Source organism: Methylobacterium marchantiae (genome assembly GCF_042679825.1).
Classification (GTDB): Bacteria; Pseudomonadota; Alphaproteobacteria; order Rhizobiales; family Beijerinckiaceae; genus Methylobacterium; species Methylobacterium marchantiae.
In genome coordinates this window covers 1-56993 of the sequence record NZ_JBHTND010000026.1, presented here as the reverse complement: position 1 = coordinate 56993, position 56993 = coordinate 1, and the positions used below count along the sequence as shown (strand labels likewise).

Below are 56993 nucleotides of genomic sequence, written 5' to 3'. Positions count from 1 at the left end.
GGTGGCGACCGAGAAGGCTGGCATCTTCAAGCGTGGCTGCCCGGCGATCATCGCGGCCCAGGATTACAAGGAGGCGGATGCTGTGCTGTGCCGTCTCGCCGAGGAGGTCGGGGCCGAACCGATCCGCGTCGGCAACCAGGATTTCTCGGTCCATGCAGAGCGTGGGCGCATCGTCTACCAGGACGAGCTCGACCTGTTCGACCTGCCGCAGCCCCGGCTCAACGGGCGTCATCAATTCACCAATGCCGCCACCGCGATCGCGGCCCTGCGCGCGGCCGGCTTCGGCGATATCGGAGTAGGGGCGATCGAGGCCGGCCTCAACAAGGTCGAATGGCCGGGGCGCCTGCAGCGGCTCAACCGCGGACGCCTCGCCGAGATGATTCCCGCCGGCGCCGAGCTATGGCTCGATGGCGGCCACAACATCGACGGCGGTCGCATCCTGGCGACCGCGATGGCCGATCTCGTCGAGCGGAGCGATGTGCCCCTCGTCCTGGTGGTCGGACTGCTCGGCACGAAGGATGCTGAGGGCTTCCTGCGCAATTTCGTCGGGCTCGCCCGCGGCCTCATCGCGGTTCCGATCTCCGGCCAGATGGCGGCCCGTCCCGCCGAGGAAGTCGCCCAGATCGCGGCCGACGTCGGATTGACGGCCTATGTCGCGTCGAGCGTTGAGGCGGCCTTGGAGAGCCTCGCGGATTTTGCCTTCGAGCACCCCCCGCGCATCCTGGTCTGCGGCTCGCTCTACCTCGCGGGCAACGTCCTCACCGCAAACGGTACGCCGCCGACTTGATCCCCTCTCGCCGGCGAGAGGAGTTGGTTCGACCGCAACGATTCGTCCGATCCAGACGATTCGTGAGAGGATGCGATGAATGCGGCGTCGGCATTGGAAAACTTCGTAAACAACAGGCTAAGACATCGGCCCGACAGGACGAAGATCTTATCTTTTGGTATCGTTTCCGACACAACCGCCTCGGCAATCCTCTATTTCCACCGAAGCGGCCACGGCTGATGCGTCTGAGATAGGGTGTGGCCCTCGCGCTACATCTCGGCTGTGGAAAATCGACTAGTTTCATCGTCGATCGGGCACTTCGCTGGGGATCAATGATGAAAAAGCTTCTTACCTCGTTCGCGGCCTTCACGGCCCTCACGGCGGCGGCTACCGCCGCCGACCTTCCGCGTCGCGCTGCGCCGCCGGTCTTCGTGCCGGTGCCGGTGTTCACCTGGACCGGCTTCTACTTCGGTATCAACGCCGGCTACGGCTTCGACGCCGGCAGCGACAGCAACCGTTACAACCTCCCGGCCCTCTCTGTGCTGAACTCGGGCGGCACCGATGGCGTGCTTTCCGTTCCGGGCGGCAACAGCAATGAAGGCTTCGTCGGCGGTGGTCAGGTCGGCTACAACTACCAGTTCACGCCGGGTTCGGGCCTCGTCGTCGGCATCGAAGCTGACGCCCAGTACACCGACTTCAGCAACCGTTCGCGTCTCTTCAACGCCTCGGCTATCAGCTTCACCGGCACCCCCGGTCTCGCTGGCCTCAATAACGCGTCCGTCCGGACCCCCGGTACCGAGATGAACTTCTTCGGCACGGTCCGCGGCCGCGTCGGTTACGCCTTCGACCGCGTCCTGTTCTACGGCACCGGCGGCTTTGCCTACGGCGACGGTGGTTCGGGCCGTGACGATTTCCGCACCGGCTACGCTGCCGGCGGCGGCATCGAGTACGCTCTTCCGGTCGATTCGTTCCTGAACTTCTTCCGCTCTTCGGCCGTGACGATGAAGGTCGAAGGTCTGTACGTGAACCTCGAGCAGGATGGCCGTGGCAACCGCTCCGTCTATACCCTGCCGCCGGTCAACGTTGTCTCGCTCAGCCCCTCGGCTCGCGAGACCGAGTTCGCCGTTGTGCGCGCCGGCCTGAACTACAAGTTCGGCTCGTACTAGGCCGTTACGTCGCAACGTCGACAAGGGTCTCGAAACGGAGAAACCCGGCCTTACGGTCGGGTTTTTTCGTGTTTGTGTAGATCCTGACTAGGATCAAGCTCTGCAAATCGGCGAGCATCGACACAAAAAAGAAGCCCGGCCTTCCGGCCGGGCTTCGTGACGTCAGACGATGATGCGGGATCAGGCGCTGGCCTGAATCCAGCGGGACAGGTCGCCCTTGGGCGCGGCGCCGACCTTCTGGCTGGCGAGTTGCCCGTCCTTGAAGATCAGGAGAGTCGGGATCGAGCGGATACCGTACTGCGCGGCGATGCCCGGGTTCTCGTCCACATTGACCTTGGCGATCTTCACGCGGCCCTGCATGTCCGCCGAAATCTCTTCGAGCGCGGGACCGATCTGGCGGCAGGGGCCGCACCATTCCGCCCAGAAATCCACGACCACGGGCTCGGCGGACTTGAGAACGTCCTGCTCGAAGCTCGCGTCGGTCACTTTTACCGTCGCCATCACGATCCCTTTCCCATTGCACGGTCGGCGAGACCTAGTCCGCGCCGGCTTGAAGCGAGAGTTGGCGACGCAGGCCGGGACGGTCAAGGCATAAGGTGCCGGGGACGGGGCAGGCTCTCGTTTCTCACATGCGTCATCCACCGGTGTTCCGTCGCCGCGGTCGCGCCGGTTTCCCGACCCGAGCGCTCGACCGTCCCGGTACCGTATCCAGACGCGATGTCTCGATGTGATGCACGTCGCCCCTCGTCAAAGCCCTCCTGTCGCCCCATGTCCATCCAGGCTATCGGAAGGCGGTGAGCGGGCGCCGGAGCGGGCGCGACCGTGCATTTTCGTTTCAGGGCGGACTCGGCCGCCATCCGGTGACGTGAACCCGTAACGGGCTGAGAGTCGGTCAGTCGAAGGCCGGCCATGGAGGACATCACCACGTGACGCGCATCTCTCCGACATTGCTTGCCTCCCTCACCGCTCTGGGCCTCGGCACCTCGGCCCTCGCACAGGACGGCAATACCGGGACGCCCCAGCCGCGGATCGGAGGCGATTCCTTCGCGGCGCCACAGCACGAGGCGGCGGGCGGAGAGCCTGCCGAAACGGCAGCGCCGAACACCGCCTACAAGCCTCTTCTTCCCAATCAGACGCGTGCACCGAAGCCGGTCGAGGCGACCAAGGTCCAGGTTGCCGTCGTCGCCAAGGGCCTCGACAGCCCATGGGCCATGGAATTCCTGCCGGACGGGCGGATGCTCGTCACGGAAAGGACCGGCAAGATGCGCATCATCACCAAGGATGGCACGGTCGGCCAGCCGATCAGCGGCGTGCCGAAGGTGGATGCTCGCGGCCAGGGTGGCCTCCTCGATGTGGCGCTGAGCCCGAGCTTCGTCGCCGACCGCCTGATCTATTTCAGCTATTCCGAGCCGCGCGAGAAGGGTAACGGCACGACGGTGGCTCGCGCCAAGCTCATCGAGGAAAAGGGTGGTGGCCGCCTCGACGAGATGAAGGTCATCTTCCGCCAGACGCCCACCTACGACGGCGACAAGCATTTCGGCTCGCGCCTCGTCTTTGCACCGGATGGCAAGCTGTTCGTCACCGTCGGCGAGCGCTCGGACAAGGGACCGCGTGTCCAGGCCCAGGATCTCACGAGCGGGCTCGGCAAGGTCTTCCGGATCGACACCGACGGTAATGCCCCGAAGGACAACCCGTTCACCGGCGGCGAGAAGGCGAAGCCCGAGATCTGGTCCTACGGCCATCGCAACATTCAGTCGGCGGCCCTCGACGGCCAGGGACGACTCTGGACCGTCGAGCACGGGCCTCGCGGCGGCGACGAATTGAACCGTCCTCGGCCGGGATTGAATTACGGCTGGCCGGAAGTGACCTACGGCATCGAGTATAGCGGCGAGAAGATCGGCGAGGGCAAGACCCAGGCGGGCGGCACGGTCCAGCCTGTCTATTACTGGGACCCGGTGATCGGTCCGTCCGGCATGGCTCTCTACACGGGCACATTGTTCCCGGCCTGGAAGGACGCGTTCCTCGTTGGCGGCCTCGTGAGCGGCGGCATCGTCGCGCTGAAGCTCGACGGCGACAAGGTTGTCACCGAGGAGCGCATTCCCCTCGATCATCGCATCCGTGACGTCAGGGTCGGCAGCGACGGAGCCGTCTACGCGGTGACGGATGGGCCGGACGGGGAAATCCTCAAGCTGACACCGTAATGCCGGTGCCGGACGGGCGCGGACCGAGCGAAGCGAGTGCCGACGCGATGTCGGCCTCGGCCATGCGGCGTATGACCGGCCCGGAGGTCCAGACCAGCATCGCCTCGACCTCACGGCCAGGATAGATGTCCCGCAGAAGCGCTACGTAGAGCGAGAGCTGCGCGGCATCGCCTTCGGGAATGAGAGTATGCTCCGCGGGCGGGCGGCTCGTCTTGAAGTCGGCGACGACGATTCTGTCGGGACGGATGCTCAGCCGATCGACGCGCCCAAAGACGGGTCGCAGACGCCCTGCCACGTCGACGCGGCCCGACAAGGTGACCTCGGCTCTCGCATCTCCGTCGAATAGCGCGGCGAGAGCCGGATCGTCGATCAGTCTCAGGACATCCGCCACCAATCGGTCCTGCTCGGGGACAGGCATCGATGGCGCGCGTGCCCTGATAAACGAAGCTGCCGCATTCGGCCTTTGGTTCCCGTCGAGGCGCGGCAGGTGCTCGATGAGCGAATGAAACAGGATGCCGCGGCGTCGTGCCTGCGGATTGGCCTGCCGGCGCGGGATCTCGCGCTGGCCGTCCGCGGCGCCGAGAGCACCGGATGGGGTGACAGGCGGCGCCACATCGACCTCGTTCCCTACCGGCCGCCTCAACCAAGAGGGGGCCGGCACCTCGCTCGGCTCGCCTCCCCCGGAGGTGATGTCGGAAGTTTGCGTGGCCCCATACCGCCACAAGAGCGTCGGGCCATAGGTCGTCTCGACGGATTCTCCCGAGCCGAAGGCTTGTTCCAACCCCTTGCGGACCATCTCGCACCAGGCGGTGTCGCCCTGTTCCTCATGGCCGCGATAGGGCGCGACGACGAGGCGGTCGGCGGCACGGGTCAGGGCGACGTAGAGCAGACGGTTGTGCTCCTCGCGGGCGCGGGCCTGATGCGCCTCTCGGGCAGCCGCCACGGCTTCCGTATCCTGCGTCTTCGACCCGGCCCAGACCGGCGGCAACGCGCCGTCCCGACTACCCGGCATGACGAGAAGTTGCGGATCGTTTCGCCCGAGCGGTTCGCAGCCGTCGATCATCACGACGAGAGGAGCCTCCAGACCCTTGGCGCCGTGGATCGTCATCACCCGGACCTCATCGCGGCCGGATTCGAGGTCGCGCTTGACGGTGAGGCCGTTGGCGCCTCGCCCCGGGGTGATGTCGTAGCGTGTCAGGAAACCATCGAGAGAGGGAGCCTCCGCCGCCTGCTCGGCCTCCGCCGCTTTCATCAGGAACACGCCGATGGCGTCTCCCGCCTCGCCGCCAAGGCGCGAGACCAGCCTCATCCGGCCCTCATGCGGCCCCAGCAGGCTCGCGTAGAAGCCGAACGGACCGTGCCGGGCGGCGAGATCGATCCATAGGGTGAGGGCGGCATGCCCCCGGATCGCAGCTGGATCGCCCGCGGCTGCGTGCCGGGCGAGGGCATCCTCCAGCGTCTCGGAGTCTTCGCGGCGGGCGGCGATGCGGACGAGATCGTCGTCGTCGAGCCCTACCAGCGGCGTCTTCAAGGCTCCGGCGAGGGTGAGATCGTCGGCCGGCAGCAGCCCTGCCCGCCCGACGGAGACGAGGTCGTTCACCGCGATATGGGCCGTGATGTCGAGACGGTCCTGGCCCGCCACGGGCACGCCGCACACTTTCAGGGCGCGGATCACTTCCTCGAATGCGGCGGAGCGCTTGCGCACGAGGATGAGCACATCGCCTGCACGCCAGACGCGGCCGCCCTCGTCGCCGACGGTGGTCCACGCCTTGACCGCCCGCGCCACACGCCGCGCCGTGACGATGGACGGCGCATTGGCCTCTGGTGCGTCCACGGGCGCCGCCCAGGCATCGGGCTCCTCCTCGGCGGCGGGAACCTCCACGGGCCAGATCTCGACGACGCCGGGCGCATCCCGGCGCGCCGTCTCGTGCGTGGTGCCGATGGCGGCATCGTCGAAGGACAGGCCCTGAAAATGCTCGGGCGCGGCGAAGGTGGCGTCCACCGCGCGCAGGATGCCCTTGGTGGAGCGGAAAGACAGGTTCAGCGTCACGTCCTCGAACGGCATCCCGGCCTGTTCGGACGCCGTCCGCCATTCGCGGTGCACGGTGGCGAATTCTCGCGGCTCAGCGCCCTGGAAACTGTAGATCGACTGTTTCGGATCGCCCACCGCAAAGCGCGTGCGCAGGATGTCGCGAGCGCCCTCGCCGCTGGCGAAATCGGCGGTGATGCGGCGCAGGATGTCCCATTGGCGCGGGTTGGTGTCCTGCGCCTCGTCCACGAGGACATGATCGATGCCGCGGTCGAGCTTGTACAGGACCCAGGCCGCATCTACCCGCGAGAGCAGTTCGAGAGCCTTGTGGATCAGATCGTCGAAATCGAGGGCGCCGAGCCGCGTCTTCTGGCGCTCCACCCGGCGGTGGATATCGGCTGCGATGACGAACAGGGCCTGCGTCCGCTCCAGCGCCCGCGCGGCACGGAGGGTATCGAAGAGCGGGTCGAGTCTGTCGCGTTCGGCAAGAAGCGCCTCCTTCACCTCGGAGGGGACATCCTTGGTGCCGAGGCTGCGATCGGCCTTCGGCGTCCCCTTCTCGGTGAAGAAGACCGAACGGTAGAGATCGAGCTTGTCGGAAGGGTCGGTCGCGGCTTCGGCGGCGGCAAGCCTGTCGGCGAGAGCCTCATCCGTGGATTTTCCCGTGCGCAGGCGCTGCGCAAGCTCGCTCCAACCATGAAGGCCGCCTGTGAGGAGGCGTTCCACGATCGCGCCTGCCGTATCGGCGGAGCGAAGACCGAGGGCTTCGGACAAAGCGGCGATGGGTGCGGCGAGGCCTTCGGAATCATCGAACAGGGAACGAGACCGCATCGCCGCGCGCAGAACCGATCGAAGGGTGTCGCCGGTGGCCTCAGGACCGACACGGTCCCAGGCTGCCCTGAGTTCCGGATTTCTCCCCATCATCGCCTGTGCGAGGACTCGGTCGGTCTCGGCCGCGAACATGTCGGAGGCCTGGTTCTCGTCGAGCACCTGAAAGCGGGCGGGCACATTGGCCTCGAACGGGAACATATGCAGCAGCCGCTCGCACAGGGCGTGCAGGGTCTCGATCTTGAGGCCGCCCGGCGTCTCGACGGCGCGGGCGAACAGGCGCCGCGCTACCTTCAGCATGCGGCGCGCGGGCGCTTCGCCAGTCAACTCGGTGAGTTCCGCGGTCAGCGCGGCATCGTCGAGGGTGACCCAGCGACCGAGGGTGCGGAACACCCGGATCGACATGTTGGCCGCCGCCGCCTTCGTGAAGGTGAGGCACAGGATGCGCGCCGGCGGCGCGCCGTTGAGGAGGAGGCGCACCACCCGGTCGGTCAGGACCTTGGTCTTTCCCGCCCCCGCATTGGCGGAGACCCAGGCCGAGGCCAGGGGATCGGCGGCGCGGCGCTGGCTCGCCTTGGTGAGATCGTCGACGACGAAGGGCAACCTGTCGGTCTCCGGTCTTGGCAACTCGTTCTCCATAGCCGGGCTCGGTCGCCTTTCTCCATAGACATGGATGATCCGGGTGCAGAAGCCCCCTATGTTCCGGCCGACCATTCAGCCGAAAGAGCCTCTCCATGCACAGTCACAGCGTCGAGACCTGGCAGCACCGCCACGATTTCCTCGGGCGCTCGCATGAGCGCAACGAGCGCCGGACCGTCCTCGTCGTCGGCCTCACCCTCGCGATGATGGTGGCGGAGATCGTCGGCGGGACGGTCTTCGGCTCGATGGCCCTCACCGCCGATGGCTGGCACATGTCGACCCATGCGGCGGCCCTCGGCATCGCGGCCCTGGCCTATCGATTCGCCCGCCTCCATGCCGATGATCCGCGTTTCGCCTTCGGTACCGCCAAGCTCGGCGATCTTGCCGCCTTCGCCAGCGCCATCATCCTCGCCATGATCGCCCTCGCCATCGGCTACGAGAGCATCGTGCGCCTCTCGAGCCCGCAGGCCATCGCCTATAGCGAAGCCTTGCCCATCGCCGTGCTGGGCCTCTTCGTGAATCTCGCCAGCGCTTGGCTGCTGCATGGCGACGGACACGACCACGAGCATGGTCACGACCACCATCACCATGAGCACCACAGTCACGACGGGCATGGGCATTCCGATGACGGCGACACCAACCTGCGCGCTGCCTATGTCCATGTACTGGCCGATGCGCTGACCTCGGTGCTGGCCATCGTTGCCCTGCTGGCGGGCCGCTATCTCGGCATCGCCTGGCTCGATCCGGTCATGGGGCTGGTAGGTACGGCGGTGATCGTCGCCTGGTCATGGACCCTGATCCGCTCCGCCGGTGCGACGCTCCTCGACGCAGTGCCCGACCGGGGCCTCGCGCAATCCGTGCGGAAACGCCTGGAGGCGAACGGAGACAGGATCACCGATCTCCATCTCTGGCGCCTCGGCCCCGGCCATACCGGCCTGATCGTCTCGCTGGTGTCGGATGAGCCTCGCGAGCCGGCATCCTATAAGGCCAAGCTCGCCGGCCTCGAAGGGCTCTCCCACATCACGGTGGAGGCCAATCCCTGTCCCGGCCATGGGCGTGAGCGGATTGTAGTCTGATCACCCCTCCCCCTCTCCCGCCAGCGACCATTCGAGCACGCGGGCGAGGTGGTCGTAATCGCCGTACGACTTGGCGTATTTCGGGTAGGGGCGCGAAACGTAGGCCGCCTCCCCTGCCATGAAGCGGGCGACGAGACCGCGGAAGCGCCGCTCGTGTTCCTCGACGATGGCGTCCAAGGTACGCGGGTCGCCGCGTGGCGGCTTGACCGCGAGCGGCTCGAACGGTTTCCGGCCGCCGGTGGCATGGACGTAGAGCAGGTCCGGCGTCTCCTGCATCCGCGCTACCCCCTCGAAGGCGCCGGCCTTCAGCATCGCCGCTTCCAGGGTGAGTTGGGGCGAGAAGCCGGCGAAGACCTCCTTGTTGCTGGGTGGCTGGCCGGTCTTGTAATCGACGATGCAGGCGGTCCCGTCGCGGCGCTGCTCGATGCGGTCGGCGCGCCCGCGCAGGGTGAAGGTCTCCTTGCCCATGGGCAGCACCCAGCGTCCGGACATCTCGGCACGCACTCGAGCGAGCGCGGGACGGCGCTCGGCCTCCCAGTCGAGGAACTCGGCGGCGAGGCGCTCGTAGCGCGGCCACCATTCGGCATAGAGTTCAGGGAAATCCCGCGCGATCTCAGCGAATTCGTCCTCCGCCAGCGCGCGCAAGCGCTCCGCTGCGTCGTCGGGCAGGATGTCGGGATAGGTTTGCGCGAAATCGCCGAGCACCGCGTGGATCAGCGTCCCGCGCTCGCTGGCGCCGGGGCGGCCGGCCACGGGCTCCAGCGGATCGAGCCCGAGAACGTGGCGGGCGAAGATGATGTAGGGGTCACGCACGAGGGTCTCGACCTCGGTGACGCTCAAGATCCGCGGGAACAGGGCTGGATCGGGCTTCGGCTTCGGCTGAGTCAGGCGCGGTGGCGCGGGCTCCGTCCCGCGGTCCAGGGCGGCTGCGTAATGCAGGAATCGCCGGCCGTTCTCGCGGGCACGGTCCCAGCAGGCCTCGCCGGCAAAGGCTTGCAATCGTTGGAGGAAGCGCGACGGCACCGTCGGCGCCCCCTCGCGCTTGGCCGAGCGTGTAATGACGGCGTCGTGGCACCCGAGTGCCTGGACGAAATCATGCGCGGTCTGGCCGATTCGCCGCTCCGGCGGATTGAGGCCGATCCGCTCGCGCATGGGCCGATTGAGAAAGGCGTCGGTGACCGTCTTCATCGGCCAGACACCCTCGTCGAGACCGCCGAGCACGATACGGTCGGCAGCGAGCAGACGGGCTTCGAGGAGGCCCAGGATCCGCAAGCGTGGATGGGGCCGGTCGCCGCCGCAGGCCACGATCCGCTCCCGGGCGAGCGCCGTGAAGAAGGCCGGGTAGTCGAGGGGCATTCCGGGCAACAGGCCCGGCTCCGAAGTCGCGAGATCGTCGAACAAGGTGTCGAGGACGCAGAGTGAATTGTCCTCCACCGGTTCGTCGCCCTCGGCCGGCGCGATCAGTCGTTCGAAGACCGCGGCATGGCTGCGCCCCAGGGCCACGAGGCAACCCCTGCCCTCCGGGTCGGCGCGAAGGAAGCCGTCGAAGGCCTGTTCCAGATTGTCGACGACCCGAGCCGCGAGATCCCAATCCACGTCGGTGAGACGCCTCTGCGCGCGAGGAATTCGCCCTTTCGCGACCCGCCGGTCGGCAAGAACCCGGCGCAGCCCCTCGAAGCCGGGAGCGGGCGCGGGCCCGCGCAGGGCTCCGATTTCGAGAGCCGTCGCACCGCGACGAACCTCGTCACGCCTCATGGACAGGCGGACCAGCGGATGAGCGAGAAGAGAGATCACCCGATGCGGCTGCAGGTCCGCCGCCATCTCCGCCGCCATTCGCGCCAAGCGCCCCGCCGGACTGACGGAAAGCGCCTCACCGGCGGAATCCTCCGCGACGATGCCCCAGCGCGCGAGTTCGGCCGCCACCCGTATGGCGAGGTTGCGGTCGGGCGTGACGAGGGCGGCCGTCGCGCCGGGCACCTCCAGCGTCTCGCGCAGGGCGATGGCGGCAGCCAGAGCTTCCTCGCGCTCGTCGCCGGCCTCGACCACGGCGATCCCCGCCATCCCCGCCTCTGCCATGTCGCGGCGCGAGTCGGACGTCAGTTCGGACCAGGCGTCGGTCGTCTCGGCCGGGCGCAGGGCTTGCGAAAGAAGCGCGGCCCGCGCCCGGCCCTGATCCGCCGGCTGGCCCAGGGTCGTGATCGCAGCGCGCTTGAGATCGAGGCAGCCGGGGCCGAGAAGTCGGTGCAGGATGGCCTGCGGATGGCCGTGAGCGACCTCTCGCGCGTTCCCCTCCCCCGTCTCGATGGCGTCCCAGCCAGCCTCGTCGAGGTCGAGATCGAGGCCGGGCAGCACCACCGCTCCCCTCGGCAGGCTCGCGATGGCGGCGATCAGCTTGGCGGTCGCCGGGACCGATCCGGTCGACCCGGCGATGATGAACGGATCTACCGGCTTGTCGCGCCGCAGCCGCGTCGCCTCGGCCAGGATCAGGGTGCGCGAGCGCGCCACCGGATCGCTCAGACCGCGATCGTGCAGGATCTTCGGCCAGTTCTCGGCGGCGATGCGCACGAAATCGAGGGTCAGGCCGAAGTAGCGGGAATACTCCGCCTCCACCGCCCCGGCGATCTCGGTCCAGGCCACGCCCTCCACCGTGAGGGAATCCATCAGCTTCTCGAGATCGGCGGCGAGATAGACCGCATCCGCCGGCGAGGAGGGCACGACGAAGGGGACGTCGTCGCCCATGGGGAGGAGCTTGCGGTCGACCGTCTCGGCCCAGGCCTGCACGAGGCGGGCGAAGATCAGCCTGCGTTCCAGGGGCGGCATCGCCGGCGCGAGCAGGTCGGGACCGTTCTCGATCAAGGGGTTGGCGGCGACGTCGAGCTCTGCCTCGTCGGCCTCGCCCAGCGGGATCAGCCGCGGCAGGAGCGCGCTGCCGATCCGTTCGGCCAGGATCGCGGACAAGGCCCGCGCCGCGCGCCGTGTCGGTAGGTAGAGGGTGACGGAGGCCAGCGCGAAGGGATCGCTGGCGACATCCCCCACCAGCCGGCCCGAGATCAGCGCGTCGGCCAGCGTCGGCAGGAACGACGCGGCCGGAGGAATGGTGAAGACGTGGGATGCGGTCATGCCGTCATGTCGATCTTCGCGTGTCACTGCACCTGTGCGCTGGCCTTCACCCGCGCCTCGGCCGCCTCGATCGCTTCCGGCGTACCGACATGGAGCCATTGCCCGTCGAGGCGCAGGCCGAACAGGCGCTCACGCTCAATGGCGCGGTCGAACAGCAGGTTCAGCGAGAACGAACCGTCCGGCGTGTCGGCGAAGAGTTCCGGCTTGAGGATGGCGACGCCGGCATAGATGAACGGCGCGACCTCGCGCTCGCCCCGTCTCTGGAGGGCGCCCCCGGCATTCATGACGAAATCGCCCTTGCCTTCGTAGCCGAGGCTCGTGGCGGCAGGAGCGACGAGAAGCAGGATGTCCATCCGCTCGGGCTCCCAGGTCTCGATCAGACGACCGAGATTGGGCCGCGGTCCTTCGAGCCAGAACGAATCCGAGTTGAGCACGACGAACGGGTCCGGACCGAGGAGCGGCAGGGCCTTCTTCACGCCACCACCGGTCTCGAGGAGGGCGTCGCGCTCGTCCGAGATGCGGATCGTGGGTGCGGTCCTGCGGCGGCCGAGATGGCCTTCGAGCAGGTCGGCGAGGTAGTGGACGTTGACGACCGCCCGCGCGATGCCGGCCTCCGCCGCCCTGTCGAGGGCATGGTCGAGAAGGGCGCGGCCGGCCACCTCTACCAGCGGCTTTGGCACGGTCGCCGTGATCGGCCGCATGCGTTTGCCGAGGCCCGCGGCGAGGACGAAGGCCTGGTCGATGGCGGGTACGGGGGTGTCGGACATTCCGTCGGCGTCTCGGGCACGAGGGCTGGAGCATCGGGTGCGGCGGCATCGTGGGGAACTCGCCCCTCGGGTCAAGCCCGAAAGCACGTCCGTTCCATCCCAACCCTGGGATGATCCGTCACCGGCGGCGCCTACGCCTCGGTTTCGTCCGAGGCCGCCTTGGTCACGAGATGCGGAAGATGCTCCTCGTGCCATAGCCGGATTCGGGTGAGCGCCGGATGGGCGAGGTTGCGCGCGAGGTAGCCTTCGATCCGCGGGAGATGCGCCAGATAGGCCGGCTTGCCGTCCCGCTTGTCGAGGCGGGCGAAGATGCCGAGGATCTTGGTGGCGCGCTGCGCCGCCATCACCGCATAGGCCCGCGCGAAGCCCTGCATGTCGAAATCAGGCTCTCGATTCCGGCGCTCGCGCACGTAGAGGCCGAGAAGCCGCAATTCGAAATCGGCCGTGGCATCCACGCGCGCGTCCTGCAGGAGCGACGCGACGTCGTAGGCGGGATGGCCGAGCACCGCATCCTGGAAATCGATGACGCCGATGCGCTCCAGCCCCTCGCGATCGGGCAACCAGATCAGGTTCGGCGAGTGATAATCGCGAAGGGTCCAGGTCGGGCGTTCCGGTTCGACGCCGCGCAGAACGTCGGCCCAGAGCGCCACGAATTCGGCGCGGGCAGGCGCCGGAAGCGAGGTGCCGCGTACCGAGGGACAGTACCAGTCCGGCAGCAATTCGGTCTCGAACAGCTGGGCTTCGAGGTCGTAGGGCGGCAGGACGTGGTCGATCCCGTCGGCCACCGGGAGCACGCCGGGGAGTTCGGTGGCGTGGAGCCTGGCGAGGAGCCGAACGGCTTCGGCATAGCGCTCGGGCCGTGGGCCGTTCGCGTCGACTACCGGCTCCGAGCCGAGGTCCTCGATGATGAGCAGCCCCTCATCGAGGTCCTCGCCATAGATGCGGGGTGCAGAGAAGCCGAGGGCGCGAAGGCCGCGATCGACGCCGACGAAGGCGTGGACGCTCTCGGCCAGCTTGACGATGGCAGAGTAGGGCTTGCCGTTGCGCACCGGCGGCCCGTCGGCCCGGGCAGGCGAGATCATCAGCACCGCTCTGGTTCCGTCCGGCTTCACCAGGCGCTCGTAGGCCCGCGAGGACGCGTCTCCCTGCATGAGGATGCGCGTCGCCTCGTCCCAACCGCTGCGATCGAGCAGGGCCCGCAGCGCGCGGGCCCGCTGCATGCGAGCCCGCATGTCGCCCTGGCCGTCGATCCGCGCGAAACGGGAGCCCTCGCCGAATTCCGGCTTGAGCGACAGGTCGACGGACAGGATCGGTCCGTCGCGCGGCCCGAGGCGTTCGGGCCATTCCACCAGGGTGATCGCGGTCTCGGTCATCTCGTCGAAACCGAGCTCCACCAGTTCGTCCGCGCTGCGCAGGCGGTAGAGATCGGCATGGACGATCTGCCGCCCGTTCTTCGCTTCGTAGGGCTGGATCAGGGTGAAGGTCGGGCTCGGGACTTCGAGGTCCGGCTCGCCCGTGAGTTCGCGGATCAATGCGCGGGCGAGGGTCGTCTTCCCGCCGCCGAGGCCGCCGGACAGGGCGACGATGTCGCCCGGCAGCAGGAACTCGGCGAGAAAACGTCCGAGATCCTCGGTGGCACTCTCGTCGGGAAGGACGAAGGCCCAGGCGGGTCTGCTCTCGCGCTGGGTTTCGCCCGCACCGTCCTCACTCACCGCCACACCCTCCGTCCGAAAAGACCGCCATGCCCGCACGAAGTCGGGCCATGCGCTGGCCGAGCCCGTGAGGGCTCACTCATCTAATGCCGTCATCCTTAACCGAAATGGCCATTCCACCTAAGCGATGCCGAGTTTCTCGGCCAACGACGCGATCTTACCGGGACAGATCCCGTAAGAATCCGGATCTTCGGAGAGTCGGCGAGAGGCCATCGAACGGCCTTCGGCGTCGGAAGGTCGCCCCCGTCGCTCCCGCGCCCCATGCCGGAGGTCGCGGGCCGCCTTATTCCGCGGCCGCGCGCTTCGGCTCCGGGTTGTTCGCTGGAAAGGTGCAAGTGACGCAGGTGCCGCCGCCGGGCTTCGACACGAGTTCGACCCGGCCACCATGGAGTTCGACGAAGGAGCGCACGATCGAGAGGCCGAGGCCGACGCCGCGGTGACGGGTGCCGAGCGTGTGGCTCTCGAACCGGTCGAAGACGCGCGCAGCGACGTCCTCCGGCATCCCGCGTCCCTCGTCGCGCACGGTGAGGGTGAGTTCCGCATCCGTGCGCCGGGCCGTGACGCGAACCGTCTGGCCGGGGGAGGAGAAGCCGACGGCGTTCGAAAGCAGGTTGAACAGGATCTGGCGCACCCGCTTTCCGTCGGCGACGACGCTGCCGATATCGGCGGGCATGTCGAGGTCGAGCCCGATGGCGGATTCCGCCAGTCGATCCTCCAGGCCGCGGGCGGCCGCCTCCACCGTGGCCCGCACGTCGATGACCTCGCGGGCGAGTTCGAGAGAGCCGGCATCGATCGAGGCGAGATCGAGAATGTCGTTGATCATCACCAGCAGCGCCCCCGAGGACCGCATGATGTGATCGGAATACTCGCGCTGGCGCTCGTTGAGCGCTCCCACAGTCTCGTCGCCGAGGAGCTGGGTGAAGCCGATGATGTTGGTGAGCGGCGAGCGCAGCTCGTAGGAGACGTGGTGGACGAAGGTGTCGCGGAGCTGCGAGGCGCGCTCCAGGGCGTCGTTCTTGTCGGTCAGCGCCCGCTCTACGTTCACGCTGGCGGTGACGTCGATGAGAGTGAGCAGCGTCGCCCCCTCGGGCAGCGGCTGGGCCGCGCAATCCAGCACGGTCCCGTCGACGACCTCCAGGCGGCAGGTGAGGCCGGCGCGGCTTTCCAGGCCGGTGATGGCGCCGCGAATATCGAGCCAGGGCTCCTCGTCGGGTGACAGCCTGCGGCAGGCCTCGATCACCGTGTCGACGCGGGGGCGCTCGCTGAGGGTCGCGTCCTCGAGCCGCCAGAGGGTCGCGAAGGCGCGGTTGGCGAAGGTCAGGCGGCCGTCGGCGCCGAACACCGCCACCGGCTCCTTCAACGTGTCGAGGGTTTCGGCCTGAACCCGCATCAGCGCGTTGTAGCGTGACTCGAGCTTCACGTTCTCGGAGACGTCGTCGAACAGATAGGTCAGCCCGCCCTGCGGGTTGGGGTCGGCGACGACGCGCAGCGAGCGTCCGTCCGGCGGATGCCACCAGGTCTCGCTGGCTTCGACGGCCCGGTAGGCAGCGAGCACGTCGGCCTTCCAGGCCTTGAAGTCGGCCTGTTCGGGAAGTTTCCGGGCGGCGCGCAGATGGTCGAGTATCTCGCCGTCCAGGGGGCCGGAATCGAGGAAGGCCTGATCGAGGCTCCACAATTGGCGGTAGGCGGCGTTGTGGAAGATCAGCCGCTGGCGCGCGTCGAACATCGCGACTGCGGTAGGAAGCTGGTCGAGGGTGCGGACATTGGCGTCCATCTGGCGCTGCAGGTCGGCGCGGACGCTCTCCAGTTCGGAGACGTCCACGGCGATGCCGACGCGGCCGGAATCGATCGCGGTCTCGGTGACGTCGAGAATGCGCCGGCCGCCGGCCACCACTGCCGAAAGGCGCTTCGCCGCCCGACCGCCGGACGCGGTCCGATCGCCGTCACCGCGGGCGATGAGATCGCGTGCCTGACGATCGAGGAGCTCGATCCCGTCGGCGACGGCGGTCTCCCGGCTGCCGGCTTCGACGGCGGCGACGTAGGCGGTGTTGACCCAGGCGAGGCTGCCGTCGCGGTTACGCCGCCAGACCGGCTGAGGAATGGCGTCGAGGAGGCTCGACAGGGCCGACAGCCCGCGCTTTGCGTCGTCGAGGGTCAGGCGCAGTTCGGCGAGTTCGCGATGTTCCTCGGTGGTTTCGCGCAGGCGAAGAAGGGCTCGGCCGGCCAGTGCCTGGCCATGGGCATCGACGATCCGTCCGGATTGCGCCCGCACCGTCATGCGAAATCCGGCGCCGCGGTCACGCAGGGCGTCCAAAGCCGCTTCGATGGCGCCCGCATCCGCCGGCAACAGCCAGGTACCGAAAGCGAGAATGAGACCGGCCGAGCCGGGCTTCGTGCGGTTGGCGTCGAAGGCGAGGGCCAGGTCGCCCTCGATCACCGGCTCGCCGCGCCCCGGCCAGGTGACGATGACCTGCCGCTCGGAATTGAGCAGCATCTCGGCCCGGTCCTCGGAACCGCGCAGGGTCTGAAGGTCCGCGATGAGATCGCGCTCGCGGCGCGTCCACCGCCCGCGCTCGCGCAGATGCAGCAGCGACAGGATGGTGGCGAAGACCGTGAGGCCGATGAGGATCGCGAGGCCGGTGGCGTTGTGCATGTGCGGTGGCAGGCCGATCGCCCATGAAGACTGGTCTCCGGCATAGCCGGAGCCGAGCGTCACGGCGGTCGGGAGAAGCGCGTTCGCCCCTTCCGCGGGAGCCGCCATGACATCGCCCGCCATCGTCAGGCTTGCCGCGAGACCGACCGCGACAGAAACGACGGGAACGCCGACACGCCTGCCGAGGCGTGCCGTTTCATCGACCCTCATGACCCGTACCGCCCCCACGAATCGTCGCTGAGGCGCAACTGCGCCCATCCCGCGCTCTACCTCCAGGGGCAGATGCGGGGTTACCTCCACATGAGGAATCAGCCCACACTAGCGCGAGCCGGAATCCTGCCGGAAGAGGGTTAAGCTTAACTTCACCTTCCCGACGATCGGTTGCCCGGGCATCGGCGCAGAAAAGACACACTTGCGCCACCGGCCCGCAGCGCCGCGCTTCCGGAGAGTTCCAGCCGGAAAGCTTCGTCGGAACGAAGAAAGCCCGGCGCGGAGCCGGGCTTTCTGATCACGTGCATGGGCCGGGAGAGGTGGCGACCGCCCGGCTTCGGCTCTCAGTAGCGATAGTGATCGGGCTTGAAGGGACCGTTCTCGGAGACGCCGATATAGGCAGCCTGATCGGGACGGAGCTTCGAGAGCTTCACGCCGATCTTCTCGAGGTGGAGCATGGCGACCTTCTCGTCGAGGGCCTTGGGCAGGGTGTAGACTTGGCGTTCGTACTTGCCCGGGTTGGTCCAGAGCTCGATCTGGGCCAGCGTCTGGTTGGTGAACGAGGCCGACATCACGAAAGACGGGTGGCCGGTGGCGTTGCCGAGGTTCACCAGGCGCCCCTCCGACAGGAGGATGATGCGGTGGCCGTCGGGGAAGGTGATCTCGTCCACCTGCGGCTTGATGTTAGACCACTGCATGTTCTTCAGGCCGGCGACCTGGATCTCGTTGTCGAAGTGGCCGATGTTGCACACGATGGCGCGGTCCTTCATGGCCCGCATGTGATCCAGGGTGATGATGTCCTTGTTGCCCGTCGCAGTGACGAAGATGTCGGCGCGCGGCGCAGCATCTTCCATCGTCACGACCTCGTAACCCTCCATGGCGGCCTGCAGGGCGCAGATCGGATCGACCTCGGAGACGAGCACGCGGCAGCCGGCATGGCGCAGCGACGAGGCCGAGCCCTTGCCGACGTCGCCGAAGCCCGCGACCATGGCGACCTTGCCGGCCATCATCACGTCGGTTCCGCGACGGATGCCGTCAACGAGCGACTCGCGGCAGCCGTAGAGGTTGTCGAACTTCGACTTGGTGACGGCGTCGTTCACGTTGATCGCCGGGAAGAGCAGCTTGCCCTCCTTGGCGAGGTTGTAGAGGCGGTGAACACCGGTGGTGGTCTCTTCCGAGACGCCCTTGATCGAGTCGGCGAGACCCGCGAACCAGCCCTTCGGCTTCTCGGCAAGCTTCTTCTTCAGGAGCGCGAAGAAGATCTCCTCCTCCTCCGACTCCGGCTTGTCGAGGAAGGCGGTGTCGCCGTTCTCGGCGCGCAGGCCCAGGTGCACGAACATGGTGGCGTCGCCGCCATCGTCGAGGATCATGTTCGGCATGCCACCGTCATGCCAGTCGAACAGCTTCGAGGTGTAATCCCAGTACTCCTCCAGGGTCTCGCCCTTGATGGCGAAGACGGGAATGCCGGCGGCGGCGATGGCGGCGGCGGCATGGTCCTGGGTCGAGTAGATGTTGCAGGAGACCCAGCGGATATCGGCGCCGAGCGCCTTCAGGGTCTCGATCAGCACGGCGGTCTGGATCGTCATGTGCAGCGAGCCGGCGATCTTCGCATCCTTCAGGGGCTGCGACGGACCGTACTCTTCGCGCGTGGCCATCAGGCCCGGCATCTCGGTCTCGGCGATGGAGATCTCCTTGCGGCCGTACTCGGCCAGGCCGATGTCCTTGACGATGTAATCCTGCGCCGTTGAATTCTGGGCCATGGTGATGCTGCTCCGTGTCTCGCTTCGTTATGGCGCAGGGCTATAGCAGGCGACGGAAGCCGAAGCAATCAAGACATAAAGATGTCTTTATACGTGTTCCAGACACGGCTTGGTCGGCGCCCGCCGGATCGTAAGACGGAAGGGAAGGAACGATGGGACAGTTCGCCGAGGAGATGCGCGCGCGCTTGCCACAGGAGTTCGTGCTGCCGCCGGAGATCGCGGCCCTGTTCGACTGGGTTGAAGATCGCGGGCTGCTGCATGAGAGCCGACGCGTGCCGGGCGACCGGTTCGGAACGCTCCAGCCCCTGGAGCCACCCTATCGCGGAGCGGTCGTCCTGTTCCGTATCGAGACCGAAGAGGAGGCCCGGTCCTTCGCGGAGGGCTGGTTCGGAACTCCCGACCATGCCGCTCGCCTCGTTCCCTTCGCCAGAACGGGGGCGGACGGCTCCTATGCCGCCTTCTGGCTCGACAACGAGGGCGAACAGCACATCGTCCATCTCGGCTCCGAGGGCGACGGCCTTTGCGTGTTGGGCGAGACGCCGCTCGATTTCCTGCGGCTTCTCGGCATCGGCCACAACGAGCTCGGCACCGGCCTTGCTCAACCCGATGAGGAGCCGGCGGACGAGCCGGACTACGACATGGAAGTCGACAATCCGCCGTTCCGCGAGTGGCTGACGACGACCTACGGTGTGACGATCCCTGCAAAGGTCTCGCAGATCGTCCCGGCTCCGCCGGATAGTTTCGCCGCGCAGAGCGACGATCCGTTCTGGCGATGGGTGCGCCGGTGTCAGGAAGAAAGAGACCGGATCACTTCGTCTCGTCCCTGAGCTCGCGCCGGATGATCTTGCCCGTGGTCGTCATCGGCAGGCTCTCGCGAAACGCGATCTCGCGGGGATATTCATGGGCCGAAAGCCGGGTCCGCACGAAAGCCTGAATTTCCGCCGCCAGTGCATCGCTCGGCATGAAGCCCTCCCGCAGCACCAGGAAGGCCTTCACGATCTCGGTCCTCAGCGGATCGGGCTTGCCCACCGCCGCCGCCAAGGCCACCGCCGGATGGCGCAGGAGACAATCCTCGATCTCGACCGGGCCGATCCGATAGGCGGAGGAGGTGATGAGATCGTCCTCGCGGCCGACGAAATGGACGTAGCCCTCGGCGTCGCGCCTGGCGGTGTCCCCGGTGAGCATCCAGTCGCCGTCGAACTTCGCCTCCGTCGCTTCGGGCTGGTTCCAGTAGCGCAGGAACATCACGGGGTCCGGCCGCGCGACGCAGATCTCGCCGGGCTCGTCCACCGCCGTTTCGCCGCCATCGGGTCGCCGGATCATCACCCGATGGCCGGGCACCGGTCGCCCGGTGGAGCCGGCGCGGGCGATACCCGCAGCCTTGCAGGCGGCGAGAACGAGGTTGCATTCGGTCTGGCCATACGCCTCACCGATGGTGAGACCGAGGGTCCGCTGCGCCCACTCGAAGGTCTCGGGGCCGAGGGCCTCACCGGCGGAGGCGATGTTGCGCAGCCGCGAGAGGTCGAAGCGCCCGCGCGGGTCGGGCACGCCGCGCAGCATCCTGAGGGCGGTGGGCGGCAGGAACGTCGTCGTGATGCCGAGATCGGCGATGAGCGTTAGAGCCGCCTCCGGCTCGAACCGAGCGACGGCCCGCGCCACCACGGGCACGCCGTGGTGAAGGCTCGGCAGCACCGCGTTGAGGAGCCCCCCGGCCCAGGCCCAGTCGGACGGCGTCCACATCCGGTCGCCGGATTTCGGGGGAAAGTCATGCATCATGGCAAAGCCCGGCAGGTGGCCGAGGAGCACGCGATGGGCGTGGAGAGCACCCTTGGCGAGGCCGGTCGTGCCGGAGGTATAGATCATCAAGGCCGGGTCATCGGCCCGGCTGTCGATCGCCCTGAACCCCGGCGAGGCCGATGCGACGAGATCGGCATAGGCGAGCGCCCCGCCGATGGCCCCGTCGAGGCAGATCACGTGGGCCAAAGCCGGCAGGGCGTCGCGCAGGCCCTCGACCTTCGCCAGTCCGGCTGCATCGGTGACGAGGGCACAGGCCGCAGAATCCGACAGGCGGTATTCCAGGGCTTCCGGCCCGAACAGTCCGGCCAGCGGCAGGGCGATGGCGCCGAGCTTGTAGGCGGCGGAATGGGCGATCACGACCGCCGCCGATTGCGGCAGCAGCACGCCGACGCGGTCGCCCGGCTCGATGCCGAGCGAGGCGAAGGCCGTGGCGAGGCGGTCGGATGCGTCCTTCAAATCCCCGAACGTGGTGGTCGTCACCACGCCCGAGGACGAGACCTCGTGGATCGCCGTGCGATCCGGCTCGATCCCCGCCCAGCGGTCGCACACATCGACGCCGATATTGAAGCGATCGGGGATGTCCCAGGTGAACCCCGAGACGAGGGCGTCGTAATCGGAAGCCGGATTCAGCACGGCGAGGACCTCACGCCTCGCGGGGCTTGAAGCCGCCGGCGAACACGAAATCCGTGATCGGACGGCGCCCGGTCGGGCTCTCCTTCGCCTTCTGCTCTTCCGAGAGTTCGGCCGTGTCGATCATGCGGCCGACGCCATAGGCGGCCTCGACCCGATAGGTGTCCGGCACGTTGAGCGCGGTGATCGTACGCTCCCTGTCGAAGCCGGTCATCCCATGGGCGTGCCAGCCCTGGCGAATCGCTTGGAGCTGAAAGTTGGCCGAGGCCGCGCCGGCATCGAGGGAATGGCTCCAGGACGGCTTCAGTTCATCGCCCGCCTTCATCTGTGTGTTGGAGATCAGGATGACGATGGCGCCGGTATCCTTCACCCATTTCTGGTTGCCGGGCACGATGAGGTCGAAGAATGTCTGCCAGTCGGGCGTATCGCGCAGGGCGTAGAGGAAGCGCCAGGGCTGCGAATTGTAGGCCGACGGCGCCCAGCGGGCCGCCTCGAACATCCGCAGCAATTCGGCCTCCGGCACCGCTTCTCCGGTGAAGGCGCGCGGCGAGCGACGCTCGAGGAAGAGCGGGTCGATGTCGTGGTCGGGCTGGCGAGGCGGCAAGGCAATCTCCGAAGCATGACGAACCTGCGCGACGCGAGACGAGCCGCAGGGCACCGAAAGGGAGATGCACGAGGTTGGCCACAAAGCGCAAATGCGTCTTGCGCGACCGAATTCATCGGGCCGCCGCTCTCACGAGAGGACGACGAGAAAGATCGATAAAATTTTACCGGTCGTCTTCAAGGTACCGAAGCATTGATCGATGTCATAATGCAATTGCGCACTTTTCTCAAAGCAACGACGCGACTGAACGACGTTTCCAAGGTTGGTAGCGACGTTGTTGAGAGTTGGTGCGAAGATGAGCTCGGCGCGGATGACGCTGGCCGACGGGCGGATCGAGTGACGGAAAGATCACCATATCGACTGAGAGCGGCCATGCCTCTGGTGCCCGAGTTTTCGGACGCCGGGAGAGACATGCGCATGCTCGGGGTCATCGATCGCCAGCTGCGTTCGAGGAGTTACAAGCTCGCTTTCGAAGCGGAACTCGAGGATCGGTTCGAGGCCGATACGCGCGTCAAGCGCATTCGCGACATCCGCCGCACGATCATCCTCGGCATGGTGGTCTTCCATATCTACAATCTGACGGGCTTCGTCACGACGCCGGATCTGGCATTGCTCAACGTCGGACTGCGCATCTTCGGGATGACCCCGATTGCCCTGCTCATCATCTGGGCGGTGGGGCGTGTCGGCGGACCGGTCCGCGAGGCGATCGGTGGGATCGGCATGCTCGCCGCCACCGGCATCCCCATCCTGATCTTCTGGCTGGGATCGGGCCCGCTCATCTCCCTGACCACGGCGACGATCTGGCTCAGTGTGCTCTTCGCCAACATCACGCTGCCGCTTCGGTTCTTCTGGGCCTGCCTGGTGTCGGGCATCACGGCCGTGGCGGTCATGGCGGGGCTCTACGTCAAGCCCGAGATCGCGGCCTCGGTGGGCGGCGTCCTCGGCCTCGACATGGTGACGGGCATTCTCTTCAGCCTCGTCGCCACTTACAGGATCGAATCGGCCAACCGTCGGGACTACCTCGTCAACCTGCGTGAGACCCTGCGCGCCCAGCGGCTGGCGGCGGACAACACCACCCTGGCCCACCTTTCCACCACCGATCCGCTCACCGGCATCGCCAATCGGCGGGCCTTCTCGCGCGAACTCGAGGAGTTCTGGGAGGCCGGCCTGTCCGGCCGGCATTTCGCCGTGATGCTGATCGACGTCGATCACTTCAAACCGTTCAACGATCATTACGGCCACGGGGCGGGAGACACCTGTCTGCGCGAGGTGTCCGGCATCCTGGCGAAGACGGGCGCGGGGTCTGGTGCGTTCGTGTGCCGTTACGGCGGCGAGGAATTCGCTGTCCTCACCCATGCGAGGGATCCCGACGAGGCCTACGCGATGGCGGAGCGGTTTCGCCGCAGCGTCATGGAAAGAGGTCTGTTCCATGGAAACCGGGGTGACGGCATCGACTTCGTCAGCGTCAGCATCGGCGTGGCGACGAGCTTCAGCACGGCGACCACGGCGGCGGGCCTGGTCGAGGCAGCCGACATGGCGCTCTACGAGGCGAAAGGCGACGGTCGAAATCGAACCTGTCGCAGCGACAGGATCGGCAGCGGTGAGTCGGGCTTCCTCGACCGGGCGACGATCACCCATTGGAGCGTCGCCGAAAAGCGGCCGATAGCGCGGGCGAGTTGACCGAGCCGCTTACGGCCGAAGCTCGAGGCTATACGGCGATGAAGGCGTAGCCGTCCCCACGCCGCTCGATCCTGCCGCGACCGAAGAGGTGCATTCCGGCGACGACGAGTCCTTCGACGACCGCTCTGTCGAGCAAGAGCCGACGCGTCGCCTCCGCCTGGGCCCTGTCGAGGTCCCAGATCACACCCCAATCCGGATGCGGCATCTGCAGGATGCGGGAATGGATGACGTCGCCCCAGATCAGCAGGCGTTCGCCACCATCTTCGAAGAGCAGACCGGCATGGCCCGGCGTATGGCCGGGCAAGGGGACAGAGGTGACACCCGGCATCAAGGGCGCATCGCTAGCGATGCGCCGCACACGGCCGGCATAGGCGGCGAGGACCGCCAGGGCGGTCTGGAAGAACACGCCCATATCCGCCGGCGCCCGAGCGAGCGAGGCCGGATCGCTCCAATACGCGGCCTCGGCTTCCTGAACCACGATCTCGGCATTGGGAAATCGGGCAGTGCCGTCCGGCAGGAGCAGCCCACCGGCATGATCGGCGTGGAGATGAGTGAGCCAGACGGTATCAATGCGGGATGGATCGATGCCGCGCGCGGCGAGAGAAGCGGGCATCCTCCCGAGATCGGGCCCGAACACGGTACCGCATCCGGCATCCACCAAGCATAGCCGCGTTCCGCGACGGATCAGGAACGCGTTGACCGGCTCCGAGGAAGGGCCGTCAGGCGGCAATCCGGCGGCGATCAGCAAGTCTCGCCCAGCCTCGCTGGCAGCAGCCGGGATCATGCTCGGCTGGAGCGGAAAAAGACCATCGCCGAGAGGGTCGATCTCGAACGTCCCCACTCGATAGACCGTCGTGGATGAGTTCGCCGCAGCGGTTCCCCGCCAGACCAGTGGCAACAGCGCCGCAGCGCCGAGGAGCGTGCGCCGATCGAGGGAGGGCAGCGGAATCGAGGAAAGCATGAGGATGGATCCTGCGATCGGTGCCGTGACCGATCCTGACTGCAGCATCGTGCCGATCCGCGCCCATCGCGAGGGAAGCCGTCCCGATGGAGGACGGGAATTCTTCCCGATCGGCTCCGTCACGGCTTGCCCCGACACCCGCTCTCGATGCCAGATGCTGCGAGGCGCCGCGACGCCCGTTCTCGCGGTCGGGATGTGCCGGGTCATGAGGTCCACGCCATGAGCCTGCTGTCCCGTCTCCTTCTGCGGTTCCTGATGGTGTCGGCCCTCTGTCTCACCGCGTCGGCGGTCCTGATCGTTCGCGAGACTCAGAGCGGCCTGAGCGAAGAGGCAGCGACCTCAGCCACGCGGGTCGCGGCGCAGTTGGCCCGTCAGCCGGGACTGGGGAGCGCGGATGGGGGGCAGAGACTACCCGCTCCGGACTGGCAGGCGGTGCCGACGGTCCTGACCATCGTGTCGGGCATCTGCGTCGAGATCACGATCCAGGCCGAAGCGCCTCAGCGCCTGTGCAACGGCTGGGATGGCGTTGGCGATCCGGCCCCGGCCTGGTTCCAGGCTCTGTCCGACCTGACCTTCGACCCGTCGGCGCCGACCCTGCGCAGCATCGATTATCGCGGGCGCGCTATCGGGACCGTCGGCGCGTTCGCCGAGCGTGTCGCCGCCTCGACCCGAGCCTGGCGGCAGGTGCGGCTCACCCTCGGGATAGCGACAGTCATGGCGCTGGCGATGGCGCTCCTCACGGCGCTGGCGGCGCGCCCCCTCCTCCTGCCGGTCGGCGCCATCGTCGCCGCTCTCCAAGGGCTCGAACGGGGAGACGAGGTGGGCAGATTGGCGCGGTTCGGCATTCGCGAGTTCGACAGGATCGCCAGCGCCTTCGATGCCATGACCATCCGGCTGCGGGAAAGCCGGAACGAGGCCGCCACCCTGACCCTCAGGCTGTTCCAGGCTCAGGAGGACGAGCGACGGAACCTCGCGCGGGACCTGCACGACGAGTTCGGGCAATGCCTGACCGCTGCGGCATCGCTGGCGGAGGCGATCGAGATGGGGGCCGGCGAGGACCGTCCGGACCTCGCCGGGGATGCGCGGGCAATCGGCAGGATCACCGACAGGATGATGGCGACGTTGAAGATCGCGCTCGCACGTCTGCAGCCGCCCGACCTCGACGAGGCCGGTTTCGAAGGCAGCCTGCGGAGCCTGGTGGCGGACTGGAACCTGCATCGCCGACATGCGGCTCGGTTCCGCATCGACGTGGCAGGAGACTTTGCGGGAATGCCCGCACACGCCGCCCTCGGGCTCTACCGCGTCGCCCAGGAATTGCTCACCAATGCCGTCCGGCACGGCCGACCGAGCCGCGTCGTCCTGCGGGTCTCACGGGAGGAAACCCGGCATCGTCCGGTGACCCTCATCGTGGACGACGATGGCGGCGGAGATCCTTCCACCATCGATACCCGGACGGGGCGCGGCCTCCTGTTCATCCGCGAGCGTATCGCGGCGCTGGGAGGGACCCTGTCGATCGGCCCTTCGATCGGCGGAATCCGCGCCTGCGCCGTCGTTCCCACGGGAGCCTGAGCAGAATGGCGGGATCATCGATCGGAGCCGAGGTGACGATCCTGCTGGTGGACGATCACCCGGTGGTGCGGGAAGGCTATGGCCGCCTGCTCGAGCGCAAGGCCGGTTACAGGGTGGTCGCCGAAGCTGGCGATGCCGACGAAGCCTACCGGCTCTATCAGCGGCATGCTCCGACCCTCGCGATCATTGATCTCGCCTTGCCCGGCGCCAGCGGGATCGCTGCCGCGCGCCATATCCGCCAATGGGATCGCCATGCCCGTATCCTCATCGTGACCATGCGTCAGGGTACGGTCATGGCGGTCAAGGCCTTCGAGGCCGGGGTCGCCGGATACGTCTCGAAGAGCGCTCCGCCGCGGGAATTCCTGGCTGCGGTGGAGACCGTGCTGCGCGGCGGGCGGGCGATGAGCGAGGATATCCGTGCCGGCCTCGCGGAAGAGCGACTGCAGAATGCATCGCCCCTCGACGAACTCGGTCCGCGCGAGACGGAAATCCTGCGGATGATGGCGCTCGGTGCATCGGCCGCATCCATCGCGGACAGCCTGTGCCTGAGCCGCAAGACGATCCAGAACAACCTCTCGCTGATCAAGGCGAAGCTCGGCGCGGAGACGGACGCGCACATGGTCTGGATCGCCGCACGCACCGGCCTCGTCCAGCGGGAGGACGCGGCCGGCGCGGGGTGGGATTGAGCTACTCGACGACCTTTGCGGTGGGACGATCGTCGCCGCGGGAGGTCTCGTCGTGCCAAGCGCCCTTGCCGTCCTGGTAGCGGATGCCCTCGGTCGAGCCCGGCACCTGCTGCTCGGCGGCTGCGGCCTGGGCGGCCTCCAGGGCCTCGTCGTGGCTGGGGAAGGTCTCTGAGAAGACGTCGCCGACTTTGTAGGCGAAGCCGCCATCGTGTTCGACGATGCGATAGGTGATCTCGGACATGGTGGTTCCTCCTCGTAACGCCGGCTTCGGGGCGCCAGGGTCGTTGGCAAGGCGAACGGAGCGGGCACGCCCGAGGTTCCGTCGCATTCCTAGTGGCGAGTGGGAGGAGCCTGTTCCATCGCGGCCACGGCGGCCTCGCAGCCGGCGATCAACGATCCGCGGATATCGGTAGGGTCGTAGCCCGCGCCATCGGGGAAGGCCATGATCCGGGCGGTCTCGTCGCCCTCCCGCCGGATGTGGCTGATCCAGCCTTCGGCCACACGTTCGAAGCGAACCTCGAAGCGCACGCCGCCATGCTCGAATTCGTGAGGCTCCATCTGTCTCTTCCCTGCAGCGCATCGGATACCGGCCCATCGTTCAGGCCTCGCCGGATGTGGGAAGCCGCGCTATGGCGTCAACGACCAATGGGAACATGGACAATCCGGCGATGCGCCTTCTTTCAGCCGCCTGCTTCTGCGCGATTCTCGGCTGCTCGCCGGCCTGGGCTCAGTCGGGCGGAAGCTTGTTCGGGAGCGCGGAGCACGTCCCGGCCAATCCCTTCGCCTCGAATTATCCATCGGCGCCTCCGCCACGCATCGGTCCCGGCTACGAGCGTGTCCCGCATGGGAAGGCCCGGCGCCGCACAATGCCCTCGCGACAGGTCGAAGGACTTCGCCCACCGCGCGACATCCCGCAGTGATCGTCGATGGAGACCGGGTTTCTCGGCTGGATCACCGCAGGCGGCGGCGTCCATCTCATCCTGCTGGCGGCCAGCCTCGTGATCGGCCTGATCGCGGTGACGCGCCCCTGACGGCTCAGCTCTGGCTCAACTCGCCCGCGATGGCGGTGACGATGCGCGGATCGTTGGGTTCCACGGAAGAGGGATAGGCGCCGACGAGCCCCCCATCGCGGCCGATGAGATATTTATGGAAGTTCCAGTTCGGGGTCGAACCGGGCTTCTCGGCAGCGGCCCAGCGATAGAACGGATGCGCCTGCGGCCCGCGGACGTGTGTCTTCGCCGTCACCGGGAAGGTGACGCCGTGGTTCTTCCGGGCCGCCTCGGCGATGGCGACACCGTCGAGCGGCTCCTGGTTGCCGAAATCCGGCGACGGCACGGCGATCACCGTCAGGCCGCGCCCACCGAAGCGGGTCCACAAACCCTGAAGTCCGACGAACTGCCCGGCATAACCACAGGCCGTGGCGGTATTGACGACGAGGATCGGCTTGTCCGCGTAATCCTTGAGGGCGATCAGTCCCCCTTCCGGCTTCTCGAAGGTGAAGGTCCCCGCCCCTCCGTCGGACGTCGCGGCGCGTGCGCCTCCCGCGATGACGGAGCCGAGGAGGATCAGGGCTTGGCGGCGGAGTAGGGTCATCGGCGGTCTCTCCCTTGCGCAGCGAAGACGGGGATCGGCCCACCCTCGGCATCACCGAAACTAGTCCGACGAACAGTCCTGTCCACCATGGGCCGATGCGGCAGTGGAACCTTTCGCAAGGGCTCAGCTTGAGCGAGGACCGAGTTCGGCCATCGAACCCAGAGCGGAAAGACACGTCTCCATGCGCACCCTGTTGCTTGCAGCGACCTTTGCAACGCCTCTCCTCCTGGCGGGAGCGACGATCGCCAGCGCTCAGACGGCCGATCCGCAGAATGCCGGCACCGCGCCGGTGCAGTCGGCCCCCGCTACGCTCAACAATGATCTGCGTCCCACCTTCGTCGCCCAGGCCCCCACGGATCGCGTCACCTCCAAGCTGATCGGACTGACGATCCAGAACGGCGCCAACGAGACCATCGGCGAGATCGGTGACATCGTCCTCGACGAGAGCAGCACCATCAAGGCCTGGGTGGTCGGTGTCGGCGGCTTCCTCGGCATCGGCACGAAATACGTGGCGATCGATCCCAGCGCCCTGAAGCTCACCCGCGTCGACGACAAGACGCTGAAGGCGACGATCGACACCAACAAGGACCAACTTCGCGCCGCGCCGGAATACGTCTATCTCGGCCAGGCCAAGCCGAATTCCGGGGATGCAAAATCGGCCGAACCCAAGGCGGTCGATACCAAACCTGCAGAGACGAAGACGGCTCCCTGACGCTCAGCGAAGCGACCGGATATCGTTCGCTTCGCCGTTTCGAAACGGAATAGGGCGGTCGGGGCATTGATGCCCCGACCGCCCTATTCCGCTCATACGAAGAACGAACGACGCTCTCAGTCAGTCACGCGTGGACAAAGCCTCTCGCACGGTGCTGGCGACCGAGTCGTTCCTGACGTCGTTCGTGACGAAGATGTCACCTTCGCCATCCTCGATCAGCTCCGGCAGAGGATCACGCGGTGCCTCATTGGCGAAGACGATCCGAAGGTCGGGCCGTAGCGCGCGTGCCTCGAGAACAAGCTTGGTGGAACACAACTCTCCCTTGAGACTGATATCCGTCACAAGGACGTCGACCGGCAGGCCGAGTGCCAGAACCGTCATCGCATCGACACCGCAATCGACTGTGGTCGCCGCGTAGCCGGCACGCCTGATCTGCGAGGCGACTTCGTCGCGCCAATGCTTCTGTCGGCCAGCGATCAGAACCTGAACGCCGTAGGCTCCACCTGTGGAAGCCGTCGGTTCCATGGTCGAAACTCCCCGTTTCTGCCTGGGCACGCCTGGATCGGCTCGGGCCAGCTCCAGCACGTTCATTCTGTGCGATGCAGCATCGTATGACACGATGGCGCCGCAGGACAAGCGAAGCCGGATATTTGAAGAGGAAATTCCCGGACGGCTTGACTGTTCCCTCGAAGGGGCAAGCCGGAGTTGACGCGGCGGGGGCGGGCGAGGCAACACCGCCCCCGCCGCGTATAGAATCGCCAGCGGCGGATAGCCGGAGCCAGACCGACTGATGTCATCCGCCAAGACTCCTCCCGTCTCGCCGCTCGCGCCGAAATCCGTGCCCGAACTGCCGCCCATCGGCGGCGTCGGCATCGCCACGGCGCAGGCTGGCATCCGCTATTCCGGGCGCACCGACGTGCTCTACCTGGCGCTGCAACCGGGAACGCAGGCGGCGGGAGTGTTCACCCGCTCGAAATGCCCGTCCGCGCCGGTGGATTGGTGCCGCGAGGCCCTGGCGAGTGAAGGCGCCAGGGCGCTGATCGTCAATTCCGGCAATGCCAACGCCTTTACCGGCGCCCGCGGCCGGGACGCCGTCGCGCTCACCGCGAAGATCGGCGCCGAGGCGGCGGGATGCCGGCCCGACGAAATCTTCATCGCCTCCACCGGCGTCATCGGCGAACCCCTCGATGCGACGAAGTTCGAGGGTGTGCTGACGGATTGCGCCGCACGGACCGAGACCGGCCCCGAGGCCTGGGCGGCGGCGGCGCAGGCGATCATGACCACCGATACCTTCCCCAAGCTCGCCACCCGCAAGGCGACGATCGACGGGACAGAGGTGACGATCAACGGCATCGCCAAGGGGGCGGGCATGATCGCCCCCGACATGGCGACGATGCTGAGCTTCGTCTTCACCGACGCGGCCCTGCCGCAGGTCGTGCTCCAGACGCTCCTGAGCGTCGGCACGCGGACGAGCTTCAATTGCGTGACGGTCGATGGGGACACCTCCACCTCCGACACGCTGATGCTGTTCGCCACCGGAGCCGCCGGCAACGCACCCGTGACCGATGCGGGAGACGAGCGTCTGTCGGGCTTTCGCGCGGCGCTCGACGATCTGCTGATCGAGCTGGCGCAGCTCGTCGCCAAGGATGGCGAGGGCGCGCGCAAGTTCGTCACCGTCAACGTGAAGGGCGCGACGGGCGATGCCTCCGCCCATCGCATCGCCATGTCGATCGCCAATTCGCCCCTGGTGAAGACGGCGATCGCCGGCGAGGACGCCAATTGGGGCCGCGTCGTGATGGCGGTTGGCAAGGCCGGCGAGCCCGCCGACCGGGATCGCCTCGCGATCTGGTTCGGCGACGTTCGCGTCGCTCGCGAGGGCGCCCGCGACCCGGATTACAGCGAAGAGGCGGCGAGCGCCGTGATGCGCGAATCCGATGTCTCGGTGACCGTCGATCTCGGTCTCGGTGACGGCAGCGCGCGGGTCTGGACCTGCGACCTGACCAAGGGCTACATCGAGATCAACGGGGATTACCGCTCATGAGGCGCCTAATTGAAGGCGCGAGACGCGGGTTCAGAACCGCCGCGGCCTCCGCCCTGCTCGTTTGCCTCGCGTTGCCCGCCCTGGCGGATGACGACCGCAAGCAGGAGAACCGCATCGTCGTCACCGGCCGCGCCCGCGCCGAGACACCGCCGGATTTCGCCTCGGTGGAGATCGGGATCGAAGCCAAGGGAGCGACGCCCGCCGCCGCCCTCGACGGATCGAGCAATGTCGCCCGCGCGCTCATCGCCTTGTCCGCCGGGTTCGGCGTCGGCGAGGCCGATATCGGCACCACGGCCGTCACCCTGACCCAGGCCATGCGCGAGGTACGCCAGCCCGACGGGAGCGTCACCGAGACGCCGGACGGCTACCGTGCCGCCAACAGCGTACGCGTGCGCCTCTCCGACATGGGCAAGCTCGGCGAGCTGATGCGCAAGGCCCTCGATGCGGGCGCCAACCGGATCGAGGGCGTGGTGTTCGGCCTGAAGGATCCGAATGCAGCGGAAGCCACGGTGCAGGTCGCAGCCATGAAGGATGCGATGGCCCAGGCCGGGCGCCTCGCCGAGGCGGCGGGGGTAAAGCTGGGGCGGCCGCTGCTGATCCAGACGGCGCCACAAGGAGCCGGGATGCCGATGGCGATGGCCGCGGCGCCGATGCGGAACAAGCGCTCCGGCTCGCCGGTACCACTCGCAGCGGGCACGATCGAGACGAGCGCCGAAGTCTCCGCCACCTTCGCGATCCAGCCGTGACGGCGCCTCCGTTCCGTATCCTCCTCGTCGTGGCGGTCGCCCTGGTGGATACGGATGGCCGCATCCTCCTGGCCCAGCGCCCGGAGGGCAAGCAGCTGGCCGGCCTGTGGGAATTCCCCGGCGGCAAGGTCGAGCCGGGCGAACGGCCGGAAGAGACCCTGATCCGCGAGCTCCGCGAGGAGATCGGGATCGAGGTGAAGGAGGCTTGCCTCGCGCCGCTCACCTTCGCGAGCCACGCCTATCCCGACTTTCACCTGCTGATGCCGCTCTATGTTTGCCGACGCTGGGAGGGCATGGCCCGTTCCATGGAGGGGCAGGCGCTGAAATGGGTGCGCCCGCGCGATCTCAAGGACCAGCCGATGCCGCCGGCCGATGCGCCACTGATCCCATTCCTGGTCGATCTGCTCGGGCCTTGATGGCGAAGCCCGGCCGCCACAGGTTGGCTGGCGAGCCGGGAGACGGAAAGCATGGCGCGAAAGGCAACGAAGGCAATCACCAAGTCCGAGACAGTGGCGCCGGAGAAGCCAAGGCGCGCATCTCGGAAGACCACGCCCTCGCCCGAGACTCTCGCCCCCCTGGGCCTCGACCGACTGGTCGGGCTCGTGCTCGACGAGACGGCACGCAATCCCGCCTTCAAGAAACTCGTCACCGCTGCGATCGCCGGGCTTCAGGGTCCCGATGCCGTGGCCGCTCTCGTCGACAGGCGCCTGACCGCATTGGAGCGGGCGCATGGCTATATCGACTGGCAGAAGCGGCGCAGCTTCGCCGCAGATCTCGATGCCACGGTCTCGACCATCGTCTCGGAACTGGCTTCCCTCGACGTCGGGGCCGCCCTCGACCGATTGATCCGTTTCATCGGTGGGGCGCAGGGCGTGCTGGAACGCGTCGACGATTCGAGCGGGCAGGTGGTGGGAATCTACGAGCGCGCGACGCATGCCGCCGCGGACCTGGCGCTCCGGCTCCCCCCGGCCGAAGCTGCCGGGCTGGCCATAAAGCTGGTGCCGCTCCTCGACGCGGACGGGTTCGGCATCCTCGATGCGCTGCTGCTCACGGTGGTGGAGGGTCTGCCGGAGACGGCGTTGGAGCCGATCGATGCCGCCCTCGCATCGGCGACTCCCGACGAACTTCCCGCATCCGGCAAGGCGGCGGCGAAGTCGGCAGTTCTGAACACGAAGGCCTGGGACCGGAAGATGCAGCGCATGCGCCTGCTGCGGATGCGCCAGGCTCTCGCCGACCGACGCGGCGACGTCGCGGCCTTCATATCCCTGGAACAGGCGATCTCTCCCGACCATCCGGACGTCGTCGCCGTGGCCGAGCGCCTGCTCTCGGCGAACCGTGCCGCCGAGGCACTCGACTGGATCGGACGGCCGCAGAAACGCGGAATCGTCGTGGTGACCCGCGAACAGATGCTGACAGGTAGCTTCGATCCGGAGGCGCCCCGGCGCGAGCGCGACGGCCTCGAGATCCGCATCCTCGACGCGCTCGGCCGTAAGGACGAGGCACAGGGGAAGCGCTTGGCACGGTTCGAGACGTCCCTCGACCGCGAGATGCTGCGCGACTACGTCGCGAAACTTCCCGATTTCGAGGACGAAGAGGCGCTGGAGCGCGCCTTCGACCATGCGGCGGCTCATGCGGATGCCTACCGTGCCCTACATTTCCTGGTTCATTGGCCGAAGCTCGACCGTGCCGCACGCCTCGTCCTCGACAGGTCCGACGCCTGGGACGGCAATCGCTACGAGATCCTCGCTCCAGCGGCGGAGGCCCTGGAGGAAGCTCATCCGGTGGCAGCGAGCCTGCTCTACCGGCGCATGATCGACGACATGCTGAGCAAAGGCCGCTCCAGCGCCTATGGCTACGGCGCCCGCCACCTCGTGGCTCTCGATGCACTGGCCCGGCGGCTCGAACCCGGCGACCTGACGCCGGACCACACCGCCTATCGCGAAGCCCTGCGCAAGACGCACGGGCGGAAATCCGCCTTCTGGGAGAAGGTGAAGGGCTGAAGTGCGGTGAAGAGATTCATCCCACCTCGATCGCATCGACCTTATTGGGATAGAAAGCGAGGTGATCCTTGATCGCGGCCACGGCCGCGAAGGGAGTCTCGTAACTCCAGACCGAATCGGGACGCGAAACGTCACCGACCGTGACGGTGTAGTAGCTGGCATCCCCCTTGTGCGGACAATGGCTGGAGCGGGTGGTCTTGGTGAAATGCTCCCAGCGTGCATCGGCGCGGGGAATGTAGAGGACGGGACCCGAAGCGCCTTCCTTCAGGCTCAGCGCATCGTCCGACTCGGCGATCGTGACCCCGGCGAGAACGACCCGCACATGACGTCCGGTCTTCTCGATGGTGATGTACTGGCTCATGGGTCGCTCCTATCGGGCGTGATCTCGGGAACGCCCAAGGCGTCGGCGAGACGCGTCTTCGCGCTTCCGGGTTTCAACGGCTTCTGCTGGCTCTCGTGCGGCGCCCATCCGGAGAGCCATAGAACCTCGAAGGTCGCCCGCATGCGGCCGTCGGGATCCGAGAATCGCTCGGCGTAGATTGCCGCCATGCGCATCAGGGTGTCGCGGCGCAGGAGCGTGCGACGCCGCTCGGTCAGCACGTTGGTGAGGCCCATGGCACGCAGGTCGCGCATCAGGGCGAAGGGATCGGCGTAACGCACGGTGATCGTATCGACATCGGTCACCGGCAGGGCGAAGCCGGCGCGCTGGAGCAGGCTTCCCATCTCCCGCACTTCGGCGAAGGGGGCGACGCGGGGGGAGATTCCGCCCTCGATCTCGACCTCGGCCTGGCCGAAGGCCTGACGCAGCTCGGTGAGGGTGCGGCCTCCCAGAAGACAGCCGACGAACAGCCCGTCGGGCCTAAGGACCCGGCGCAGCTGCGCCAGGGCTCCTGGCAGATCGTTGACGTGCTGCAAGGCCAGCAGCGACACGGCGAGGTCGAAGCGGGAGGCGGCCAGCGGCAACGCCTCCGGATCGCCGACGGCGAGGGAGAGGCCATCGTCTCTCTCCGCCAGCGGGGCGAGGCGGGTGACGGCGCCGACGCGGCCGGAATGCAGGAGATGGCGGACGGGAGCGGCGCTCGGCGTCCCGAGGTCGAGGGTCTCCGGGAAGGACCGCAGGACAGCGGCGAGACGGTCGTCGAGGTCGTCGGCGAGGCGCGAGAGCAGGAAGTCCGCATAGCCCGACCGGGTGGCGCGCGCGAGGCGCCGGCGGGAAAGGGCCGTATCGAAGAGGGGCAGTGGGATCGTCATCTCGATCCTATAGCTGGCGCGAAAACGTGATCCTGCCAGCGGGGAACGGGCGAGAGCGGCGGAATGTTGGCCGATCATACGGAAACCGGAGACCGACACCCATGATTCGAGTTCTGACGGGAATCGCCTTGTCCACCCTCGCGGTGTTGTCCCTGAACGGTACCGCCGAAGCAAAGGGGTGCATCAAGGGCGCCCTGGTGGGCGGCGTCGCCGGCCACATGGCGGGCCATGGCGTGATGGGGGCGGCCGCCGGCTGCGCCATCGGCCGCCATAGGGCCAACAAGAAGGATAAGGAGCAGCAGAGCCAGGGACAGCAGCCTGTTGCGCAATGACATCGGACCTCGTCGATCCGACGTGTGGTGGGGATCGACAAGGCTGGCTCATCGGGCCATCGATTCTCGAGCCTCTCCCGCGAAAGATCATCGCGGAGAGGCGGACGACGCTTTAAGCAAATTGGCATGGTGTCCACCGCCCATCTGCTTCGGCGGGGTGTCCGCTCGATCGCGGCGGGTGCTCTCGGCCTGATCTATCCGCCGACCTGCGCCGGTTGCGGCGCCGCCACCGCCGATCCGCACGCCCTGTGCCCTCGCTGCTGGTCGAGCCTGCGCCTCATCGAACAACCCTATTGCCAGCGCCTCGGCACACCCTTTGCCGTCGATCTCGGCCTCGGCCCCCTCCTCTCCCCGCGCGCGATCGTCGATCCACCCGTCTTCGAACGGGCACGAGCCGTCGCCCTCTACGACGACGTGGCGCGCGATCTCGTCCACCGCCTGAAATACGAGGACCGGCTCGACCTCGCAGCCCCCATGGCGCGGATGATGGCAGCGGCCGGCGCCGAGTTGTTGCGGGAGGCCGATTGCCTGGTGCCGGTGCCGCTGCACTGGACGCGATTGTGGCGGCGCCGCTTCAACCAGGCCGCCCTCCTCGGCCGAGGGATAGGCCGGATCGCAGGCCTACCCTGCGAGACCGCGACTCTCGCCCGAGTGAAGGCGACGCGCTCGCAGGTAGGCCTCAGCCGCGCCGCCCGCGCCACCAACCTCCAGGGCGCGTTCAAAGTGCCCGCCGCCGCGAAGGCACGGCTCCAGGGCCGCAGGATCCTGCTCATCGACGACGTCACTACCACGGGCTCCACCGCCAATGCCGCGTCACGGGCCCTGCTGCGCGGGGGCGCGGCATCTGTGGACGTGCTCACCTTCGCACTGGTCGCCGCCGAGGCGGGATGAAGGGGAAGACCGGCGACCGCCCTTGACAGTCGGGCACGGCCACGGCCTCCCAGCGCTCATGAGTTTCCAGATACCTATGACAGGAACGATGTCACGTGACGTTGCGGTGATCGGCGGCGGCCCGGCCGGGCTGGCCGGCGCGGAGATTCTGGCCGAGGCCGGCCACCGCGTCACGATCTACGAGCGCATGCCCTCGGTGGGGCGCAAGTTCCTCATCGCCGGGCGCGGCGGCCTCAACCTCACCCATAGCGAGCCGCTGGCCTCGTTTCATCGCCGCTACCACCCGGCCCGGCCGTCCCTTACGGACGCGATCGATGCCTTCCCCCCGCAAGCCCTGCGGGACTGGTGCGAAGGCCTCGGCCAGCCGACCTTCGTCGGATCGAGCGGCCGGGTGTTTCCGAACAGCTTCAAGGCCTCGCCGCTCCTGCGGGCCTGGCTGGGGCGGCTCGACGCTTTGGGCGTCCGCATCCTGATCCGGCATCGCTTCCTCGGCTGGGAGACGGATGGGAGCCTGGCTTTCGAGACGCCGGAAGGGCGCGTCGTGGCGGGGGGCCGGCCGACGCTGATGGCTCTCGGCGGCGCGAGCTGGCCCCGGCTCGGCTCGGATGGGGCCTGGGTTCCGCTCTTCACCGGGTTGGGAATCGCCGTCTCCCCGCTCAGGCCCGCCAATGTCGGCTTCACCGTGCCGTGGTCGGACCTGTTCCGGGAGCGCTTCGCCGGCACGCCCGTGAAGCGTGTCGCCCTCCGTCTCGGCGACGAGACCGTTCGCGGCGAGGCCATGATCACCGCTGACGGGATCGAGGGCGGAGCGGTCTATGCTCTGTCGCGTCTCATCCGCGAGGCGATCGAGGCCCGTGGGGAAGCCCGTCTCGTCGTCGATCTGCGGCCGGACCTGACCGAGGCCACGCTGACGCGACGCTTGGAGACCCATAAGCAGGGGGCCTCCCTCGCCACGCGCCTGCGCAAGGATGCGGGACTCGACCCCGTGGCGGCGGGTCTGCTGCGCGAGGCCGCCGGCCTGACGCTCCCCTCCTCGGCGGCCGGCCTCGCCGCCTTGATCAAGGCGGCCCCCTTGCGCCTCCTTGCCCCCCGCCCGATCGAGCGGGCGATCTCCACGGCCGGCGGCGTCGCCTTCGAGGAGATCGACCGGCGCTTCATGCTGAAAGCACGGCCGGGGGTGTTCGTCGCCGGCGAGATGCTGGATTGGGAGGCCCCCACCGGCGGCTACCTGCTGCAGGGCGCCTTCTCCAGCGGCCGCGCCGCGGCCGCCGGGATGATGGACTGGCTCGAAGAGGCCGGCCCCGCGCTATAGCCGCGAGCAGAACCCGACCATGCCCTTGGCGTCGGACGGGCAAGACGCGCTGGCGCCGCCATTGGCGAAGGACGGGCTGCCCGACGACAGGCAATAGGCGGAGACGAAGGCCTCGCCGCTCGCGCAGCTCAACTCGCAGCCGCCGGACGAGCAATTCTCGTTGCGGACCGGCCGCAGGGTGGAACTGGCGGCACTCGCCGTGACGCCCGCCGCCCCCGGCTCACCCTGAGGACCCGCCTCTCCCTTCGGACCCATCTCGCCTTTGGGGCCTGTCTCACCTTTAGGACCCGCATCGCCTTTGGGGCCGGCTTCACCCTTCAGTCCAGCTTCACCCCTTGGTCCGGGCTCGCCCTTGGGTCCTGCATCACCCTTGGGGCCGGCCACTCCGGGCGCTCCGGCGAGTCCTGCCATGCCCTGCGGACCGGCCTCTCCTTGCGCACCGGCATCGCCCTTGGGCCCGGGCTCGCCGGCGGGCGCGCAATTGGCCACCACGGCTTCCCTCTCGTCTTCGCCGGCCTTCAGAGCCGCGACGCAGGTGGCAGGCCGATAGGGAAGGCGGAACAGAAATCGACCGCGCGAATCGGCCATGACCGAGATGTCCTCGTCGAGGATGACGACAGTGCCGCCCTTCCGCACGCTGCCGGAAATCCGCAGATCCCCCGACTCGATACGCGCATCGTAGACCTGGATCGGCTGCGACGGCGCCACGACCCGCCTGGACTTGGCCCTGGCCGTCCCGGGCCTCGGAGCCGCGGCGGTCTCCGTCGCCGGGGCGGCGCTCATCCCGCGTCCAGGCTGGCCGGGACTGACCTGCCCGGGCGCCTGGGCCGCAGCCGGGCCGGCCGCCAAGCCCGCGATGATCATCAATCCGACCAAGGACTTGCCAATCAAGGACTTGCCGACCGAGGACCGGCCAATCGGAGATTCGGCCATGAAGCCTGTCGAGGCCGGGCAGTGGGCGGCATGGTCGAGGCGCATGGGCATTCTCTCCAGGCTGATGCGCCGGAGGTCCGGCACGGCGGAGGGACAATGCCGGGTCAGGTCATGGGGTCAAGTCCGGCCGAGCATCTCCAATCGTCGCCTTACCGTTGCTCCATCCACACTCGTCCACAGCCGTCCACAGGGGAAGCGGTTCTACACGCTGGGTAAATTCCAAACCCTTTGAAACCGGTTGAGTATGTTCTTGTTTTGTTCTTATCGTCAGGCGATGGAACGGACATGATGGCTCGGGCTCAACGGACGACACGCGATGAAGCAGGAACGGAGGCGGACGAGCCCGCGCAGCGCAGGCGGATCGCCCTTGCGGCCCTGCGCGATCACCTGGGACGGGATTCCGACGCCCCGGCAATCGAGGCCCTGCCCCTGGGGATCGCCCATATCGATTCCGGGCTTCCCGGCGGAGGGCTGTCTCTCGGCCGGCCGCACGAGATCGCGCCGGAATCCGAGGGCGACGAGGCAGCGGCCTTAGGGTTCACGCTCGCCCTGATGGCGCGCCACCTCGCGCGGGTGGAGGGAGAGGCTCTCCTCGTCATCGGCAAGGGGCACCCCACGCCCTACGGCCACGGCCTTGCCGGGCTCGGCCTCGATCCGGGCCGCCTCCTGATCCTAGAGGTCGAGAACGACGCGGATGCCTACCGCGCCGTGGAGGAGGCCCTGCGCTCTCAGGGCCTGAGGGCGGTGGCGGGACTGGTGGATGCCGGCCTGCCGCTGAAGCAGAGCCGGCGGCTGCATCTGGCGGGCGAGGCCGCGTCCCGGCTCCTCCTCGTCCTGCGTCCGCCTCAGGCGGAATGCCCGAACATGGCCGCGACCCGCTGGCGGATCGGCTCGGGCGCGGCCCTGCGGGACCGGTTCGGCTGCATCGAGCGGCCCTGCTGGCGGGCTCGGCTCGACCGCTGCCGCAATGGACGAACGGGGGATTGGCTTCTGGAGTGGGATCATGCCGCGCATCGTTTCGGTCTGGCTGGAGCAGTGGCCGCTGACGCGTCTCAGGCGCGCTCGAACGGTCCCTGAACAGGCGTCGCCCGAAGCGACCTCCCCCGCCGTCGTGGCCGCCATCGGGCCGGGGGGCCTGCGCATCACGGCCGTGGATGCCGCGGCCTGGGCTCTCGGCCTGCGTCCGGGAGAGCCCCTCGCGCGAGCCCGTGCCCGGATCGGGCCGGGCATCGCCGTCCATCCCGCAGACCCGGAGGCCGACACCGCCGCCCTCGCACGGCTCTGCCTCTGGGCCCGACGCTACACGCCCGTGGTGGCACCGTTCGGGCCGGCGGAAGGCGGGGACGGCTTCTTCCTCGACATGGAGGGGGCGAGCCACCTGTTCGGCGGGGAGGAAGCCCTGATGGCCGACCTCGCCGCACGCCTGTCGGCCCATGCGATTCCCGCCCGGCTGGCCCTGGCCGACACGCCGGCCTGCGCCTTCGCGCTCGCTCGTCATGGCGGTTCGACGAGGCCTGTCGTCGTGCCGCAGGGAGGCAACGCACCGGCCTTGCGCGACCTTTCCGTGAGCGCCCTGCGGATCGAGCCGGCCATCGCCGAATCCCTCCGCCGCCTCGGCCTGCGCCGGATCGGGGCGCTGGCTGACGCGCCCCGTGCGCCCCTGGCACGACGCTTCGGCGAGACTCTGCTGCTACGTCTCGACCAGGCGCTGGGGAGACGGCCCGAACCGCTGGTCTCCCTGGCCGAGCCGGCCGCCTTCGGCGCGAGCCGGGGTTTTCTCGATCCGATCGGGCATCAGACGATCATCGTCGCCACCGCCATCGGGCTGATGCAGGAGATCGCGCCCCGCCTCGCTGCCTCGGGCTTCGGCGCGCAATCCCTGCGGCTGAGCCTGTACCGGGTCGACGGGATCGAGCGCAGCCTCGATCTCGGCCTTTCGGAACCGACCCTGTCTGCCGACCGGATCGGGCGACTGTTCGATCTTCGCCTCGACCGGCTCGGGCCGGCCCTCGATGCCGAATTCGGCTTCGAGACCGTGCGGCTCGACGTGACCGGCATCGGCCGGCTGGAAACCCGCCAGGACGCGCTGGCCGAGACGGGCCTCGACCGGGAGGCCGATACCGGCGGGACCGCCCGTCTCGCCGACGCCCTGCGCCAGCGCATCGGGGCGAGGGTGATCCGCGTGAGCCCACGGGCGAGCCACATCCCCGAACGCGCCGATGCCCTGGAGCCGTGGCGGGTGAGACACGTCGCCCTCGACTGGGCCGGACGGGTGAACGCGCGCCCGCAGGGCCCGATGCCCGCCCGCCCCCTCGTCCTCCTGTCACGCAGCGAGGCGGCCGACGAGGTGTTCTCGCTCGCCCCAGACGGGCCGCCCCAGCGCTTCCGCTGGCGCCGGCGCCTGCACCGGATCGCCCATGCCGAGGGCCCGGAGCGCATCGCAGACGCTTGGTGGCACGCGCCCGCGCCCACCCGGGATTACTACGTGGTCGAGGACGAATCCGGCCGGCGGCTCTGGGTCTACCGCGAGGGGTTCCACACGGCGCAGACGGCGGCGCGCTGGTTCGTGCAAGGGTTGTTCGCGTGAGGGAGGTCGGGTGCCGCCTACCCTATGCCGAGCTCGCGGTCACCACGAACTTCTCCTTCCTGCGCGGGGCCTCTCATCCGCAGGAGATGGTGGCGCAGGGCGCCGAACTCGGGCTCCACGCCATCGGCATCGCCGATCGCAACACGCTATCCGGCGTGGTGCGCGGCCATGCCGAGGCCAAGCGACGGGAGAAGGCGGGCGAGCCGACGATCCGATACCTTCCCGGCGTCCGCCTCGTCACCGAAGAGGGATTCGAGGCGGTCGCCTACCCGATGGACCGGGACGGCTACGGCCGGCTCTGCCGATTGCTCACGGACGGCAACCGCCGCTCGCAGAAGGGCGAGTGCCGGTTCGGCGTCTCGGAGATGCTCGCGGCGGCAAGGGGCCAGGTCTTCGTCGCGCTCCCGCCGGAGGAGGACGACCCCCTCTTCGCCCGACATCTCGCCGCCCTGGCCGAGATTGCCCCCGGCCGCGTCTTCCTCGGCGTCAGCCATCGCTACAGAGGCGACGAGCGGCGTCGGCTCGGCCGGCTCGCCGAGTTCGGGAAACGCCTCGGCGCGCCGATGGTGGCGGTGTCGGATGCACTCTATCACCATCCCGACCGGCGCCCCCTGCAGGACATGGTCGCCTGCATCCGCGAGGGCTGCACCCTGGTCGAGGCCGGCTACCGGCTGGAGGCCAATGCGGAACGCCACCTCAAGCCACCCGCAGAGATGGCCCGGCTCTTCGCCGATCATCCGGAGGCGATCGCGCGCACGATCGAGATCGCCGAGACCTGCGGGTTCTCCCTGGAGGAACTGAAATACGAATATCCCGACGAGCCCGTTCCCCCCGGCAGAACGGCGCAGGGGCATCTCGAATATCTCACCCGGCAGCGCGCCGAACTGCGCTACCCGGACGGCATCCCGGATGGAGTCGCGGCGTCTCTCGCCGACGAACTCGACCTGATCCGCCGGCTCGACTACGCCCGCTACTTCCTCACCATCCACGACATCGTCGAATTCGCCCGGAACCGGGGAATCCTGTGCCAGGGCCGCGGCTCGGCGGCCAATTCCGTGGTCTGCTACTGCCTCGGCATCACGGCGGTGGACCCGACAAAGATCCGCCTCCTCTTCGCGCGCTTCATCTCCGAGAGCCGGGACGAGCCGCCCGACATCGACGTCGATTTCGAGCACGAGCGCCGCGAGGAGGTGATCCAGTACCTCTACGACCGCTACGGGCGGGACCGGGCGGCGATCTGCGCCACGGTGATCCATTACAGGCCCCGCAGCGCCATCCGCGAGGTCGGCAAGGTGCTGGGCCTCACCCCCGACATCACCGGCATGATGGCCGACACGGTGTGGGGCTCATGGGGCGCCGGCCTGCCCGACCAGCATATCGCGCAAGCCGGGCTAGACCCCGCCAACCCCGCCATCCGGCAGGCGGTGGACCTCGCGATCCAGCTCATCGGCTTCCCGCGCCACCTGTCGCAGCATGTGGGCGGGTTCGTACTGACGAAGGGGCGGCTCGACGAGACCGTGCCGGTGGGCAACGCCGCGATGCCCGACCGCACCTTCATCGAATGGGACAAGGACGACATCGACACGATCGGCCTGCTCAAGGTCGATGTGCTGGCGCTGGGCATGCTCACCTGCCTCAGGCGCGGTCTCGATTTCCTGCGCGAGGATCACGGCACCGCCTACGAGACCCTGGCCGACCTCCCGCGCGAGGAGCCGGACGTCTACGCCATGCTGTCGAGGGCCGATTCCGTCGGCGTCTTCCAGGTCGAGAGCCGGGCGCAGATGTCGATGCTGCCGCGCCTGAAACCGAAGGAATTCTACGATCTCGTCGTGCAGGTCGCCATCGTGCGCCCCGGCCCGATCCAGGGCGACATGGTCCATCCCTACCTGCGGCGGCGCTCGGGCGAGGAGGAAGTGGTCTTCCCATCCCCTTCCCCCGAGCATGGACGGAAGGACGAACTCGAGGAGGTGTTGAAGCGGACCTTCGGCGTGCCGCTGTTTCAGGAACACGCCATGCAGATCGCGATCACGGCGGCCGGCTTCACGCCCTCGGAGGCCGACGGTTTGCGCCGGGCCATGGCGACCTTCCGGCACAACGGCCAGATCGTGAACTTCAGGACCAAGTTCATCGAGGGCATGGCGGGGCGCGGCTATCCGCGCGACTTCGCCGAGCGCTGCTTCAAGCAGATCGAGGGGTTCTCCACCTACGGCTTTCCGGAGAGCCATGCGGCGAGCTTCGCGCTTTTGGTCTACGCCTCGGCCTGGATGAAGTGCCGGCATCCGGACGTCTTCCTCGCCGCGATCCTGAATTCGCAGCCCATGGGCTTCTACCAGCCGGCCCAGCTCGTGCGGGATGCCCGCGCCCACGGGGTCGAGGTGCGTGGGCCGGACGTCAATGCCAGCGCCTGGGACTGCACCCTGGAGCCGGCCTCGGTGCAGCGGGGAACCGAGCGCCGCTTCGCCGTCCGCATCGGCCTGCGGCAGGTGAGCGGATTGCCGAAGGCGGCCATGGCCCGGCTCGTGGCCCTGCGTGGCAACGGCTACGCCAGCGTCGAGGGTCTGCAGGCCGCCCTGACGCTGCCCCGCAACGCCCTCGAGCGCCTGGCGGAGGCCGACGCCTTCCGCTCCCTCGACCTCGACCGCCGGGCCGCCCTCTGGGCCGTACGGGCTCTGGAAGGCACCTCGATGCGCGCCAGCGCCGCGCGGGGCGTCCCCACCGACCGGCGCACCCATCTCCTCGACGCCGCCCTGCCGCTCTTCGCCTTCCATGCCGATGACGGCCTGTTCCGGAACGAACCCTCGGTGGAGTTGCCCGCGATGGCGCTCTCCGAGCACGTGGCGGAGGATTACGTTTCCACCGGGCTCTCGCTGAAGGGCCATCCGGTGGCGTTCTTCCGCGCCCGCCTCGCCCGCATCGGCGCGATCCCGGCCGCAGCCCACCATGATCCCTCATGGGCCCAGAATGCCCGCGTCACCGTGGCGGGGCTCGTCCTCACCCGGCAGCGGCCCGGCACCGCCAAGGGCGTGGTGTTCCTGACGCTTGAGGACGAGACCGGCATCTGCAACGTCATCGTCTGGAAGAAAGTGTTCGAGGCCAACCGGCGCATCGCCATGAGCGCTCGGTTCATCGCCGTGCGCGGGCGCATCCAGCGCTCGGGCCTCGTGGTCCATCTCCTCGCCGAGCAGTTCCGTGACCTGACGGACGAGTTGCGGAGCCTGCGCGAGGGTGGCCTCAAGCTACCGGCGGAAACCACGGATTTCGGCGCACCGCTGGACCGGCGCGTCTATCGGAGCCGGGATTTCCATTGATGATAAGGAAACAGGATCACGGCCGCAGCAGCACCTTGCCCACGGCCTCGCGGCGCTTGAGAATGCCCAGGGCCTCGACGAACTCCTCCATCGGATAGGTGCCGTGGATCTTCGCCTTGAGGCGCCCTTCCGCCACCCAGGCGAGGAGCTGTTCCTGGTTCGCCCGGTGGGCCTCGGGCTCGCGCTCGACGAACACGCCCCAATGCACGCCCTGGATATCGATGCCCTTGAGGAGGGCGAGGTTGAGGGGGATGCGCGGGATGTCGCCGGCGGCGAAGCCGATGACGAGGTAGCGGCCCTTCCAGCCCAGCGAGCGCAGGGCAGGCTCGGCATACTCGCCGCCGATCGGATCGTAGATCACGTCGACGCCCCGTCCCTCGGTGAGCTTCTTCAACCCCTCGCGCAGAGTGTCAGCGCTGTAATCGAGGCCCATCTCGGCCCCGTGCGCCTGTGCCACCGCAAGCTTTTCCGGCGAGGAGGCGCAGGCGATCACCTTCGCCCCCATGATCACGCCGAGTTCCACCGCGGCGAGGCCGACGCCGCCCGAGGCGCCGAGAACCGCCAGCGTCTCGCCGGGCTGGAGCCGCGCGCGATCCCGCAGGGCGTGGAGCGAGGTGCCGTAGGTGATGGTGAGGCCGGCCGCCTGCTCGTCGCTCACCGCATCGGGCACGGGGGTGAGATGCGTGATTCCCACCGCGATGCGCTCGGCGCAGGTGCCGTAGGTGCGGTGGACGATGACGCGGTCGCCGACATCGAACCCGGATACTCCTTCCCCGAGCGCCTCGATGATGCCCACGGCCTCACCGCCGGGCGAGAACGGCAGGTCCGGCTTCACCTGGTAGCGCCCGGCGATGATGAGCGTGTCGAAGAAATTCAGGGCGGCGAGCGTCACCCGCACCAGGGCCTCGCCGGGGCCGGCGACCGGATCGGCCGTCTCGACGACGGCAAGGTCTTCGGGGCCGCCGAGCCTGGTGCAGAGCAAAGCCTTCATGCCGATCCTCTCCTGAGCCGCATCGCTTCTCGATGGATCGCGCTTGCACCGATTGGCGGCAGCGGCGCAAGCGTTTGTCGTCAGCGCCGCTCGTAGAGCCCGGTCAGGCTCCCCTTGGCGAGAACATGACCCGTCATGGCCTCGATCAGTGCGGCCCGGCCCGGGCTCGCCTGAAGATCGAGAGGCGCATCGAGGGCGTAGAGCTGGAACAGGTAGGCGTGCGGGCCGTGCCCGGTGGGCGGATCCGGCGGCAGCCACTGGTCCTTGAGGAAACTGTTCCGCCCCAGATCGTGCCGGCGCCCCTCGCCGGCGGGGCTCGCGAGATCGCCCTCACCGAGAACGTCGCCCTTACCTAGAACGTCACCGGCCGCGAGGTTCCAGGCGATGAGATGGACGAGGGGCTTCGGTGTCGGACTGCCCGCATCCTCCACGAGCAGGACCACATGGCTCGTGCCCGCGGGCAAGCCGCTCCATGCCAGCGGCGGCGAGACGCCGGGCCCATCCTCGGTAAAACGGGCCGGCAGGCTCGCCCCGTCGGCGAAGGCCGGGCTCGTCAGCGAGATCGTCTCGGGCACCGATCCGAAATCCTGTTGGTAGGCGGTCTTGTCGAGGCCGGCCTTCAAGCCCGAAAGGGCCGAGCCGACCGCGTGGGGAAGCTTTTCCAGCATGACGTCTCCTCGTCGATCCGCATCGTCAACGAGGAGGGCGGGGCCGGGTTCAGGCCGGGCGGGCGGCCGCGACCATGTAGTTCACCGCCGTGTCGCGGGCAGCCCGCCAGCTCCCGTCGAGGGGATTGAACACCACGCCCGTCGTATCGGTGACGGAAAGGCCGCCGCGCGTGATGGCGCGGGACAATTCCTCCGGCTTCACGAACTTGTCCCAATCGTGGGTCCCCCGCGGCAGCCAGCCGAGGACGTATTCGGCTCCGACGATGGCCAGCGCGAAGGAGCGCAGGGTGCGGTTGAGGGTGGCGGCGAACAGGAGGCCGTCCGGCTTCACCGCCTGGCAGGCCGAGGCGACGAAGGCCGGCATGTCGACCACGTGCTCCACCACCTCCATGATCAGGACGACGTCGAACCGCTCGCCCGCCGCGACCACCTCCTCAATGGTCTGCGAGCGGTAATCCACCGCCACGCCCTCGGCCTGCGCATGTGCGCGCGCCACGGCGATGTTGGTGGGCGCCGGATCGAGCCCGGTGACGCTGGCCCCGAGCCGTGCCAGGGGCTCGGACAGGACGCCGCCGCCGCAGCCGACATCGACGATGGTGAGGCCTTTCAACGGGTAGGGCATGCGCGGGTCGCGGCCGAATTTCGCGCAGATCGCGTCGCGGATATAGGCGAGGCGCACCGGATTGAACCGGTGCAGCACCTTCATCGGCCCGTCCTCGGCCCACCACGTCGCGGCGATGCCCTCGAAGCGCGCGACTTCCTCGGCGTCGATGGAAGAGGATGCCGCTGGGTTCATTCGCCTGACCTTCCGACCCGGATACGGGCCATACCGCCCGCATGCCCGATTGTTGACACGTCCGAAGTGCCCTTGTACCCGCCGAAGCACCGGCCGGTACAGCGGCGGGACACGGATCCGGCCGATTGCCGAGAGTGCCGTGCTCCCGGCAGGCGGCCGGGCCTGGAATGGATCGACGCGGACCCGACATGCCCCGTTTGGTGATGAAGTTCGGCGGCACATCGGTGGCGACCGTGGACCGTATCCGCAACGTGGCGCTCCACGTGGCGAGGGAGATCGCCGCCGGCTACGACGTCGCCGTCGTGGTCTCGGCCATGTCGGGCAAGACCAACGAGCTCGTCGCCTGGGTCAAGGACGCGAACCCGCTCTACGACGAGGCCGAATACGACGCCGTCGTCGCCTCGGGCGAGCTCGTCACCGCCGGCCTCCTCGCCGCGGCGCTCCAGAAGAACGGGATCAAGGCACGCTCCTGGCAGGGCTGGCAAATCCCGATCGAGACCTCGGACGCCCACGGCTCGGCCCGCATCGCGGCCATCGATCCGAAGAATCTCGATGCCGGCTTCACGCGCGGCGAGGTCGCCGTCATCGCGGGCTTCCAGGGCATCCATCCCGAGACCGGCCGCGTCACAACGCTCGGCCGGGGCGGCTCGGATACCAGCGCGGTGGCCATCGCCGCCGCCATCGGCGCCGAGCGCTGCGACATCTATACCGATGTCGACGGCGTCTACACCACCGACCCTCGCGTTGTGCAGAAGGCCAGGCGCATGGAGCGCGTGACCTTCGAGGAGATGCTGGAGATGGCCTCCCTCGGAGCCAAGGTGCTCCAGGTCCGCTCCGTCGAACTCGCCATGGTCCATCGCGTGCCGACCACGGTGCGCTCCAGCTTCGACCCGCCCGACAACGCCCGCACAGGCACCCTCATCTGCGACGAGGACGACATCGTGGAACAGCAGATCATCACCGGGATCGCCTTCTCGAAGGACGAGGCGCAGATCACCCTTCGCCGCGTCAAGGACAGCCCCGGCGTCGCGGCAGCGATCTTCGGGCCGCTGGCCGATGCCAACATCAACGTCGACATGATCATCCAGACCGTGTCGGGCGACCAATCGACCACCGACATGACCTTCACGGTGCCGTCGGCCGATTACGACCGCGCCCGCACGATTCTCGATGCCCAGAGCAGCGTCATCGAGTTCGCCCAGATCGAGGGCGCCACCGATGTCGTGAAGGTTTCGGCCATCGGCGTAGGCATGCGCAGCCATGCCGGCGTCGCAGCCAAGGCATTCAGGGCCCTGGCGCAGAAGGGAATCAACATCCGTGCGATCACCACATCGGAGATCAAGTTCTCCGTCCTGATCGACGCAGCCTATACGGAGCTTGCCGTTCGTACGCTCCACTCGCTATACGGCCTCGATCAGGCTTGAGCGCCCAACCCTTCCCGTCGCGCACGAAACTTGCGCGTGCGAGGTCGGGGATTGAATTCGGATCGAGGAGACCATGCCTGCTGCGCCCGGTGGCCCGCGCCTGCTGCTGCGCCGCCTCCGCGAAGCGATGGCGGAGCCGGTCAGTCCACAAGCACGCCTCGACCGCATCGTCACCCTCATCGCGGCGAACGTCATCGCCGAGGTCTGTTCGGTCTATGTTCTGAGCGATGACAACACGCTCGAACTGTTCGCGACCGAAGGGCTGAACCGCTCGGCCGTGCATCTGACCCGCATGCGGGCGGACGAAGGTCTCGTCGGCCTCATCGCCAAGACCGCCGAGCCGCTCTCCCTCTCGGACGCCCAGTCGCACCCCGCCTTCTCGTACCGGCCCGAGACCGGGGAAGAGGCCTACCACGCCTTCCTCGGCGTGCCGCTCCTGCGCGCCGGGAACACCCTCGGCGTCCTCGTGGTGCAGAACCTCACTTACAGGGTCTATTCCGAGGAGGAGATCGAGGCGCTCCAGACGACGGCGATGGTGCTGTCCGAGATGATCGCTTCGGGCGAGCTGCAATCCCTGGCGCCGGGCGCCGGCTCGGCCGCGCGCCGCGCCGTGAGCCAGCGCGGCGTCGCGCTCGCCGATGGCATCGGCCTCGGCCACGTGGTGCTGCACGAGCCTCGCATCATCGTGAAGCAGCTCATCGCCGAGAATCTCGAGCGCGAGGTCGAGCGGCTGGAAGAGGCCATCGGCGAGGTCCGATCGGCCATCGACGACCTCGTCGAGCGCGGCGACAGCATCGGCACCGGCGAATCGCGCGAGGTGCTGGAGACCGTGCGCATGTTCGCCCATGACAAGGGCTGGCTGCGCCGGATGCGCGAGGCGGTCCATTCCGGCCTCACCGCGGAAGCCGCCGTCGAGCGCGTCCAGTCGGACAATCGCGCCCGGATGATGCGGCAGAGCGACCCCTACCTTCGCGACCGCCTGCACGATCTCGACGACCTCGCCAACCGGCTCCTGCGCACGCTCATCGGCGCGGAAAGCAACGGAGCGCATCGCGAGCTCCCCGAGAACGCGATCCTGGTCGCCCGCTCCATGGGGCCGGCGGCCCTGCTCGAATACGACCGCGCCTCCCTGCGCGGCGTCGTGCTGGAGGAAGGTGGCCCGACGAGCCACATCGCCATCGTCGCCCGGGCTTTAGGCATCCCGGCGGTGGGCGAGATCGCTAATGCCACGGCGCTCTGCGACGCGGGCGACGCGATCATCGTCGACGGCGCCACCGGCGAGATTCAGGTCCGTCCCGGCCCGGAGATCGAGGCGGCCTATGCCGAGCAGGTCCGCCTGCGGGCGCGGCGGCAGGAACGGTACCGGGCGCTCCGCGATCTTCCCGCGGTCACCAAGGACGGGGTCGCCATCGGCCTGCAGCTCAATGCCGGGCTGCTCGTCGACCTGACGCATCTCAACGAGAGCGGCGCCGAGGGCGTCGGCCTGTTCCGCACCGAGCTGCAGTTCATGGTGGCCCAGCGGATGCCGTCGGCCGCCGAGCAGCAATCGCTCTACGAGGCGGTCTTCACCGCCACTGGCGATCTGCCGGTGACGATCCGCACCCTCGACATCGGCGGCGACAAGATCCTGCCCTACATGCCGGCCCTCGAGGAAGAGAACCCGGCACTGGGCTGGCGCGCGATCCGCATCGGCCTCGACCGCCCTGCCCTGCTACGGGTGCAATTGCGCGCCCTCCTCCGGGCCGCCTCGGGCCGGCCACTCAAGATCATGTTCCCGATGGTCGCGACGGTGGACGAGTTCGTCCGTGCCAAGGCCATCGTCGACCGCGAGAAGGCGCATCTGCGCCGCCACGGCCACGTCCTGCCGAGTGATTGCCGCCTCGGCGTGATGGTCGAAGTGCCCTCGCTGCTGTTCCAGATCGACGAGATCGCCAAGGTCGCCGACTTTCTGTCGGTGGGCTCGAACGACCTGATGCAGTTCCTCTTCGCGGTCGACCGCGAGAACCGCCGCGTCGCGGACCGGTTCGACACCCTGAGCGTGCCCGCCCTGCGGGCCTTCCGCCTCATCGCTCAGCGAGCGGCGGCGGCGGATTGCCCGGTGACGATCTGCGGAGAGATCGGCGGCAAGCCGCTGGAGGCGATGGCCCTGATCGGATTGGGGTTCCGCAACCTGTCCATGTCGCCGGCCGCCATCGGCCCGGTAAAGGCCATGGTGCTCGGACTCGACGCCTCCGCCGTGGCGGCCGTGCTCGATGCCGAGATGAAGCGGGCGGGCGACGGTGCCTCCCTGCGGCCGGTCCTGACGGCCTTCGCCAAAGCGCACGGCGTGCCTATCTAGCGAGCGTCACGGCTTCTGCCGACAGCCGCAGGCACCCACGGACCCTGCGCGTCCGTTCGACATTCCTATTCCACAGTTGAGAGTATCCTTCGGGCGATGACCCCTATTCCCTCAGACCGTCTCGACGCCATCCTGACGCGGCACGACATCGTCACCGCGACGCTCAGCGCAGGCTCGGCCGATTCCGACAGCTTCGTCCAGCTGTCCCGGGAACTCGCCGAGCTCGACGGCGTGGTGGCGGCGATCCACGTCTATCGTGCGGCCGCGACGAACCTCGCGGAGATCGAGGCTCTCATCGACGAGCCCGGCGGCGATGCCGAGATGCGGGCGCTCGCCGCCGACGAGAAGCCTGAGGCGGAGGCCGGACTCGAGGCCGCCCACAAGGCGCTCCAGGTGATCCTGCTGCCCAAGGACGCCGCGGACGAGAAGAGCGCGATCCTCGAGATTCGCGCCGGCACCGGCGGCGACGAGGCCGCCCTCTTCGCCGGCGACCTGTTCCGCATGTATGCGAAATACGCCGACCTGAAGGGCTGGAAGGTCGACGTCATTTCGGAGAGCGAAGGCACCGTCGGCGGCTACCGCGAAGTCATCGCCGAGGTGAAGGGCAGGGGCGTGTTCGCCAAACTCAAGTTCGAGAGCGGTGCGCACCGTGTCCAGCGCGTGCCCGATACCGAGGCTCAAGGGCGCATCCACACCTCCGCCGCCACCGTGGCCGTGCTGCCGGAAGCCGAGGAGGTCGACATCGTCGTCAACGATGCGGATCTGAAGATCGACACGATGCGCTCGCAGGGCGCCGGCGGCCAGCACGTCAACAAGACGGAATCGGCGATCCGCATCACCCATCTTCCCTCCGGCATCGTCATCTTCGTCCAGGAGGAGCGCTCGCAGCACAAGAACCGGGCGCGGGCCATGTCGCTGCTGCGTGCCAAGCTCTACGATGCCGAGCGGACCGCGAAGGACGCGGTGCGGGCCGCCGACCGCAAGTCGCAGGTCGGCTCCGGCGACCGGTCCGAGCGCATCCGCACCTATAATTTCCCGCAGGCGCGGGTGACCGATCACCGGATCAACCTGACCCTCTACAAGCTCGAAGAGGTGCTCGCGGGCGAGGCTCTTGACGAACTCGTGGACGCCCTCATCACCGAGCATCAGGCGGAACTCATGGCCGCCGAAGGCATGGTGTGACGAGGGACGGCATGATCCTTCCCGGGCAGACGCGCCAGCAGGCCCTGCGGCACGCGGTCGCGATACTCTCCGAGGCAGGGATCGACGGAGCGGCGAGCGATGCCCGCTTCCTCCTGCTGCACGCCCTCGGCATCACGCAGACCGATCTCGTCCTCTACGGCAATAGGGTTCTCAACGAGGAAGGCGCTGCACGGTTCGGGGAAGCCGTGCGACGGCGCCTCGACGGCGAGCCCGTGGCCCGCATCCTCGGCGAGTGGGAATTCTGGGGCCTTCCCTTCGTCCTGAATGCCGCGACGCTGGTTCCGCGGCCCGATACGGAGACCGTGGTGGAAGCCGCACTGGCCCTTCATCCCGACCGCCATCGGCCGTTGCGGCTCCTCGACCTCGGAACCGGGTCCGGCTGCATCCTGGTCTCGCTCCTCAGCGAATGGGGGCAGGCTTTCGGAGTGGGACTCGACCGCTCTCACGAGGCGCTCGCCTGCGCCAGGACCAATGCCAGGATCAACGGCGTCGGGCGGCGTGCCGCCTTCCTCGTTGGCGACTGGTGCTCGCCCTTCGGCAAACCTTTCGACGTCATCGTCTCCAACCCGCCCTATATCCCGAGCGCGACGATTCCGACCCTGGCCGACGAGGTCCGCCTTCATGATCCGCACGCCGCCCTCGACGGAGGCGAGGACGGCCTCCTTGCCTATCGGTGGATCGTGGCGGAGGCGACAGGCAGGGTGAACGGTGAGCACGGCCGGCCGGCCCTTCTCGGTCCAGACGGGGCCCTCGTTCTCGAAGTCGGCTACGATCAGGCCGAGGCCGTGAGGCGGATCGGCATCGACGCAGGGTTCTCCCAAGCTTCGATCAGGCAGGATCTGGCGGGACATGCCCGTGTCGTTACGCTTTCAGGTCCTTTGTCTGCCGGTAACGGCGCCGAGAGCTGAAAAAGAGCTTGTTGTGCCCTTGGGGAGCCGCTAATGTCGGAGACAGATCGCGAACGGTCCGTTAAGGCGGATCGCGGTAGAAATGTCGGCGGCAACCAGTTCCGCGATATTTTTAGACGATCTCCCCACCATCGAGCTGATACGCACAAGAAGCCGTGTGGAAGCTCGATGACCTGAGCGCCAGACAACCGATACGCGCCGGAATGTGAGCGCAGGATTCGGTTGGCCGGACATATGGCAAACACGGCGAAATCGATCGCGGAACCATTGACCGGATCCTACGAGGCCAAGGACGAACCCCGAACCGGGTGAGTTTTCGTTGCCCGTGAGACCGCCGCATCTTCAGACGCTCCGATTTGAACGAGGGTCAATCGACACCGATGAGACCAAACCAGAATAGACGGATGCGCGGTCGCAACCGCCCCAAAGGTCCCAATCCGCTCACGCGTTCCTACGAATCCAACGGACCGGATGTGAAAATCCGAGGGACGGCTCAACACATTGCCGACAAATACGCCCAGCTCGCGCGTGATGCGCAGGCGAGCGGCGACCCTGTCGCGGCCGAGAACTATTTCCAGCACGGCGAGCATTACTTCCGCATCATCTCCGGTGCCCAGGAGCAGAACCGCCAGCAGAACGGTGGCTATGCTCGCAACGGCTACGAAGACGATGAGGACGGCGACGACGAGGGGCAGGGCGCGAGCCAGGGCTATGCCGCCAACGGCTACGGCAACAGCTCGGGCTACAACGAGGAATACGGTGATCCGGCCCAGCAGCCGCAGCCGCAATCCTACGAGCCGCGGCAGGATACACGGCAAGACACGCGACCGGATTCCCGGCCGGACTCGCAATCCGACCAGCGCAACACGCGCCGGGATCGCTTCCAGAACCGTAACGATCGCTCTCAGCGTTTCGACGGCAACCGCGACAACCAGCGGCAGGATTACGGGCGCCAGGACACCTCGCGCCAAGATACCTCGCGCCCGGATCAGGGACGGCAGGATTACAACCGCCAGGATTCCTTTCGGGGTGAGAATTCACGGCACGAGAATGCGCGGCAGGATCAGCCGCGCCAGGATTACGGCCGCCAGGACGCCGTGCGCCAGGATCAAAATCGACAAGATCAGCCGCGGACCGATTTCAACCGTGGCCAGGGTCGCAACGAGAGCCAGCGCTACGAAGGTCATCGCAGCGAGTACCAGGGCAACGACGGTTCGTCGCGGCAAGACCAGATGTCTCCGGACGCGTCACGTCAGGAAGCGGCTCGCCAGGAGCCTGTGAGGCAAGATCCCGTCAGACAGGATCCCGTCAGGCAAGACGTCGCCCGGCAGGAAGCACCACGCAGCGACAACCGTCGCTCGGCGGAAACGGCTCCCCGACGGTCCCGTCGGCGGGAGGAATCCGAACCGCGCTCCTTGGAAGACGTGGCGGCGTTGCCGGCCTTCCTGACGGCCGCCCCCCGTCCGGCCCCTGCTCCGGTCGCGGAACGCCCGGCCGAGGCTCCGGGCAATACGGAGCCGACGCGCGATCTCGCCGGCGACGTGCCGCGGGACGATGCGTCTTCTGCGGCGCCCAAGCCCCGCCGCCGCCGTCGTCCGCGTTTCGAAGGGTCCGACGGCTCGGAGGCCGGCGGCGTCAATGCAGGCGACGCACCGTCCACGGTGGAATAGTCCGTCTGATTTTTTACCCGTCCGATAGGAGAGCCGCCCCCATGATCCGGGGCGGCTTTCTCATACGGGCTATGTGGGTCGATGCATCGCCATGTGCCAATCGGCATAGGCATGAACACGATGATGCTGCCGGTTGCCGCGCCCGATCTCGCCGAAGGGCGCGATATCCCAGATCCAGGACCGGTCGGGAGCGGGAAGCGCACTCTCGTGGAGCAGATCGAAGCGTTCGACGACCCGGCCCTTCCGGTCTTCCGTCACCTGTTCGACATCTGTCAGCAGGCAGACACGCCCCCGCAGACGCGTCAGTCCTTCGAGATGGTTCATGACGATGCTGCGTCCGAGCCCGTCGGGAATCGAGCGACCGCGCGACTCGAACCAGTCCAGCGGCAGGATCGGCAGTTGTGAGAGAAGGTTGGCGGAGACGACGAAGTCGATCTCCTCACGGTCCAGGAACGCGAGCGGATCGGTGCAGCGCTCGCCCTCTCCTCTCAGCCAATCCACGCATCCGCTGAGATCGGCGACCTGCAGGGTAACGTTCGTATAGCGGCGTACCGCAAGACGTGCCGGCCAGAGATGGATCATGTCCACCAGAATCACCTTCTCGAAGCATTCGGCAAGATAGGGAAGAGGCACGTCGTCGAGGAGGCCGGAGCCGAGGATGACGGTCGTGCGCCGGCGAACGAGATCCGCCGATGCCTGCCTAATGATGGACCGTGACGCATCGAGATGAGCTGCCCATGCCGCATGCCGGCGCCGCGAGCGCGACATCAGAAGGACGCTTTCGCGCAGATAGCCGAGCCGTCGCTGCGTCAGCGAGGCCGGCGTCGTCAGGTAGTGGAAAAATTCGATCAGCACGATGTCGAGCGCTCAGCGATCAGACCCTGAAACGGCGCGCGACGAGGCGAACCGTGCGACGGGCCTCGCGTGCCGTGAGGGCATGATAGGTCTCGAACACGCCGCGCCATTCCTCCGGCGTCATGTCCACTTCGGGCTTGGCCTCGATGAACAATCTGAGAGACGTCCAGCCGAACCCGACGGTCCGGAACAGAAGAAGCAAGGGGGCATGATCCGACGAGCGGAACGCGCCGAGCGCCATCTCGGTGGGAATGTCGGCGATCCGCGCCGTGATCAGGGCCGCCTGCTGAATATTGCCCCTGGCGAGCAGGGCCACGACGACCTTCTCCTGCTGTTCGATATCCGCGACGGTGTAACCCTGTGCGGAGGCGGGAACCGGCATGCCAGGTGATTTCGGGCGGCCTCCACCGGGATCGGCGGTAGCGCGGCGCAAGTGTCGAAGGTGGTTCGGCTTGTCGGCTCTTTCCTCCAGCATTTCGAGCAGGTCCGCATCGGCGGCGGCGAGGTCGGCGAGAGTCCCGAAGGTCGTCTCGGAGAGTTTCGCCCGATTGTTTGCGACGACGGTCCGGCGCACCGCCGGTCCTCCCCTCTGGACGAGGACGTCGGTGACGCGTTCGTTCAGAACGGACCGGCGCGCGAGGGCGCCCAGATGTTCCTGCCCGCGCATGCCGGCGATCGTCACGAGGTCGTCCTCGACGATCCTGGCCGAACGGGCGAGGACCGGGCAGGCCACGCTGGCCGCCGCATCGTAGGCGAGATCGCGCACGACTTTCGCGGGGGCGTTGGGGATGTCGGCGAGGATGTTCGAGAGGGCGGCCCGCGATGCCGATTCCGCCGGCCGGGCCAGCACCAGGATCACGTCATCGAAAGCCTGGACCTGAGCTTCGCCGAGAACGCTCGCCTGGGCGGTGAACAGATGGGTCACACGGCGGAGAATGGCCCTTCGGCTCTGGGCTCCTCCCGAAGTGGCGGCCCGTTCGACATCCGCCAGAAGTGACTCGATCATGGAGCGGCAGCCCGAAACAGTGACGACGGTTCTCGGACGGGAACGAGACCGGCAACACCCATCCCTCTTGGACCGGACGACAGCTTCCGATCCGAAGGTCTGGCCCGCTGAACGCGGTCACGTTCTTCCAGGATGGATCGTGACACGGGAAGTGTTACGAATGTGAATATCGGAGGAACTTAAGCGCGGCAGTTTCGGTTCATCGGTGGAGCAAAGGCGCTCGATCGATCAAGGATTTCTCGTGTCCAGCCTCATCCGCATTCTCCTCGCAATTTTTCTGCCTCCGATTGCGGTGCTTCTGACCGTCGGGATCGGGGTTCAGTTCTTTCTGAACATCCTGCTGTGCATTCTGTTCTACCTTCCCGGCTCGATTCATGCGCTCTGGATCGTGATGCGGGATCGGTGATGGGTTTTTGACGTGGCAAAACCCGCTGCGTTGATGTTTCGCAGCGGGCTCTTGTTTTTAAAGGGATGTCATCGGACACGACGAAGCCCGCTGCGATGTGTGTCGCGGCGGGCTTTCGGTGTTGTGTGTGAGGGTTTTGGTTGCGGGGACAGGATTTGAACCTGTGAC

General features: G+C 67.8%; 47 protein-coding genes (1 of these 47 running past the window's edge). 25 read left to right on the top strand and 22 right to left on the bottom strand.

The window, feature by feature from the left end; all coding sequences use genetic code 11:
- Nucleotides 1-787: the 3' portion of a bifunctional folylpolyglutamate synthase/dihydrofolate synthase gene (locus ACFQ4G_RS17160; RefSeq protein WP_238208772.1), read on the top strand. It extends 539 nt beyond the left edge of the window; only the last 787 of its 1326 coding nucleotides appear in the window; the start codon falls outside the window, past its left edge; its stop codon occupies nt 785-787.
- A gap of 314 nt (nt 788-1101) precedes the next feature.
- Nucleotides 1102-1932, top strand: a complete 831-nt coding sequence (locus ACFQ4G_RS17155) for an outer membrane protein (RefSeq protein ID WP_379040690.1) — start codon at nt 1102-1104, stop codon at nt 1930-1932.
- Between the two features lie 180 nt (nt 1933-2112).
- Here ACFQ4G_RS17155 and trxA read toward each other — a convergent pair whose 3' ends face one another.
- The gene (gene trxA, locus ACFQ4G_RS17150) at nt 2113-2433 is read right to left on the bottom strand and encodes a thioredoxin (protein WP_238208774.1); all 321 of its coding nucleotides are present in this window, start codon (nt 2431-2433) and stop codon (nt 2113-2115) included.
- A gap of 425 nt (nt 2434-2858) precedes the next feature.
- Between trxA and ACFQ4G_RS17145 the strand changes: the two genes are divergently transcribed.
- Nucleotides 2859-4133, top strand: coding sequence for a PQQ-dependent sugar dehydrogenase (locus ACFQ4G_RS17145; protein ID WP_238208775.1), 1275 nt, complete (start codon nt 2859-2861; stop codon nt 4131-4133).
- Here the strand turns inward: ACFQ4G_RS17145 and addA are convergent.
- Nucleotides 4117-7629, bottom strand: coding sequence for a double-strand break repair helicase AddA (gene addA, locus ACFQ4G_RS17140; protein WP_379040687.1), 3513 nt, complete (start codon nt 7627-7629; stop codon nt 4117-4119). The two genes, ACFQ4G_RS17145 and addA, sit on opposite strands and share 17 nt — an antisense overlap.
- Nucleotides 7630-7724: 95 nt before the next feature.
- Here addA and dmeF point away from each other — a divergent pair, with 95 nt between their 5' ends.
- The gene (gene dmeF / locus ACFQ4G_RS17135) at nt 7725-8705 is read left to right on the top strand and encodes a CDF family Co(II)/Ni(II) efflux transporter DmeF (protein ID WP_238208777.1); all 981 of its coding nucleotides are present in this window, start codon (nt 7725-7727) and stop codon (nt 8703-8705) included.
- Here dmeF and addB read toward each other — a convergent pair whose 3' ends face one another.
- From addB to ahcY, 5 genes are all read right to left on the bottom strand, one after another.
- Nucleotides 8706-11825 carry a double-strand break repair protein AddB gene (addB, locus tag ACFQ4G_RS17130; RefSeq protein ID WP_238208778.1) on the bottom strand — a complete coding sequence of 1040 codons (3120 nt, stop codon included), beginning with the start codon at nt 11823-11825 and terminating at the stop codon, nt 8706-8708. It lies immediately after the preceding gene.
- A 23-nt stretch (nt 11826-11848) separates the two neighbouring features.
- Nucleotides 11849-12592 (bottom strand): nucleotidyltransferase family protein, encoded by a 744-nt coding sequence (locus ACFQ4G_RS17125; RefSeq protein ID WP_238208779.1) that lies wholly within the window; start codon nt 12590-12592, stop codon nt 11849-11851.
- 131 nt (nt 12593-12723) lie between these two features.
- Nucleotides 12724-14310 (bottom strand): tRNA (adenosine(37)-N6)-threonylcarbamoyltransferase complex ATPase subunit type 1 TsaE, encoded by a 1587-nt coding sequence (gene tsaE, locus ACFQ4G_RS17120; RefSeq protein ID WP_379040684.1) that lies wholly within the window; start codon nt 14308-14310, stop codon nt 12724-12726.
- 277 nt (nt 14311-14587) lie between these two features.
- The gene (locus ACFQ4G_RS17115) at nt 14588-17167 is read right to left on the bottom strand and encodes a sensor histidine kinase (protein ID WP_238208781.1); all 2580 of its coding nucleotides are present in this window, start codon (nt 17165-17167) and stop codon (nt 14588-14590) included.
- 344 nt (nt 17168-17511) lie between these two features.
- The gene (ahcY, locus tag ACFQ4G_RS17110; protein ID WP_238208782.1) at nt 17512-18927 is read right to left on the bottom strand and encodes an adenosylhomocysteinase; all 1416 of its coding nucleotides are present in this window, start codon (nt 18925-18927) and stop codon (nt 17512-17514) included.
- A 152-nt stretch (nt 18928-19079) separates the two neighbouring features.
- Here ahcY and ACFQ4G_RS17105 point away from each other — a divergent pair, with 152 nt between their 5' ends.
- Entirely contained in the window at nt 19080-19754 is a 675-nt protein-coding gene (locus ACFQ4G_RS17105; protein ID WP_238208783.1) for a hypothetical protein, read from the top strand.
- On the opposite strand, the gene ACFQ4G_RS17100 is transcribed toward ACFQ4G_RS17105, so the two are convergent.
- The gene (locus tag ACFQ4G_RS17100) at nt 19735-21357 is read right to left on the bottom strand and encodes an AMP-binding protein (protein ID WP_238208784.1); all 1623 of its coding nucleotides are present in this window, start codon (nt 21355-21357) and stop codon (nt 19735-19737) included. The two genes, ACFQ4G_RS17105 and ACFQ4G_RS17100, sit on opposite strands and share 20 nt — an antisense overlap.
- Nucleotides 21358-21367: 10 nt before the next feature.
- Nucleotides 21368-21958, bottom strand: a complete 591-nt coding sequence (locus tag ACFQ4G_RS17095) for a nitroreductase family protein (protein ID WP_379040680.1) — start codon at nt 21956-21958, stop codon at nt 21368-21370.
- A 417-nt stretch (nt 21959-22375) separates the two neighbouring features.
- Here ACFQ4G_RS17095 and ACFQ4G_RS17090 point away from each other — a divergent pair, with 417 nt between their 5' ends.
- Nucleotides 22376-23638: a GGDEF domain-containing protein gene (locus ACFQ4G_RS17090; RefSeq protein WP_238208785.1), complete on the top strand. Its 1263-nt coding sequence runs from the start codon at nt 22376-22378 to the stop codon at nt 23636-23638.
- Between the two features lie 28 nt (nt 23639-23666).
- Here ACFQ4G_RS17090 and ACFQ4G_RS17085 read toward each other — a convergent pair whose 3' ends face one another.
- Complete coding sequence (locus ACFQ4G_RS17085) at nt 23667-24599, bottom strand: MBL fold metallo-hydrolase (RefSeq protein WP_238208786.1); 933 nt, start codon at nt 24597-24599, stop codon at nt 23667-23669.
- 219 nt (nt 24600-24818) lie between these two features.
- Here ACFQ4G_RS17085 and ACFQ4G_RS17080 point away from each other — a divergent pair, with 219 nt between their 5' ends.
- Both ACFQ4G_RS17080 and ACFQ4G_RS17075 read left to right on the top strand, forming a co-directional pair.
- A complete protein-coding gene (locus ACFQ4G_RS17080; protein ID WP_238208787.1) occupies nt 24819-26168 on the top strand; it encodes a sensor histidine kinase in 1350 nt (449 codons plus the stop codon).
- Nucleotides 26169-26173: 5 nt separating this feature from the next.
- Entirely contained in the window at nt 26174-26854 is a 681-nt protein-coding gene (locus ACFQ4G_RS17075; protein WP_238208788.1) for a response regulator transcription factor, read from the top strand.
- Nucleotide 26855: 1 nt separating this feature from the next.
- Here the strand turns inward: ACFQ4G_RS17075 and ACFQ4G_RS17070 are convergent, their stop codons facing one another.
- The 3 genes from ACFQ4G_RS17070 to ACFQ4G_RS17060 all read right to left on the bottom strand — a co-directional run bounded on the left by ACFQ4G_RS17070 (nt 26856) and on the right by ACFQ4G_RS17060 (nt 28447).
- Nucleotides 26856-27095, bottom strand: coding sequence for a hypothetical protein (locus ACFQ4G_RS17070; protein ID WP_238208789.1), 240 nt, complete (start codon nt 27093-27095; stop codon nt 26856-26858).
- 89 nt (nt 27096-27184) lie between these two features.
- The gene (locus ACFQ4G_RS17065) at nt 27185-27412 is read right to left on the bottom strand and encodes a hypothetical protein (RefSeq protein ID WP_238208790.1); all 228 of its coding nucleotides are present in this window, start codon (nt 27410-27412) and stop codon (nt 27185-27187) included.
- A 477-nt stretch (nt 27413-27889) separates the two neighbouring features.
- The gene (locus ACFQ4G_RS17060) at nt 27890-28447 is read right to left on the bottom strand and encodes a glutathione peroxidase (RefSeq protein WP_238208791.1); all 558 of its coding nucleotides are present in this window, start codon (nt 28445-28447) and stop codon (nt 27890-27892) included.
- Between the two features lie 181 nt (nt 28448-28628).
- On the opposite strand from ACFQ4G_RS17060, the gene ACFQ4G_RS17055 reads away from it, so the two are divergent.
- Entirely contained in the window at nt 28629-29159 is a 531-nt protein-coding gene (locus ACFQ4G_RS17055; protein ID WP_238208792.1) for a PRC-barrel domain-containing protein, read from the top strand.
- 120 nt (nt 29160-29279) lie between these two features.
- Here ACFQ4G_RS17055 and ACFQ4G_RS17050 read toward each other — a convergent pair whose 3' ends face one another.
- On the bottom strand, nt 29280-29684 hold the full coding sequence (locus ACFQ4G_RS17050; protein ID WP_238206827.1) for a histidine kinase: 405 nt from the start codon (nt 29682-29684) through the stop codon (nt 29280-29282).
- Between the two features lie 265 nt (nt 29685-29949).
- On the opposite strand from ACFQ4G_RS17050, the gene argJ reads away from it, so the two are divergent.
- Genes argJ through ACFQ4G_RS17030 form a run of 4 tightly spaced genes read left to right on the top strand, consistent with a single transcriptional unit; the run spans nt 29950 to nt 33946 of the window.
- Nucleotides 29950-31200 (top strand): bifunctional glutamate N-acetyltransferase/amino-acid acetyltransferase ArgJ, encoded by a 1251-nt coding sequence (gene argJ / locus ACFQ4G_RS17045; RefSeq protein WP_238206825.1) that lies wholly within the window; start codon nt 29950-29952, stop codon nt 31198-31200.
- On the top strand, nt 31197-31946 hold the full coding sequence (locus ACFQ4G_RS17040) for an SIMPL domain-containing protein (RefSeq protein WP_238206823.1): 750 nt from the start codon (nt 31197-31199) through the stop codon (nt 31944-31946). The genes argJ and ACFQ4G_RS17040 overlap by 4 nt, the downstream gene beginning before the upstream one ends.
- Complete coding sequence (gene mutT / locus ACFQ4G_RS17035; protein WP_238206820.1) at nt 31943-32362, top strand: 8-oxo-dGTP diphosphatase MutT; 420 nt, start codon at nt 31943-31945, stop codon at nt 32360-32362. Before ACFQ4G_RS17040 ends, mutT begins: the two co-directional genes overlap by 4 nt.
- Nucleotides 32363-32413: 51 nt before the next feature.
- Nucleotides 32414-33946: a DUF6880 family protein gene (locus ACFQ4G_RS17030; RefSeq protein WP_238206818.1), complete on the top strand. Its 1533-nt coding sequence runs from the start codon at nt 32414-32416 to the stop codon at nt 33944-33946.
- Between the two features lie 16 nt (nt 33947-33962).
- Here the strand turns inward: ACFQ4G_RS17030 and ACFQ4G_RS17025 are convergent, their stop codons facing one another.
- Together ACFQ4G_RS17025 and ACFQ4G_RS17020 are read right to left on the bottom strand one after the other, a co-directional pair.
- Nucleotides 33963-34307, bottom strand: a complete 345-nt coding sequence (locus ACFQ4G_RS17025) for a DUF427 domain-containing protein (protein WP_238206816.1) — start codon at nt 34305-34307, stop codon at nt 33963-33965.
- Complete coding sequence (locus tag ACFQ4G_RS17020; protein WP_238206814.1) at nt 34304-35197, bottom strand: class I SAM-dependent methyltransferase; 894 nt, start codon at nt 35195-35197, stop codon at nt 34304-34306. The genes ACFQ4G_RS17025 and ACFQ4G_RS17020 overlap by 4 nt, the downstream gene beginning before the upstream one ends.
- Before the next feature lie 101 nt (nt 35198-35298).
- On the opposite strand from ACFQ4G_RS17020, the gene ACFQ4G_RS17015 reads away from it, so the two are divergent.
- The 3 genes from ACFQ4G_RS17015 to ACFQ4G_RS17005 all read left to right on the top strand — a co-directional run bounded on the left by ACFQ4G_RS17015 (nt 35299) and on the right by ACFQ4G_RS17005 (nt 37732).
- On the top strand, nt 35299-35529 hold the full coding sequence (locus ACFQ4G_RS17015; RefSeq protein ID WP_238206812.1) for a hypothetical protein: 231 nt from the start codon (nt 35299-35301) through the stop codon (nt 35527-35529).
- A 126-nt stretch (nt 35530-35655) separates the two neighbouring features.
- Nucleotides 35656-36420: a ComF family protein gene (locus tag ACFQ4G_RS17010; protein WP_238206810.1), complete on the top strand. Its 765-nt coding sequence runs from the start codon at nt 35656-35658 to the stop codon at nt 36418-36420.
- A 76-nt stretch (nt 36421-36496) separates the two neighbouring features.
- A complete protein-coding gene (locus ACFQ4G_RS17005; RefSeq protein WP_379040674.1) occupies nt 36497-37732 on the top strand; it encodes a TIGR03862 family flavoprotein in 1236 nt (411 codons plus the stop codon).
- On the opposite strand, the gene ACFQ4G_RS17000 is transcribed toward ACFQ4G_RS17005, so the two are convergent.
- A complete protein-coding gene (locus ACFQ4G_RS17000) occupies nt 37727-38710 on the bottom strand; it encodes a collagen-like protein (protein ID WP_238206807.1) in 984 nt (327 codons plus the stop codon). The two genes, ACFQ4G_RS17005 and ACFQ4G_RS17000, sit on opposite strands and share 6 nt — an antisense overlap.
- 240 nt (nt 38711-38950) lie before the next feature.
- Here ACFQ4G_RS17000 and ACFQ4G_RS16995 point away from each other — a divergent pair, with 240 nt between their 5' ends.
- The 3 genes from ACFQ4G_RS16995 to ACFQ4G_RS16985 are packed head-to-tail and all read left to right on the top strand — an operon-like array spanning nt 38951 to nt 44560.
- Complete coding sequence (locus ACFQ4G_RS16995) at nt 38951-39742, top strand: ImuA family protein (protein WP_238206806.1); 792 nt, start codon at nt 38951-38953, stop codon at nt 39740-39742.
- The gene (locus ACFQ4G_RS16990; protein ID WP_238206805.1) at nt 39669-41252 is read left to right on the top strand and encodes a Y-family DNA polymerase; all 1584 of its coding nucleotides are present in this window, start codon (nt 39669-39671) and stop codon (nt 41250-41252) included. The genes ACFQ4G_RS16995 and ACFQ4G_RS16990 overlap by 74 nt, the downstream gene beginning before the upstream one ends.
- Nucleotides 41249-44560, top strand: coding sequence for an error-prone DNA polymerase (locus tag ACFQ4G_RS16985; protein WP_238206804.1), 3312 nt, complete (start codon nt 41249-41251; stop codon nt 44558-44560). Before ACFQ4G_RS16990 ends, ACFQ4G_RS16985 begins: the two co-directional genes overlap by 4 nt.
- A 16-nt stretch (nt 44561-44576) precedes the next feature.
- Here ACFQ4G_RS16985 and ACFQ4G_RS16980 read toward each other — a convergent pair whose 3' ends face one another.
- The 3 genes from ACFQ4G_RS16980 to ubiG all read right to left on the bottom strand — a co-directional run bounded on the left by ACFQ4G_RS16980 (nt 44577) and on the right by ubiG (nt 47015).
- Complete coding sequence (locus ACFQ4G_RS16980; protein ID WP_238206803.1) at nt 44577-45551, bottom strand: NADPH:quinone oxidoreductase family protein; 975 nt, start codon at nt 45549-45551, stop codon at nt 44577-44579.
- Nucleotides 45552-45631: 80 nt separating this feature from the next.
- Complete coding sequence (locus ACFQ4G_RS16975) at nt 45632-46219, bottom strand: YbhB/YbcL family Raf kinase inhibitor-like protein (protein ID WP_238206802.1); 588 nt, start codon at nt 46217-46219, stop codon at nt 45632-45634.
- Between the two features lie 49 nt (nt 46220-46268).
- Nucleotides 46269-47015, bottom strand: coding sequence for a bifunctional 2-polyprenyl-6-hydroxyphenol methylase/3-demethylubiquinol 3-O-methyltransferase UbiG (ubiG, locus tag ACFQ4G_RS16970; protein ID WP_238206801.1), 747 nt, complete (start codon nt 47013-47015; stop codon nt 46269-46271).
- A gap of 188 nt (nt 47016-47203) precedes the next feature.
- Between ubiG and ACFQ4G_RS16965 the strand changes: the two genes are divergently transcribed.
- From ACFQ4G_RS16965 to ACFQ4G_RS16945, 5 genes are all read left to right on the top strand, one after another.
- Nucleotides 47204-48439: an aspartate kinase gene (locus tag ACFQ4G_RS16965; protein WP_238206800.1), complete on the top strand. Its 1236-nt coding sequence runs from the start codon at nt 47204-47206 to the stop codon at nt 48437-48439.
- A gap of 73 nt (nt 48440-48512) precedes the next feature.
- On the top strand, nt 48513-50777 hold the full coding sequence (gene ptsP, locus ACFQ4G_RS16960) for a phosphoenolpyruvate--protein phosphotransferase (RefSeq protein WP_238206798.1): 2265 nt from the start codon (nt 48513-48515) through the stop codon (nt 50775-50777).
- 96 nt (nt 50778-50873) lie between these two features.
- On the top strand, nt 50874-51959 hold the full coding sequence (gene prfA / locus ACFQ4G_RS16955; RefSeq protein ID WP_238206796.1) for a peptide chain release factor 1: 1086 nt from the start codon (nt 50874-50876) through the stop codon (nt 51957-51959).
- An 11-nt stretch (nt 51960-51970) separates the two neighbouring features.
- On the top strand, nt 51971-52888 hold the full coding sequence (gene prmC, locus ACFQ4G_RS16950; RefSeq protein WP_238206794.1) for a peptide chain release factor N(5)-glutamine methyltransferase: 918 nt from the start codon (nt 51971-51973) through the stop codon (nt 52886-52888).
- 404 nt (nt 52889-53292) lie between these two features.
- Nucleotides 53293-54558, top strand: coding sequence for a DUF4167 domain-containing protein (locus tag ACFQ4G_RS16945; protein ID WP_238206792.1), 1266 nt, complete (start codon nt 53293-53295; stop codon nt 54556-54558).
- A gap of 69 nt (nt 54559-54627) precedes the next feature.
- Here the strand turns inward: ACFQ4G_RS16945 and ACFQ4G_RS16940 are convergent, their stop codons facing one another.
- Nucleotides 54628-55413, bottom strand: coding sequence for a hypothetical protein (locus tag ACFQ4G_RS16940; RefSeq protein WP_238206790.1), 786 nt, complete (start codon nt 55411-55413; stop codon nt 54628-54630).
- A gap of 19 nt (nt 55414-55432) precedes the next feature.
- A complete protein-coding gene (locus tag ACFQ4G_RS16935; RefSeq protein WP_238206788.1) occupies nt 55433-56419 on the bottom strand; it encodes a DUF2336 domain-containing protein in 987 nt (328 codons plus the stop codon).
- Between the two features lie 241 nt (nt 56420-56660).
- Between ACFQ4G_RS16935 and ACFQ4G_RS16930 the strand changes: the two genes are divergently transcribed.
- A complete protein-coding gene (locus tag ACFQ4G_RS16930; RefSeq protein ID WP_238206786.1) occupies nt 56661-56825 on the top strand; it encodes a YqaE/Pmp3 family membrane protein in 165 nt (54 codons plus the stop codon).
- Nucleotides 56826-56993: the final 168 nt, after the last annotated feature.

What these genes read in the sequence shown, in the direction of transcription:
- ACFQ4G_RS17155 (WP_379040690.1), top strand. Translation starts at nt 1,102, where the DNA reads ATGAAAAAGCTTCTTACCTCGTTCGCGGCCTTCACGGCCCTCACGGCG.
- trxA (WP_238208774.1), bottom strand. Translation starts at nt 2,433, where the DNA reads ATGGCGACGGTAAAAGTGACCGACGCGAGCTTCGAGCAGGACGTTCTC.
- addA (WP_379040687.1), bottom strand. Translation starts at nt 7,629, where the DNA reads ATGGAGAACGAGTTGCCAAGACCGGAGACCGACAGGTTGCCCTTCGTC.
- dmeF (WP_238208777.1), top strand. Translation starts at nt 7,725, where the DNA reads ATGCACAGTCACAGCGTCGAGACCTGGCAGCACCGCCACGATTTCCTC.
- addB (WP_238208778.1), bottom strand. Translation starts at nt 11,825, where the DNA reads ATGACCGCATCCCACGTCTTCACCATTCCTCCGGCCGCGTCGTTCCTG.
- ACFQ4G_RS17125 (WP_238208779.1), bottom strand. Translation starts at nt 12,592, where the DNA reads ATGTCCGACACCCCCGTACCCGCCATCGACCAGGCCTTCGTCCTCGCC.
- ACFQ4G_RS17115 (WP_238208781.1), bottom strand. Translation starts at nt 17,167, where the DNA reads ATGAGGGTCGATGAAACGGCACGCCTCGGCAGGCGTGTCGGCGTTCCC.
- ahcY (WP_238208782.1), bottom strand. Translation starts at nt 18,927, where the DNA reads ATGGCCCAGAATTCAACGGCGCAGGATTACATCGTCAAGGACATCGGC.
- ACFQ4G_RS17105 (WP_238208783.1), top strand. Translation starts at nt 19,080, where the DNA reads ATGGGACAGTTCGCCGAGGAGATGCGCGCGCGCTTGCCACAGGAGTTC.
- ACFQ4G_RS17090 (WP_238208785.1), top strand. Translation starts at nt 22,376, where the DNA reads ATGCTCGGGGTCATCGATCGCCAGCTGCGTTCGAGGAGTTACAAGCTC.
- ACFQ4G_RS17085 (WP_238208786.1), bottom strand. Translation starts at nt 24,599, where the DNA reads ATGCTTTCCTCGATTCCGCTGCCCTCCCTCGATCGGCGCACGCTCCTC.
- ACFQ4G_RS17080 (WP_238208787.1), top strand. Translation starts at nt 24,819, where the DNA reads ATGAGCCTGCTGTCCCGTCTCCTTCTGCGGTTCCTGATGGTGTCGGCC.
- ACFQ4G_RS17075 (WP_238208788.1), top strand. Translation starts at nt 26,174, where the DNA reads ATGGCGGGATCATCGATCGGAGCCGAGGTGACGATCCTGCTGGTGGAC.
- ACFQ4G_RS17070 (WP_238208789.1), bottom strand. Translation starts at nt 27,095, where the DNA reads ATGTCCGAGATCACCTATCGCATCGTCGAACACGATGGCGGCTTCGCC.
- ACFQ4G_RS17065 (WP_238208790.1), bottom strand. Translation starts at nt 27,412, where the DNA reads ATGGAGCCTCACGAATTCGAGCATGGCGGCGTGCGCTTCGAGGTTCGC.
- ACFQ4G_RS17060 (WP_238208791.1), bottom strand. Translation starts at nt 28,447, where the DNA reads ATGACCCTACTCCGCCGCCAAGCCCTGATCCTCCTCGGCTCCGTCATC.
- ACFQ4G_RS17055 (WP_238208792.1), top strand. Translation starts at nt 28,629, where the DNA reads ATGCGCACCCTGTTGCTTGCAGCGACCTTTGCAACGCCTCTCCTCCTG.
- ACFQ4G_RS17050 (WP_238206827.1), bottom strand. Translation starts at nt 29,684, where the DNA reads ATGGAACCGACGGCTTCCACAGGTGGAGCCTACGGCGTTCAGGTTCTG.
- argJ (WP_238206825.1), top strand. Translation starts at nt 29,950, where the DNA reads ATGTCATCCGCCAAGACTCCTCCCGTCTCGCCGCTCGCGCCGAAATCC.
- ACFQ4G_RS17040 (WP_238206823.1), top strand. Translation starts at nt 31,197, where the DNA reads ATGAGGCGCCTAATTGAAGGCGCGAGACGCGGGTTCAGAACCGCCGCG.
- ACFQ4G_RS17030 (WP_238206818.1), top strand. Translation starts at nt 32,414, where the DNA reads ATGGCGCGAAAGGCAACGAAGGCAATCACCAAGTCCGAGACAGTGGCG.
- ACFQ4G_RS17025 (WP_238206816.1), bottom strand. Translation starts at nt 34,307, where the DNA reads ATGAGCCAGTACATCACCATCGAGAAGACCGGACGTCATGTGCGGGTC.
- ACFQ4G_RS17020 (WP_238206814.1), bottom strand. Translation starts at nt 35,197, where the DNA reads ATGACGATCCCACTGCCCCTCTTCGATACGGCCCTTTCCCGCCGGCGC.
- ACFQ4G_RS17015 (WP_238206812.1), top strand. Translation starts at nt 35,299, where the DNA reads ATGATTCGAGTTCTGACGGGAATCGCCTTGTCCACCCTCGCGGTGTTG.
- ACFQ4G_RS17010 (WP_238206810.1), top strand. Translation starts at nt 35,656, where the DNA reads ATGGTGTCCACCGCCCATCTGCTTCGGCGGGGTGTCCGCTCGATCGCG.
- ACFQ4G_RS17005 (WP_379040674.1), top strand. Translation starts at nt 36,497, where the DNA reads ATGACAGGAACGATGTCACGTGACGTTGCGGTGATCGGCGGCGGCCCG.
- ACFQ4G_RS17000 (WP_238206807.1), bottom strand. Translation starts at nt 38,710, where the DNA reads ATGCGCCTCGACCATGCCGCCCACTGCCCGGCCTCGACAGGCTTCATG.
- ACFQ4G_RS16995 (WP_238206806.1), top strand. Translation starts at nt 38,951, where the DNA reads ATGATGGCTCGGGCTCAACGGACGACACGCGATGAAGCAGGAACGGAG.
- ACFQ4G_RS16990 (WP_238206805.1), top strand. Translation starts at nt 39,669, where the DNA reads ATGCCGCGCATCGTTTCGGTCTGGCTGGAGCAGTGGCCGCTGACGCGT.
- ACFQ4G_RS16980 (WP_238206803.1), bottom strand. Translation starts at nt 45,551, where the DNA reads ATGAAGGCTTTGCTCTGCACCAGGCTCGGCGGCCCCGAAGACCTTGCC.
- ACFQ4G_RS16975 (WP_238206802.1), bottom strand. Translation starts at nt 46,219, where the DNA reads ATGCTGGAAAAGCTTCCCCACGCGGTCGGCTCGGCCCTTTCGGGCTTG.
- ubiG (WP_238206801.1), bottom strand. Translation starts at nt 47,015, where the DNA reads ATGAACCCAGCGGCATCCTCTTCCATCGACGCCGAGGAAGTCGCGCGC.
- ACFQ4G_RS16965 (WP_238206800.1), top strand. Translation starts at nt 47,204, where the DNA reads ATGCCCCGTTTGGTGATGAAGTTCGGCGGCACATCGGTGGCGACCGTG.
- ptsP (WP_238206798.1), top strand. Translation starts at nt 48,513, where the DNA reads ATGCCTGCTGCGCCCGGTGGCCCGCGCCTGCTGCTGCGCCGCCTCCGC.
- prfA (WP_238206796.1), top strand. Translation starts at nt 50,874, where the DNA reads ATGACCCCTATTCCCTCAGACCGTCTCGACGCCATCCTGACGCGGCAC.
- prmC (WP_238206794.1), top strand. Translation starts at nt 51,971, where the DNA reads ATGATCCTTCCCGGGCAGACGCGCCAGCAGGCCCTGCGGCACGCGGTC.
- ACFQ4G_RS16945 (WP_238206792.1), top strand. Translation starts at nt 53,293, where the DNA reads ATGCGCGGTCGCAACCGCCCCAAAGGTCCCAATCCGCTCACGCGTTCC.
- ACFQ4G_RS16935 (WP_238206788.1), bottom strand. Translation starts at nt 56,419, where the DNA reads ATGATCGAGTCACTTCTGGCGGATGTCGAACGGGCCGCCACTTCGGGA.